This is a genomic window from Bradyrhizobium sp. 197 (assembly GCF_023073375.1).
Classification (GTDB): domain Bacteria; phylum Pseudomonadota; class Alphaproteobacteria; order Rhizobiales; family Xanthobacteraceae; genus Bradyrhizobium.
Map to the genome: position 1 here is coordinate 1 of NZ_JADPJJ010000063.1, position 57,354 is coordinate 57,354.

The 57,354-nt window shown below is 60.5% G+C and carries 50 protein-coding genes and 8 pseudogenes (1 of these 58 only partly in view); 34 read left to right on the forward strand and 24 right to left on the reverse strand.

Annotated features, from left to right (window positions below; translation table 11 throughout):
- Positions 1-446: 446 nt before the first annotated feature.
- Both IVB27_RS14455 and IVB27_RS14460 read right to left on the reverse strand, forming a co-directional pair.
- Positions 447-1,769 carry a 2-hydroxycarboxylate transporter family protein gene (locus tag IVB27_RS14455; protein ID WP_247444259.1) on the reverse strand — a complete coding sequence of 441 codons (1,323 nt, stop codon included), beginning with the start codon at positions 1,767-1,769 and terminating at the stop codon, positions 447-449.
- A gap of 271 nt (positions 1,770-2,040) precedes the next feature.
- Positions 2,041-3,567, reverse strand: a complete 1,527-nt coding sequence (locus IVB27_RS14460) for a porin (protein ID WP_247444211.1) — start codon at positions 3,565-3,567, stop codon at positions 2,041-2,043.
- Positions 3,568-3,987: 420 nt separating this feature from the next.
- On the opposite strand from IVB27_RS14460, the gene IVB27_RS14465 reads away from it, so the two are divergent.
- From IVB27_RS14465 to IVB27_RS14475, 3 genes are read left to right on the forward strand one after another with little or no spacing between them, the layout of a single operon-like run.
- Positions 3,988-4,677 (forward strand): response regulator transcription factor, encoded by a 690-nt coding sequence (locus tag IVB27_RS14465; protein WP_247444212.1) that lies wholly within the window; start codon positions 3,988-3,990, stop codon positions 4,675-4,677.
- Complete coding sequence (locus tag IVB27_RS14470) at positions 4,652-6,034, forward strand: sensor histidine kinase (RefSeq protein WP_247444213.1); 1,383 nt, start codon at positions 4,652-4,654, stop codon at positions 6,032-6,034. The genes IVB27_RS14465 and IVB27_RS14470 overlap by 26 nt, the downstream gene beginning before the upstream one ends.
- Entirely contained in the window at positions 6,034-7,158 is a 1,125-nt protein-coding gene (locus tag IVB27_RS14475; protein WP_247444214.1) for an ABC transporter substrate-binding protein, read from the forward strand. The genes IVB27_RS14470 and IVB27_RS14475 overlap by 1 nt, the downstream gene beginning before the upstream one ends.
- Positions 7,159-7,233: 75 nt before the next feature.
- Here IVB27_RS14475 and IVB27_RS43595 read toward each other — a convergent pair.
- From IVB27_RS43595 to IVB27_RS14510, 6 genes and pseudogenes are all read right to left on the reverse strand, one after another.
- Positions 7,234-8,867, reverse strand: a pseudogene (locus IVB27_RS43595) (porin).
- 227 nt (positions 8,868-9,094) lie between these two features.
- Positions 9,095-9,613, reverse strand: coding sequence for a hypothetical protein (locus IVB27_RS14490; RefSeq protein WP_247444216.1), 519 nt, complete (start codon positions 9,611-9,613; stop codon positions 9,095-9,097).
- Positions 9,614-9,912: 299 nt separating this feature from the next.
- The gene (locus tag IVB27_RS43600) at positions 9,913-10,410 is read right to left on the reverse strand and encodes a COG4705 family protein (RefSeq protein ID WP_247444217.1); all 498 of its coding nucleotides are present in this window, start codon (positions 10,408-10,410) and stop codon (positions 9,913-9,915) included.
- Positions 10,346-10,750, reverse strand: coding sequence for a hypothetical protein (locus tag IVB27_RS14500; RefSeq protein ID WP_247444218.1), 405 nt, complete (start codon positions 10,748-10,750; stop codon positions 10,346-10,348). The genes IVB27_RS43600 and IVB27_RS14500 overlap by 65 nt, the downstream gene beginning before the upstream one ends.
- A gap of 94 nt (positions 10,751-10,844) precedes the next feature.
- Entirely contained in the window at positions 10,845-12,188 is a 1,344-nt protein-coding gene (locus IVB27_RS14505; RefSeq protein WP_247444219.1) for a sensor histidine kinase, read from the reverse strand.
- Positions 12,185-12,838: a response regulator transcription factor gene (locus tag IVB27_RS14510; RefSeq protein ID WP_256468373.1), complete on the reverse strand. Its 654-nt coding sequence runs from the start codon at positions 12,836-12,838 to the stop codon at positions 12,185-12,187. The genes IVB27_RS14505 and IVB27_RS14510 overlap by 4 nt, the downstream gene beginning before the upstream one ends.
- Positions 12,839-13,044: 206 nt before the next feature.
- Between IVB27_RS14510 and IVB27_RS14515 the strand changes: the two genes are divergently transcribed.
- The 5 genes and pseudogenes from IVB27_RS14515 to IVB27_RS14535 all read left to right on the forward strand — a co-directional run.
- Entirely contained in the window at positions 13,045-13,827 is a 783-nt protein-coding gene (locus IVB27_RS14515) for a COG4705 family protein (RefSeq protein ID WP_247444260.1), read from the forward strand.
- 58 nt (positions 13,828-13,885) lie between these two features.
- Complete coding sequence (locus IVB27_RS14520; RefSeq protein ID WP_247444221.1) at positions 13,886-14,287, forward strand: hypothetical protein; 402 nt, start codon at positions 13,886-13,888, stop codon at positions 14,285-14,287.
- 230 nt (positions 14,288-14,517) lie between these two features.
- Positions 14,518-15,321 (forward strand): COG4705 family protein, encoded by an 804-nt coding sequence (locus IVB27_RS14525; protein WP_247444222.1) that lies wholly within the window; start codon positions 14,518-14,520, stop codon positions 15,319-15,321.
- A gap of 116 nt (positions 15,322-15,437) precedes the next feature.
- The gene (locus IVB27_RS14530; protein WP_247444223.1) at positions 15,438-16,142 is read left to right on the forward strand and encodes a transporter; all 705 of its coding nucleotides are present in this window, start codon (positions 15,438-15,440) and stop codon (positions 16,140-16,142) included.
- 193 nt (positions 16,143-16,335) lie between these two features.
- Positions 16,336-17,053, forward strand: a pseudogene (locus tag IVB27_RS14535) (EAL domain-containing protein); the annotation flags it as partial.
- A gap of 348 nt (positions 17,054-17,401) precedes the next feature.
- Here IVB27_RS14535 and IVB27_RS14540 read toward each other — a convergent pair.
- From IVB27_RS14540 to IVB27_RS14560, 5 genes are read right to left on the reverse strand one after another with little or no spacing between them, the layout of a single operon-like run.
- Positions 17,402-20,557, reverse strand: a complete 3,156-nt coding sequence (locus IVB27_RS14540; RefSeq protein ID WP_247444261.1) for a GAF domain-containing protein — start codon at positions 20,555-20,557, stop codon at positions 17,402-17,404.
- Positions 20,558-20,582: 25 nt separating this feature from the next.
- The gene (locus IVB27_RS14545) at positions 20,583-21,245 is read right to left on the reverse strand and encodes an MEDS domain-containing protein (RefSeq protein WP_247444224.1); all 663 of its coding nucleotides are present in this window, start codon (positions 21,243-21,245) and stop codon (positions 20,583-20,585) included.
- 56 nt (positions 21,246-21,301) lie between these two features.
- Entirely contained in the window at positions 21,302-21,700 is a 399-nt protein-coding gene (locus tag IVB27_RS14550; RefSeq protein ID WP_247444225.1) for a response regulator, read from the reverse strand.
- A gap of 59 nt (positions 21,701-21,759) precedes the next feature.
- Entirely contained in the window at positions 21,760-22,125 is a 366-nt protein-coding gene (locus IVB27_RS14555) for a response regulator (RefSeq protein ID WP_247444226.1), read from the reverse strand.
- Positions 22,118-24,307 carry a PAS domain-containing sensor histidine kinase gene (locus IVB27_RS14560; protein ID WP_247444227.1) on the reverse strand — a complete coding sequence of 730 codons (2,190 nt, stop codon included), beginning with the start codon at positions 24,305-24,307 and terminating at the stop codon, positions 22,118-22,120. Before IVB27_RS14560 ends, IVB27_RS14555 begins: the two co-directional genes overlap by 8 nt.
- A 334-nt stretch (positions 24,308-24,641) precedes the next feature.
- Between IVB27_RS14560 and IVB27_RS14565 the strand changes: the two are divergent.
- Positions 24,642-25,021: pseudogene (locus tag IVB27_RS14565) on the forward strand (alpha/beta fold hydrolase); the annotation flags it as partial.
- A gap of 422 nt (positions 25,022-25,443) precedes the next feature.
- Here IVB27_RS14565 and IVB27_RS43605 read toward each other — a convergent pair.
- Positions 25,444-25,935, reverse strand: coding sequence for an arylamine N-acetyltransferase (locus IVB27_RS43605; RefSeq protein WP_524536482.1), 492 nt, complete (start codon positions 25,933-25,935; stop codon positions 25,444-25,446).
- On the opposite strand from IVB27_RS43605, the gene IVB27_RS14570 reads away from it, so the two are divergent.
- The gene (locus IVB27_RS14570) at positions 25,899-26,972 is read left to right on the forward strand and encodes an alpha/beta fold hydrolase (protein ID WP_247444228.1); all 1,074 of its coding nucleotides are present in this window, start codon (positions 25,899-25,901) and stop codon (positions 26,970-26,972) included. The two genes, IVB27_RS43605 and IVB27_RS14570, sit on opposite strands and share 37 nt — an antisense overlap.
- Positions 26,969-28,936 carry an AI-2E family transporter gene (locus IVB27_RS14575; RefSeq protein WP_247444229.1) on the forward strand — a complete coding sequence of 656 codons (1,968 nt, stop codon included), beginning with the start codon at positions 26,969-26,971 and terminating at the stop codon, positions 28,934-28,936. The genes IVB27_RS14570 and IVB27_RS14575 overlap by 4 nt, the downstream gene beginning before the upstream one ends.
- 202 nt (positions 28,937-29,138) lie before the next feature.
- Here the strand turns inward: IVB27_RS14575 and IVB27_RS14580 are convergent, their stop codons facing one another.
- The gene (locus tag IVB27_RS14580; protein WP_247444230.1) at positions 29,139-29,330 is read right to left on the reverse strand and encodes a CsbD family protein; all 192 of its coding nucleotides are present in this window, start codon (positions 29,328-29,330) and stop codon (positions 29,139-29,141) included.
- Positions 29,331-29,509: 179 nt separating this feature from the next.
- Here IVB27_RS14580 and IVB27_RS14585 point away from each other — a divergent pair, with 179 nt between their 5' ends.
- From IVB27_RS14585 to IVB27_RS14610, 6 genes are all read left to right on the forward strand, one after another.
- Positions 29,510-29,755 (forward strand): hypothetical protein, encoded by a 246-nt coding sequence (locus IVB27_RS14585; RefSeq protein WP_247444231.1) that lies wholly within the window; start codon positions 29,510-29,512, stop codon positions 29,753-29,755.
- Positions 29,749-30,198, forward strand: a complete 450-nt coding sequence (locus tag IVB27_RS14590) for an ATP-binding protein (protein ID WP_247444232.1) — start codon at positions 29,749-29,751, stop codon at positions 30,196-30,198. The genes IVB27_RS14585 and IVB27_RS14590 overlap by 7 nt, the downstream gene beginning before the upstream one ends.
- Positions 30,171-30,767, forward strand: coding sequence for a response regulator (locus tag IVB27_RS14595; protein ID WP_247444233.1), 597 nt, complete (start codon positions 30,171-30,173; stop codon positions 30,765-30,767). Before IVB27_RS14590 ends, IVB27_RS14595 begins: the two co-directional genes overlap by 28 nt.
- Before the next feature lie 266 nt (positions 30,768-31,033).
- Entirely contained in the window at positions 31,034-31,216 is a 183-nt protein-coding gene (locus IVB27_RS14600) for a hypothetical protein (protein ID WP_247444234.1), read from the forward strand.
- Between the two features lie 676 nt (positions 31,217-31,892).
- Positions 31,893-32,684: an alpha/beta fold hydrolase gene (locus tag IVB27_RS14605; protein WP_247444262.1), complete on the forward strand. Its 792-nt coding sequence runs from the start codon at positions 31,893-31,895 to the stop codon at positions 32,682-32,684.
- A gap of 36 nt (positions 32,685-32,720) precedes the next feature.
- Complete coding sequence (locus tag IVB27_RS14610; protein ID WP_247444263.1) at positions 32,721-33,821, forward strand: PAS domain-containing sensor histidine kinase; 1,101 nt, start codon at positions 32,721-32,723, stop codon at positions 33,819-33,821.
- A gap of 274 nt (positions 33,822-34,095) precedes the next feature.
- On the opposite strand, the gene IVB27_RS14615 is transcribed toward IVB27_RS14610, so the two are convergent.
- On the reverse strand, positions 34,096-34,503 hold the full coding sequence (locus IVB27_RS14615) for an HAD family hydrolase (RefSeq protein WP_247444235.1): 408 nt from the start codon (positions 34,501-34,503) through the stop codon (positions 34,096-34,098).
- 95 nt (positions 34,504-34,598) lie between these two features.
- Here IVB27_RS14615 and IVB27_RS14620 point away from each other — a divergent pair, with 95 nt between their 5' ends.
- The 4 genes from IVB27_RS14620 (at position 34,599) to IVB27_RS14640 (ending at position 38,040) form a co-directional block, all read left to right on the forward strand.
- Positions 34,599-35,879, forward strand: a complete 1,281-nt coding sequence (locus tag IVB27_RS14620; RefSeq protein WP_247444236.1) for a hypothetical protein — start codon at positions 34,599-34,601, stop codon at positions 35,877-35,879.
- 233 nt (positions 35,880-36,112) lie between these two features.
- Positions 36,113-36,502 carry a hypothetical protein gene (locus IVB27_RS14625; RefSeq protein WP_247444237.1) on the forward strand — a complete coding sequence of 130 codons (390 nt, stop codon included), beginning with the start codon at positions 36,113-36,115 and terminating at the stop codon, positions 36,500-36,502.
- Positions 36,503-37,063: 561 nt separating this feature from the next.
- Positions 37,064-37,357 (forward strand): hypothetical protein, encoded by a 294-nt coding sequence (locus tag IVB27_RS14635; protein WP_247444239.1) that lies wholly within the window; start codon positions 37,064-37,066, stop codon positions 37,355-37,357.
- A gap of 458 nt (positions 37,358-37,815) precedes the next feature.
- Entirely contained in the window at positions 37,816-38,040 is a 225-nt protein-coding gene (locus tag IVB27_RS14640; protein WP_247444240.1) for a hypothetical protein, read from the forward strand.
- 814 nt (positions 38,041-38,854) lie between these two features.
- Here the strand turns inward: IVB27_RS14640 and IVB27_RS14645 are convergent.
- The 4 genes and pseudogenes from IVB27_RS14645 to IVB27_RS14660 form a co-directional block, all read right to left on the reverse strand.
- Positions 38,855-39,571 (reverse strand): transporter, encoded by a 717-nt coding sequence (locus IVB27_RS14645; protein ID WP_247444241.1) that lies wholly within the window; start codon positions 39,569-39,571, stop codon positions 38,855-38,857.
- Positions 39,572-39,616: 45 nt separating this feature from the next.
- Positions 39,617-40,417: pseudogene (locus IVB27_RS14650) on the reverse strand (COG4705 family protein).
- Between the two features lie 207 nt (positions 40,418-40,624).
- Complete coding sequence (locus IVB27_RS14655; RefSeq protein ID WP_247444242.1) at positions 40,625-41,026, reverse strand: hypothetical protein; 402 nt, start codon at positions 41,024-41,026, stop codon at positions 40,625-40,627.
- Between the two features lie 74 nt (positions 41,027-41,100).
- Positions 41,101-41,883 (reverse strand): COG4705 family protein, encoded by a 783-nt coding sequence (locus tag IVB27_RS14660; protein ID WP_247444243.1) that lies wholly within the window; start codon positions 41,881-41,883, stop codon positions 41,101-41,103.
- 212 nt (positions 41,884-42,095) lie between these two features.
- Here IVB27_RS14660 and IVB27_RS14665 point away from each other — a divergent pair, with 212 nt between their 5' ends.
- From IVB27_RS14665 to IVB27_RS14705, 9 genes and pseudogenes are all read left to right on the forward strand, one after another.
- Positions 42,096-42,758 carry a response regulator transcription factor gene (locus tag IVB27_RS14665; RefSeq protein WP_247444244.1) on the forward strand — a complete coding sequence of 221 codons (663 nt, stop codon included), beginning with the start codon at positions 42,096-42,098 and terminating at the stop codon, positions 42,756-42,758.
- Positions 42,755-44,098: a sensor histidine kinase gene (locus tag IVB27_RS14670; protein WP_247444245.1), complete on the forward strand. Its 1,344-nt coding sequence runs from the start codon at positions 42,755-42,757 to the stop codon at positions 44,096-44,098. Before IVB27_RS14665 ends, IVB27_RS14670 begins: the two co-directional genes overlap by 4 nt.
- A gap of 169 nt (positions 44,099-44,267) precedes the next feature.
- A complete protein-coding gene (locus IVB27_RS14675; RefSeq protein ID WP_247444246.1) occupies positions 44,268-44,849 on the forward strand; it encodes a hypothetical protein in 582 nt (193 codons plus the stop codon).
- A 1-nt stretch (position 44,850) separates the two neighbouring features.
- A complete protein-coding gene (locus IVB27_RS14680; RefSeq protein WP_247444247.1) occupies positions 44,851-45,513 on the forward strand; it encodes an ABC transporter ATP-binding protein in 663 nt (220 codons plus the stop codon).
- Complete coding sequence (locus IVB27_RS14685) at positions 45,455-46,180, forward strand: ABC transporter ATP-binding protein (protein WP_247444248.1); 726 nt, start codon at positions 45,455-45,457, stop codon at positions 46,178-46,180. Before IVB27_RS14680 ends, IVB27_RS14685 begins: the two co-directional genes overlap by 59 nt.
- Complete coding sequence (locus IVB27_RS14690; protein WP_247444249.1) at positions 46,177-47,538, forward strand: FtsX-like permease family protein; 1,362 nt, start codon at positions 46,177-46,179, stop codon at positions 47,536-47,538. The genes IVB27_RS14685 and IVB27_RS14690 overlap by 4 nt, the downstream gene beginning before the upstream one ends.
- Before the next feature lie 171 nt (positions 47,539-47,709).
- Positions 47,710-48,282 (forward strand): annotated as a pseudogene (locus tag IVB27_RS43275) (ABC transporter permease); the annotation flags it as partial.
- Between the two features lie 208 nt (positions 48,283-48,490).
- Positions 48,491-48,808 carry an FtsX-like permease family protein gene (locus IVB27_RS14700; RefSeq protein ID WP_247444251.1) on the forward strand — a complete coding sequence of 106 codons (318 nt, stop codon included), beginning with the start codon at positions 48,491-48,493 and terminating at the stop codon, positions 48,806-48,808.
- A gap of 219 nt (positions 48,809-49,027) precedes the next feature.
- Complete coding sequence (locus IVB27_RS14705) at positions 49,028-49,201, forward strand: DedA family protein (RefSeq protein ID WP_247444252.1); 174 nt, start codon at positions 49,028-49,030, stop codon at positions 49,199-49,201.
- Between the two features lie 336 nt (positions 49,202-49,537).
- Here IVB27_RS14705 and IVB27_RS14710 read toward each other — a convergent pair whose 3' ends face one another.
- Positions 49,538-49,786 (reverse strand): hypothetical protein, encoded by a 249-nt coding sequence (locus tag IVB27_RS14710; protein ID WP_247444253.1) that lies wholly within the window; start codon positions 49,784-49,786, stop codon positions 49,538-49,540.
- A gap of 523 nt (positions 49,787-50,309) precedes the next feature.
- Here IVB27_RS14710 and IVB27_RS14715 point away from each other — a divergent pair.
- On the forward strand, positions 50,310-50,693 hold the full coding sequence (locus IVB27_RS14715) for a helix-turn-helix domain-containing protein (RefSeq protein ID WP_247444254.1): 384 nt from the start codon (positions 50,310-50,312) through the stop codon (positions 50,691-50,693).
- Between the two features lie 18 nt (positions 50,694-50,711).
- Here IVB27_RS14715 and IVB27_RS14720 read toward each other — a convergent pair.
- Positions 50,712-51,093 (reverse strand): annotated as a pseudogene (locus IVB27_RS14720) (IS66 family transposase); the annotation flags it as partial.
- A gap of 529 nt (positions 51,094-51,622) precedes the next feature.
- Here IVB27_RS14720 and IVB27_RS14725 point away from each other — a divergent pair.
- A pseudogene (locus IVB27_RS14725) lies at positions 51,623-52,840 on the forward strand (IS91 family transposase).
- A 490-nt stretch (positions 52,841-53,330) separates the two neighbouring features.
- On the opposite strand, the gene IVB27_RS14730 reads toward IVB27_RS14725, so the two are convergent.
- Positions 53,331-54,665, reverse strand: a complete 1,335-nt coding sequence (locus IVB27_RS14730; RefSeq protein WP_247444255.1) for an ATP-binding protein — start codon at positions 54,663-54,665, stop codon at positions 53,331-53,333.
- 64 nt (positions 54,666-54,729) lie between these two features.
- Positions 54,730-55,413, reverse strand: coding sequence for a response regulator transcription factor (locus tag IVB27_RS14735; RefSeq protein WP_247444256.1), 684 nt, complete (start codon positions 55,411-55,413; stop codon positions 54,730-54,732).
- An 89-nt stretch (positions 55,414-55,502) separates the two neighbouring features.
- Between IVB27_RS14735 and IVB27_RS14740 the strand changes: the two are divergent.
- Positions 55,503-56,176 (forward strand): annotated as a pseudogene (locus tag IVB27_RS14740) (response regulator transcription factor).
- A 209-nt stretch (positions 56,177-56,385) separates the two neighbouring features.
- Positions 56,386-57,354 carry the 5' portion of an efflux RND transporter periplasmic adaptor subunit gene (locus IVB27_RS14745; RefSeq protein ID WP_247444257.1) on the forward strand. It continues 309 nt past the right edge of the window, so 969 of the gene's 1,278 nt are visible here — the first part of the coding sequence; the start codon lies at positions 56,386-56,388; its stop codon lies beyond the right edge, outside the window.

The window sequence follows — 57,354 nt, forward strand, 5'->3', positions numbered from 1 at the left end:
TGGTCGGCATCACGGCGCGCCCAAGCATGGAGACGCGCTGCTGGCCGGTCTGATCCGGTGCAAGCGCTGCGGCCGCAAGCTCACACTCCGGTACTCAGGTGTGTTTCGGCGTGGGGTCTCAGCCATGATCGGCGTGGGGGTCCCATCATCTGAATTCAATGAAATCAAGGGCCTGAAGGGGTCCCGACGACGCCGATGGGGTCAATTTTCGATCAGCATTCACAGTCCACCTCTTGCTTAAACAATAAGCTGACGAGATGATTGCCCGTGCCGATGCAGGGGTGCCGTAAAGACAGTCGGCCCGGGGCTTCGCGCCAAGGGGCGGAGCGGGTTGCCTACCCAAGACAGGCTTCCGCCGTTGGCCGATTGCAGAGCCACTTGCTGCTCCCCTGTTGCAGAGCTTCGAGTTGAGCAAATCGAACGTCATGCCGGTCGCAACCGTCGGCTCAGGCAATCCACCGTAACAGCACCAGAACGGCAGTCACGGTGATCGCGCCGCCGATCCGCGTGGCGATCTGGGCGAACGGCATCAGCTCCATGCGCTCTGCCGCGGTCAGGATGGCGACGTCGCCGGTGCCGCCCTGGCCGGAATGACAGGCGTTCACGATCGCGGTCTCGATAGGATACAAGTTCATCAGCCGGCCGATGATGGCGCCTGTGGCCATCAGCGTAAAGACGGTCGCGACGATGGTGACGACATTGGCGACCGTGAAGGCGGCCATCAGCTTCTCCCACGGCGTCAGCGAGACGCCGATCGCGAACAGCAAGGGATAGGTCATGCCGATCCGGACAAACCGGTAGACGACCAGCCCGCCCGACTGCAACCGCGGCGATACCGCGCTGACGAGCTTGGCAGCGACCGCGAGGAACAACATCGCAACCGGTGCCGGCAGGCCGATCAGATGAAACAGCATCACGCCCATGAGATAGAGCACGATCGCGGTCAGTCCGGCCGCGGCAATCGCCGTGATGTCGGATGAGGATGTCGTGTCCTCCGGCGGCTCCATGGCAGCCAGATCGAGCGCGTCATCGCCCGGCGGCTGGAGCCGCCCGTTGCCGGTGAGGTGCGGGTATTTCTTGCCGACATAGTTGAGCATGCCGGAGAACAGGATCGCGGTGAGGCTGCCCAGCATCACCGGCGGAAGCACCTGGGCGAAGAAGTCGCCCTGCGGCTGACCGAGGATGGCCGCATAGCCGATCGAGAGCGGGATCGCGCCCTCGCCGACACCGCCCGCCATGATCGGCACCACGATGAAGAAGAAGGTCTTGTAGGCGCCAAGTCCGAGCATCATGCCGACTGCCGTTCCGACGGCCGCCGCCGCGATCGAGCCGACGCCGAGCGGCACGAAGATCTTGAGAAAACCCTTGACCAGGACGTTGCGGTCCATCCCCAGGATGCTGCCGACGATGATGGCGGCGATGTAAACATAGAGGAAATTCGTGAACTTGGTGAAGTCGATGATCGACTTCTCGATCGGCGCCGGGATCAGGTGGTAATAGACCAGTGCGGACGGAATGAAGGTCGCAAAGATCGCCGCCGCGCCGATGTTGCGCAGGATCGGCAATCGCCTGCCGATCTCGGCGCAGGTAAAGCCGCCGAGAACCAGCACCGCAATCATGGTCGGCGCGTCAGGCTTGATCTGGCCCTGCAGCGTCAGAATGGCGAGGAGCACGACGAGGATCGCGTAGATCGGCAGGGAGATGATGCCGATCTTGTAATCCATCAAGCGCCACCAGCCATTTGGCCAGAACGATGTGGAACCAGACATGATCGCGGGCTCGCGATAGGTCGCGGTGTTGGCCTGAATGGCGTCTGACATGGCGTTCTCCCGTTCCATCAACTCTATTTTTTCTTCTGTACAGCTTCCCGTGCCGCGAGCCGAAAGGCCCGGTTACTACGGCTCAAGATGACCGACTGAGGGGCATCTCCCCCGGCATCTTCTGCAGCACGGTCCGCGTATGAATTCGCCGGCAGCATTGGAGCATCGTTCGCGGACGGTCGGAGACTTCGACCGTCCGCTGTTTGCTGGGGCTAGTCGCCTACCATTTGTAACGAACGCCGGTCACGACCTCGTCGGCCGACGTGTGCAGATGGGCCTGGCTCGCGCTGTATCCGCCCGTCGTCTTCAGATGATCGCCGGCAATGTAGACGTCGATGTTCGGGATCGGGTGGTACATGAACGAGGCGTAGGTGGTCATGCGCGTGCCGGTCCCGGTCGCGACCCCGCCCGTCGCATCCTTGAACGGCACCAGCGTATAGCCGGCGCCACTGATCGCGGCATTGTGGGCAAAGAAGTCCTGCCAACCGATTTCGGCGTCGTACAATTTCGAGGGGGTGACCTTTGCCGAGACGGTTACGACGTCGTCGTTGCGCGTGCCGAGTATCGCGCCCTGGTCGGCCGTGTAGCGGATGTAACCTGCATTCAGGCGAAGCAGGCCGCCGTCCCAATTGCCACCGGCGCCCCACGACTGGTGGGTGTGACCGACATTGGTTGTGCCGATCGTCGGGATCTCGAGCACGTTGGACTCGGTGTAGAAGCCCGACACGTGGAACTGTCCGGCATTGTAGCCGGCCGCCACAGCAGCGCTGCTGCCCTTGTCGAGACCTGCGCCGGGAATCGGCCCGCTGCCATTCGGCCCGCCCGGACCGTTGCCGTCGCCGAAATTATAGGCTGCGCCGAGATAAAGGCCGTTGTCGAACACCTTTTTCCAGACAAGGCCCTGATCGTATCTGGTGTCGCCCTGGCCGCCGGCACCGTTGCCGCCGCTGGTGTAGAAGATGAGCTGCTTGAAGTTGTTGACGTTGGTGAAGCCGCCTTCGTTGGTGCTGAGCGCAGAGGCACCGTAGGGATCACCCCAGATGTTGGCGACGTCGCGCGGCAGCGTGTTCTGACGACCGACGCTGAACTTGCCGAGCGTCGGGCTTTCGAAGCCGACCCACGCGTCGCGATTGAACAAGACGCCGGGCGTGTCCATGTTGCCGCTGGGCAGCTCGAATTCGCTTTCCATCCGCGCCAGCAGATTGAAACCGTATTCGGGGAAGACCGTCTGAGTGATGAAGATGCCCCAGCGGTTGCCGCTGAACCACGACGTGTTGAGGCCGACCGTCGAACGCCCGGCCTTGTCGACGTTCGTCACATAGCCCAGCGTTGGCTCGATGACGCCGTAAAGCAGCACGTCTGTGTTCTGGGTTTCGATGATGTGCACGGGCTGGCCGGTCTTGAAACTCTCCCAGGGACCAGCCTTGGTCGGGATCGGCCCGGCGGCTGGCGGCGGCGCTTCCGCCCTCGCTTCCTCCTTCTTCTCGACCTGCTTCAGCCGGTCGTTCAGCGCCTTGACCTTGGTCTTCTGCTCTTCCATGTCCGACAGGCGCTTGTTCAGCGCCCTTATCTCGGCCTTCAACTCGCTGAGGTCGTCCGCTTTCGCGGGCACCGTCGCAAGCCCGATCGCGGAGATGGCCGCCCCGATCAGCGCATAGCGGGCAATCGGGCTCAGGTCCGTCTTGTGGTGATCCAGCCTGGCTCTGCCGGACAGCCAGTGTTGGCGCAGTTGCGTCGTCAATTTCATGTCGCCCCCCCAAAGAGATTTTGTAAGCGGGGGAAAATTGGCGGTGACTGCTGTCAAAACCCTGTCATCTGGCGCGGGACGAAGAATGCCTGCGCGACAGATCTTCACCGTTGCAACTTCGTCACATGTATGCCGGCCTATGCGCCCCTTCGCACATGCACAATCAGAGCCGGCGAATTAGCCGAAAACGCCCGTGCGGATACGGCCACTGAGGCCGGGCCCTTGACCGCATCACTGATCCTGAAATACTCGTCCAGCCAATAACGAGCGCCAACCGCAATGGCGCCCCGGGCAATGACAAGCTCGGCACTCAAGCCGACCGACATACCGGACCATGTGAAAGATCAGCATCGGGCGACACCTGTGCCGGTCTCTGAGACACGTTTTTCCTGGGGGGATACGGCCTATGCACAACTTGTCATGCGCGCGCTTCTGATCGAAGACACAATCGATCTGGGCGCGGCGATCGCGGCGCGCCTTCGCGGCCAGGGTCATGCGGTCGAATGGCTGACCGATGGCGGCCTCGCCTCGCAGCGCGTTCAGGAAGATCCGTTCGATCTCATTATTCTCGATCTCACCTTGCCCGGCATGGACGGCGCCGACGTGCTCAAGCTTTTGCGCGGCCGGCGGATCAACACGCCGGTGCTTGTCATCACCGCGCGCAGCGAGATCGGCGACAAGATCGACCTGCTCGACATCGGCGCTGACGATTACCTGGTCAAGCCGTTCGACCTTCGCGAGCTCGAGGCGCGGATGCGAGCGGTGGTACGCCGGCACAGCGGCACACCGACCAGCCGGATCGAACTCGGCGACATCACGATCGACATCGCCGCGCAGTCGATCATTGCCGCCGGCCGCAAGGTCGAGCTGACGCGGCGCGAATTCCGCCTGTTGGAGTTGCTTGCGCTGAACGTCGGACAGGTTGTCCCGCGCGAGCGCCTGATGGACCAATTGTTCGGATATGAGAATGCCGTCAACCCGAACGCGCTCGAGCTCTACATCTCCCGGATCCGGCGGCGGCTGAAATCTTCCTCGCTCCGGATCGACACGGTATGGGGAACCGGCTATGTCGCGATGATCGACGATGCGCAGCCGTCAAAAGTCAATTAAGCGGGACATCGTTTTCGGAGCGATCTCGCTGCTCGCCGTTCTCGGCGTCGGGCTGTTCTTCTACATCCGCAACTTCTCGTTCGAGGCCGCCGACACCGCCTTCGACCGCGTACTTGCGGCCGCGGCACTTTCGATTGCGGACAACATCCGGGTCGACGACGGGCATCTCACCTTGGAGCTGCCGCTCGCTTCGCTGGAGATCCTGGGTGCATCGCGCGAGACCCGGGCGTTCTATGCGGTGCGGGCGCCCGACCACTCATTGATCACCGGCTACCCCAACCTGCCCGAACCGACGCCGACACGTGATCACAAACCGCATTTCGAGGACGCTATCTATACCGACGATCCCGTGAGGATTGGCAGCGTCCAGCGTTACATCGACTTTGGCGAGAAGTCCGGCTGGGTCAGCATCACGGTCGCGGAGACACGGGAGGCCCGTACGGAGCTTGCCGCCCTCATCGTGAAGAATTCACTCGCGCCGATGGCGTTGGCGGGTCTCGTGATCTGCCTCTTGATCTCGACTGGCCTGAAGCGAGCCTGGGCGCCGCTGGTCGCGCTCGAGAGCGAGCTGATCGGGCGATCGCCAACCGACCTCAACCCGATTCAGACATCGGTGCCGCGTGAGGTGAGCTCGCTGGTGTCGAGCCTGAACATCTTCATGCAGCGGCTCGACGGCGTCCTCAGCACCTTGCGCCGGGTCGCCGTGGATACCACGCACGAGGTGCGGACGCCGCTCGCCTCGATCCGAGCGCTCGCCGAAGTCGCTGCATCCGAGCGGGATGCGAGTGTCGTGCACAGCTATGTGCATCGTATTCATGCCAACGCAGTCGATGCCACACGAATTGTCAATCAGCTGCTGGCGGAAGCGGCCATCGCCCATCATATCGAGACCTCGGCCAATCCTGCTTGCGATTTTCTCGAACTCTACATGCAGGCGGTCGAGCGGCTTCCGAGCGGCGGCATGCGGCGCTGCCGGCTCGCCGATCTTTCGACGGCGCACGAGGACTTCCTGGTTCGCGGCGCGCCGCTAGCGTTCCGCGAGCTGATCGACAATCTGCTCGACAACGCGCTGAAATACGCCCCGGAGGGCATGATCGACGTCGATCTGCGCACGTCGACCGATGGATCGACCATTGAGTTCGAGGTAGCCGACCGCGGTCCCGGTATTCCCGATGACGAGAAGCCGATCGTGCTCGAACGCTTTCGCCGCGGCTCGAGCAGCGCGAGCGCCGCCGGGACCGGTCTCGGGCTCAACATCGCCAAGAGTGCCGCCGCTGCCGCCGGTGGCGATCTGTGCCTGCTCGACCGCCCGGGAGGCGGGCTCGTCGTCAAAGTAACCCTGCCCAGGACATCATGATGACTTGTCGTTCGGGACGCGTGCTATTGCGCAGCCCATGGTCGTTCGGACTGGCCGTGGTGCTTCTCCTCGCCCATTCACAGGGCTTTGCCGACCAGTCAAAATCCACGCACGAGCTGATCGTCTTTTCCGCGCCCTCGCCGGCCTCCGGTACGCTGCTCATTCACGGAACGGCAGACGTCGTGGCGATGGGTCCGGTCATTGAAGGCTTTCAAAAGGCGCACCCTGAAATCGAGGTTCGCTATCGCCTGTACGAGACCGTCCCGCTCTATCAGGAGGCCCTGACCGCAACCGACGATAAGCCCGCCGCCGACCTTCTGATCAGCTCGGCGATGGACCTCCAGGTCAAGCTTGCCAATGACGGACACATCCAGAAGGTTTCGGTCTCCGCCGCCGGGCTGCCGGACTGGGCCATTTGGCGGGACGAAATCTTCGGATTCACGCTCGAACCGGCCGTCATTGTCTACAACAAGGATGCGATCGAGCGCACCGAGGTGCCGAAGTCGCATCAGGATCTGATCCGGCTCCTGGAGGTTTCGCCGGAACGATTTCGCCGAAAGATCGCGACCTACGACATCGAGGTCAGCGGCGTCGGCTACCTGTTCGCGACCACCGAGTCCATGCTTTCGGCGAATTTCTGGCGCCTTGCGCACGCCCTCGGCGTCGCTGAGGCGCGGCTCTACTGCTGTACGCAGGATATGCTGGATTCGCTCGGCCGCGGCGATGCCGTGATCGCTTACGACGTGCTGGGCTCCTATGCGCTGCGCCAGGCGGAGGTGCAGCGAAACCTCGGTATCGTGCTGCCGGAGGACTATGTCGTGGCCGTGTCCCGCACCATCGTGATCCCGCGCAAGGCACGACATGCGGCTCTTGCCCGGACATTCGTCGAATATGCGCTCTCCGAAGCTGGCCAGACTGTGGTGTCAGATGCATTCGGTCTTTCAATTGCCGGCCTGGGCGCAGACCGCGAGCAGATGAAAGCTCGGTACCTCGCGGAAAAACCCGGCGTGCTCAATTTTCCGACGCTGGGGCTTCCGGCGCTGACCTATCTGGATGCTGTCAAGCGCGAGCAGTTCGTCAAGACCTGGCAGCGGATCGTATCACCGCAGAGCGGCGTGCCTTGACGCCGCTCTGCCTCGCGATGTTGCTCGCGGTGGCGAAGTGAAGCTGCAACAGCTCGTTCTTTCCAAGCTTCGAGTTCAGAAGTCGAAGGTCATACCAGTCGTGACCGCTTCGGCCTTGTTGCCGGAAACCACGTTGTTGTTGGCGTCGCGTCCGCAGACGGCGTAGCCGTGCCCACTGGCGCCGAGGCAGTAATGCGCGCCCGGTCCGTTGCGCAGATAGCTGCCCACCATGTACCAGCTCACGAACGGGCTGAAGTGGTACTTCACGCCAATCGCATACTGGTCGGCACTGGAGTCGACGGTGTTGAGCGCGAAGTCGGCGGCGCCCGCCGGGGCCGAGACCGGGACCCCGCCGACGGGATAGGCGTTGAGGACGCCTGTGCCCGGCGAGCCGGGCGAGGCATTGGCGTGGGCCCACGATGCGCTCACGTCCCATTTGTCGACCGTCTGGGTCGCGCTCAGGAAGTAGCCGTCGCGCGAACGCTCGTTGAAGGCGGCAATCGTATTCTGGCGGCGCATGATCTCGTAGATTCCGTAGAGCTGGAGGCTGCCGATCACGTCGTTGAACTTGTAGCCCCCGCCGACCTTTGCGGCCCATTCGTTTGCGATGCCGACCGCGCCCGCCGGAACGGTGAGAACGCCGCCATTGCTCAGAGCCGTCACCGCCTCGTCGCCGGTTCGATTGGTGCCTTCGTGAAGCTCGTAGGCGGCGATGCCCGTGAACCCACCGTTGTTGTAGGTTAGCGATGCGCTGTATAGATTGCCGTAGGAGCCGTCGGTGCAGCCTTCCGGCGCCGATGTGAGCGGGAAGCCGGAGCCACTGCCGCGGGACGACGTGGCCGGGCAGTTGAAATCGCCTAGCGCGTAGTCACTGTTGTCCTTTGCGGTGTTCTGTCCCGGCGAGATCATGACGGACGCCTGGAAACCGTTCCACACCGGCGATTCATACCATATCGCATGCGAGGCGCGCCAATCGAACTCGGCGCGGAGATCGCCGCCGGTGTTGCCCATGATCGAGTTGTAATCGCCAAGCATCGCCGAGAACGGATCGTCGCTTTCTTGTAGGGCGTGTCCGCCTTGCCGGCCTTGATGGTGCCCCAGGGGCTTTCCATGCCGAGGAAGCTGTCGCGGGTGCCGAACGCCGCGCGCTCGGTCGGAACGGCCGCGACTTCCACAAGGGATTCGAACTGCGCGATGGCCGCCCATCCCGGGTAGCCATAGGAATCGAGGTTGTGGCGCGCGCGAACTCCGAAATAAGTGAGATTGCTGGAGACACCAAACTTGGTGCCCTGGTCGTAGACGCCGGAATTGAAGATGTCACCCGAGAGATCGACATGGCCGTAGAGTGTCACGGTCGTGTTGTCGATGAATGGATTGGCGCCGGGCGCCTTGCTGTAGAGCGGAGCGCCGCCGATGCTGACAATGGTGTGCTCCGGTACCGGCGCCGGCGATGAGGCGACAGCCGCGTGAAGAACGGGATTGCCCTTGGGCGAGGCTGTTGCAGCGACCGCGACCGCAGCTTTCGGCTCATGGATGTGATTGACGCGTTCGCGAAGCTGCGCGTTCTCTTTCGCGAGCTTTGCGTTATTGCGCTCTAGCGCGTCAAGGCGCGCGACGACGTCATCAAGTGTTGCTGCTCGCGATGGTTGATTGAGAGCCGTTGCGCACAGGGCCGCGAAGCCTGTTCCAAGCAGGAAGGCCTTCCTCATTTCGTTTCCACTCTATGCCGCGGGCCGTCTGCCGCGCCCGGGATAAAGCGGAGCCTATTGTATGCCAGATGCCACATACAATATTCGCGATGGGGCCGCCTGCGCTTTCCCGCGGTGTGTGTCTAAATCGCAACTATTCCTGACAAAACATGTCGCGCGGCGATCCGCCGCATCGCGCTGTGCCCCAACATTCTAGGTCAAAAGATGAACAGCTTCCGCGACTTGGGTCAGTCGCCCCACGGCGTTTCGCCGCGCGCGAGACGGCTGGCGATGTCGGTCTGAAACACGGGCGGTCCGAACGCGAACCACTCCTCGCCAATCTGGTAGACGAGCAGCCGTCTGTTTTCCGCGCAGAATCGCGTCAGCCAATCCAGCGCCTTCTGCTTTGGCTGCTCACCGACAGGCACCACGACGTCAACAGGCAGGCCTCGCCAGAAGAAATTGGCAGCCAGCATGATCATGCTGGATTGATCCGGCCGCACCCAATTCGGCAGCGGGCTCGATTCGATCAGCCAGCCGCAGACGAATTCGCGGCAGGGATGCTGTGGGCGCTCGGGATAGAGTGAGCATCGGTATGCGACGCTGAACGGGCAGGGTTGCCCTTGCCCACCTTGTGACCGCGCACCTCGATCTGCAGCCAGCCATCGCAGCAGGCCGTGCAGCTTCCGCAAACTCTGGCGGCCGGCTGGCTCAAGGGTTAAGCCAATACGCCTGGATTGATCGCATCCCAATCGGTCCTCAGCCAAACCTGCTTCAATAAGCCAGCCAAGTCGCGGGCCCGCGCCGCGAAGACAAGCGCGCCTGACCATGCACTCCGAATGGATTTGGGTACATGTTGCGGGGGTCGCAGAGCTGGCAGCCATTTGGACCCCAAGGCTGTGTCGCGGCAATGCCGCACAGCGGCAGCGCCATTCGCTCCGCTACGTGGGGAGGCACGGGTTGCTGGCCGCTGTCACAATAACGCGCGCTTGCGGAATTGTCGCACAGCAGCACAAGCGCGAGCCCAATAAGCACGGATTTCATGTCATTTCTCCGGAGCATCATTCTAACACAGCCGAGGCGTTTTCAGAATGACCGCGTCTTCAAACTGAACTAGTCGAGCGCCTATTGTCCGGATGACGGCCGGGTCACTGCGGAATAAGAAACGGGCACGCGACGATGAAGATCGCAAGCACGGCCGATGCGAGTGGTCGGCTCCAGTTAAAGCCTCCCTCGCTAACCGGCTTGTCGAGGAAATCGCCCACCGGTGCGCCAAGGCGGACGCGTCAGGATGAAGGCGCAGAACAACGCAACGCGCGATACGTTTGCCGAATAACAAAGCACCGTCCCCACGGCGAGCGCAGCCAGGAAAATCAGCGTCGCCGTTATAACCCATCTTCCCGGTGTTGGCGGCCCAATCGCCGAGCGCCGTACCAAGTGTCTGGGAAAAACTAATAGCAGCCCAGTAGAAGTCCTCGACCCTCGGCGTGCTGACGATATCAACTGCGGTCGTGCCTTCGCTTGCGTACCAGAGCGCAAGAATCAGGAGCAGACACGCGATCAACAGCGTCGACCCACCCGTTTAACCGATGCCGAGCAAACGGTCGGCCAAATCGGCCATCGTGGTGCCAAAGGTGGTCGAAGCAATTGATCGTCGCCCAGTAGAGTAAGGGCTGGAACCTCCGGGCCGCCATCTGCACGATAATCAATGCGGCGAGCAGAGCGAAGAACAGGCCGGTGCCAGCGACGTGGCCATCCTTGCCACCGTGTCGTGCGATGCGCTTTCCCTTGGCATCCCACGCGTGATTCTCGCGGTCGACGACATCGTCGCGGCGGCAATCCGAGCAGGTCAGACAGGCCGTGATTGCGAATTGGGATTTTGAAGATGCCCAAAGCTCACTCATCCTCCTTCGCCTCCTTGATTGAGCAGGATCATTTCTCCGATGAGAACTAGCTGCGACTTAGCAGCCCGCCCGTTCCAGCGCCCCTTGGGCTTCTCTACTCGCCCGCGTCCCTGCTGGGTAATGCATCCGGATCGCCGGCAATGGGCAGCCGAACCGTGACACGCAGACCCGACCGGCCGGCGCCCGCGATGTTCTCAAGCGCGATTCCGCCGCCCAGGCTGCCGACAATGCGCTTCACGATGGACAAGCCAAGGCCGGTTCCTTCTCCCTCCGGGCGAGACCCCCGGAAAAACGGATCGAAGATTTGATCCATGTCGCCGGAAGCAATGCCGGGGCCGGTATCCTCAACCTGCAGGATCGCCACGTCGTCCTGTCGATAGATCCCGATATCGATCGTTCCGCCCCGGGGCGTGAAACGAAGCGCGTTATCGAGCAAATTGCGGATGATCGCCGCGAGCATCACCGGCTCGCTGCGCACCGTGAGAGGTTCGACAAGCACGAAGCCGAGATCGATGCCGCGGTCAAGCGCCTCCTGCAGCAGATCGGCCACGACCTCTTTCGCCACACAGTCTAGCGCTGCAAGCGGCATTTCGGCAGGGTCGGAGGGGGAAGCCTCATGCCGCGCCAGCGCGAGCAATTGCTCAAGGAGATGCTTGGTGCGATGCATACCGTGCTTGAGTGCGGCAACGCGCTCCCGCGCGACCTCGGGGAGCGCGACCGAATCAAGGTTTTCCGCCTGCAGGCTGAGCGCGGTGATCGGTGTGCGCAGCTCATGCGCTGCGTCGGCAACGAAGCGCCGGCGCTGTTCCATCAAGAGCCGCATACGCGCCAACAGTCCGTTGATCGAGGTGATGAACGGATGCAGCTCGCTAGGCGTCCCCTTAAGCGGCAGCGGAGTCATGTCATCGGCTCGCCTTGAATCGAGATCTCCGGCCAGCTGGATTATCGGGCGGAGCGAGTGCGCAATGACAAGCGCGGTGACCAGCATCAGGCAGGGAATCAGCGCGGCGATCGGAAGCAGCGTACGAAACGCCACATCGCGCGCGGTTTCGTCTCGAACAGTGGTCGGCTGCGCCACGGCGAACCGACTGCCGTCGGATCGCGTTCGCAGTAGCACCCGGACTGGTTGTTTCTTCCACGTCGCGACCTGCAGACCATCGGGCAGGTTGAAGAGCTGGCGATCCTCTGCCAAGCCTCGCGGCGTCTTTCCCAACTCGACGAGCCAGACCTCTGTGTCTTCCTCGACGCCGTGAAGAGGCTGGCCGCCGCTGAAACCGGCATTTTGGGCCAGGCTCGCAAGTTGGATCAGGATCGAGTCCTGCAGTTCGATGGCCTCGCCGAACGCCCAGCTATAGGCGAACATTCCGCCGATTGCACCGCTCACCAGTATGATTGCGGTCAGGCCGACGAACAGGCGCGCGCGCAGGGACCTGATCATGATGAGCGGTCCACCATCCAGCCGACTCCGCGCACGTTGCGGATCGCTGCGGCTCCGAGCTTCTTGCGGATGGTGTGGATGAGGTATTCAATGGCATTGCTCTCGACCTCTTCATTCCAACCGTAAATCTGCCGTTCGAGCTCGCTGCGCGACAGGACTCTGCCCGGCCGCGCAAGCAGCGCCTGCAGCAAAGCGAACTCGCGCGCGGTCAGCAGCGCGATCTGGTCGACAAACGACGCCTGCCGCGTTGCCGGGTCAAGGTTAAGCTTGCCGTTGCTCAAGAGCGGCGGGGAGCCGCTGCCCTCGCGGCGGAGCACCGCGCGCATCCGCGCCAGCAGTTCGCGAATTTCGAACGGTTTCACCAGATAGTCGTCCGCGCCGAGATCGAGGCCGTCGATCCGGTCGTCGACCGCATCCCGCGCGGTTACGATGATCACAGGGAGTTTCCGGCCCAGTGTGCGCAGGCGCCGAAGCACCTCGCGGCCGTCCGCCTTCGGCAGCCCAAGATCGAGCAGGCCCAACTCGTAAGATTCATTCTCCGCCGCGTGGACCGCCGTCTCGCCATCGGTGACCCAATCGACCGCATAGGCAGCGTCCTTGAGCGCCTGCTCGATGGCTGTGCCGATCATTCTGTCGTCCTCGATCAGCAGTCCTCACTCGGGAGTCCAGAATCGGACCTGCCTAATTCTTGTGCTTCAGACTTAGCGCAGACTTAGGCCGGGTCCGCCCGCAAGTTGACAAAAAAGTTAGCGTCGGCGCTGCAGGAAACTCCTCGTCCTAAGGCGCGCCTAAGTTGGCCGTGGCCAAACTTCCGACGTCGCTTGAGTGCAACTGGACTCGGGAGAGCCACATGTCCATGGCCGGGGAACTGCGCTTATCGCCGATGCTGAACAAGGTTCCGGAGGTCACGCTCATCTTCTGGACTATCAAAATCCTCTCGACCACCGTCGGTGAGACCGGCGCAGACTATCTCGCCGTGCATGTTGGTCTCGGCGCAACCCTGACCATGGCCTGCATGGCAAGTCTCCTGATCGCTGCGCTTGTCTTGCAGCTGCGCGCACGCCGCTATATTCCCTGGATCTATTGGCTCACCGTGGTTCTGGTCAGTATTGTCGGAACCCAAATTACAGACCTCATGAGCGACAAGCTCGAGATCAGCCTTTACGTAAGCACGGCGGTCTTCGCCTGTGCGCTCGCCGGAACCTTCGCGATCTGGTACCGCGTCGAGAACACGCTCTCGATCCGCACCATCGTGACCACCCGCCGCGAGCTGTTTTACTGGACAGCCATTCTCTTCACCTTTGCGCTCGGCACCGCGGCGGGCGACCTCGCTACCGAGGCGCTCGGGCTCGGTTTCCAGCTCGGCGTTCTCGCGTTCGGCGTGCTGATCGCGTTTATCGCCGTTTTCTACTCGCTCGGTGTCAACCCGGTACTGACCTTCTGGCTTGCTTACATTCTGACGCGCCCACTCGGCGCGTCGCTCGGTGACCTGCTGTCGCAGTCGCGTCATTACGGCGGATTCGGTCTCGGCACGATCCAGACCAGCCTGGTATTCCTGACCGTGATCATCGCGCTGGTCGCCTGGGTGACCTTCGAGGGGGATCGCAGCAAAGGTGTCCATCCGGCGGAGTTATCTTGAGCTTTTACCCAAGAGCCCGCGTGGATGGGGCACGGGGCGAGCCGTGAGGAGATTGTTCATGAAAAGAGTTCTTCTGGCAGCAGTGGCCGGCCTGCTCACGTGGGCCATTGGCGAGCCTATTCCTCCAGGCGGCGCCGCTTCGTTCCTGCCGACGGCCGAAGCCGGCGTATCCTCAAAGCTCGGTGACCTGTCGCCGTTCCGCAGCGTCGTGGTCGATGTTTCCGGGCTGATCGACAAGGGCGACCTCGCCGGCGCCAAGAACCGGATCAAGGATCTCGAGACGCAATGGGACGATGCGGAAGCTGCGCTAAAGCCGCGCGCCGCCGCCGACTGGCACACGCTCGACAAGGCGATCGACCGTGCGCTCGAGGCGTTGCAGGCAGCGTCGCCCGATACGACCAAATGCAAGCAGACGATCACTGACCTGCTGTCCGTCATGGACTCGGTCGGAAACAACTGAGGACGGCTGCGATGCTCTTTCGGCTGCGGCGCACAAGTGTTCCGGTGATGTTGCGGCAAGCGAGCCGCGATGCGATCTCCAGAACGCGATTTGCTGCTGTTGCCGAGCGGCAGAATTGCAGAAAATACATATTTTGTAGAGCGATCTTCTCGCGCGTCCGGCGTTGAGGCTCGACAAAAGAGTGCGCTTACAAGGCAAAACCAAAACCGTGGACGTTTGCTGGAGGTACAATGCCGAACGAAGACAATTTCGTGAGCAAGATCCCTGAGGTGACGCTCGGCTTCTGGGTGATCAAGATCCTCGCCACGACGCTCGGCGAAACGGGCGGAGATACTGTGACAATGAGCTGGCTGCACGCCGACCAGAATGCCCATAACGGGGGCTATTTGATTGGCACTGGCATATTCCTTGCCGTGTTTGTTGCGGCGGTGATCGCTCAAATCTCGACGAGAAGGTTCAACGCCTGGATTTACTGGATCGCCATCGTGGCCTCCACGACGGTGGGCACCGCCATGGCTGACTTTTTCGATCGCTCTTTGGGCATCGGCTACACAGGAGGCTCGTTGATTTTGTTGGCCTGCGTCTTGTGCTCGCTCGGGGCCTGGTACCTCACTCTCGGTTCGATAAACGTTCAGACGGTTGCAACGCCGAAAGTGGAAATCTTCTATTGGGTGACGATCACATTTTCGCAGACTCTCGGTACCGCTCTCGGAGACTGGACCGCGGACAGTACCGGATTGGGATATGACGGAGGCGCGCTCGTGTTCTGTGCAGGACTGATCATGCTGGCAGCTCTGTACTATTGGACGACAATCTCGCACGTGTTCCTGTTCTGGGCGGCTTTCATCTTGACGCGGCCGCTCGGTGCCACGGTCGGCGACTTTCTGGACAAGCCAAGGAGCCACGGCGGGCTGGCGCTCAGCCGTCCTCTCGCATCTGGGGTGATCTTCGCCACCATCGTCGTGCTTATCTTGGTCTTGCCGCAGAGACCGGGACGGCATCCCGGATCCAGCGTCGCAACACAGGCCCAGTGATGCTCAGATGGAGTGCTCGCCTTCTGGCGAGGACGTTCGCATTCCATACCCCGAGCAGATCGTTTGGCAGAGGATGTCGTTCAGTGCGCGTTCTGTTGGGTTGGCTAGGTGCTACAGTGCTGGTCCTGCTGGCGCGGCCGGCGGTCGCGGGTCCTCCCTTCGTGTCCGACGATCCCGAACCGACCGAATATCATCACTTCGAGATATACACATTCAACAGCGGGACGAATACACGCGACGGCGTAGATGGCGGGGCGGGCATAGATTTTAACTACGGTGCAGCGCCTGACCTTCAGCTCACAGCGACCTTGCCCGCGGGCTTCAGTCAATCTGCGGCCGGCGGCACTCATTTGGGGTTGAGCAACATAGAGCTTGCCGCAAAATACCGATTTCTGCATCAGGACAACCTCGGTCTGGACGTCGCCGTGTTTCCTCGCGTTTTTCTCCCCAGCGGTTCGAACACGATCGGCGACAACCATGCCTCGGTGCTTCTGCCGGTTTGGGTGCAAAAGGATTGGAAGGGCGGATGGTCCGCCTTCGGGGGCGGTGGATGCGTGTTTAGCGCTGTTCGCAGAGCAGATTTCTGTTTGGCGGGTGGTGTTCTCACATATCAACTAATGTCCAAGCTTCAGATCGGTGCGGAGCTTTTTCATCAGACCGCCAACTCTGCGGGCACGCCCGCGACAACCAGCCTCGGGGTAGGATGGCGCTATGATCTCAGCAGCAATTTCCATCTGCTCGGCTATGTGAGGCGAGGAGTTGAGAACGCGGAGCAAACGGATCGCTTTTCCTGGTACGCATCCGTTCTGTTCACCTTCTGAGGCTGCGTCGCGCACACGGCAACCGCCGAGACCATTTTCTTGCAGTGCACATCAACGCAAGTCTCTCTCTGTCCTGGACTCATCTTCCATGCCGGCTCTGGTGCCCGCCAGCTCTGTCCGGTAATGTAGATGTTGAGGCCGGATACCCGCGGCCGGAGCCGCGCCAGGGCCGGTAAAGGGAGTTTCATGCGCTTCCTTGTTGCGGTGGCGTCACCCGCAGCGCGGGTTGGTTCCGCCAGGCTTGTTCATTCCCATCGCGGAGGAGACTGGGGCGATCCAGCAGATTGGCGAATGGGTGTTGAGGCGGGCATGCGAGGAAGCCAGCAGCTGGACAAACCCGCTTGGCGTCGCCGTGAACGTCTCGGCGATGCAACTGCATAATCCTCAGTTCACGCAACTCGTTCACGAGATTCTCGTTCAAACCGGGCTGAAGCCGGGACGGCTCGAATTGGAGGTCACCCGAAACAGCGCTGATCCGCGATTTCAATCGCGCGCTGGCGACGCTGCGTCAACTTAAAGCGCTGGGCGTTCGTATCGCGATGGACGATTTTGGGACCGGCTATTCGTCGTTGTCGAACCTGCGGGCATTCCCGTTCGACAAGATCAAGATTGATGGTTCCTTCATCAAGTCGGTGGATGCCAACGAACAGGCTGCGACCATCGTTCGGGCGGTGCTCGGCATTGGGCGTGGGCTCAAGCTGCCAGTGCTGGCGGAAGGCGTTGAAACCCCTGAGGAGCTGGGCTTCCTGGGCGCCGAGCTGTGCGATCAAGTTCAGGGATATTTAGTCGGGAGGCCGGCCGACATAGCGGGTTTCCGCTACCTCACCCATACCGTGGAGAGTGCACGCGATCTCGCATTTCCCCTGCGCCATACTGGAGAGGGCGTTACGCTGAGAGTCGTCAATCGTTAAATGGGATAAGGTGCTCACAAGCCTTGCGCGTCGCTTGGCAAGGGACGACTCGGTTTCCCGGTGAACACCCATACGTGGTGCTCCTAGTCCGTGGCCGGGGTGCTATGAAATTTGCGAACGGCGCTTCGAAATTCATGGTGGTCGGGTCATAGGGACCGCAGAAGAGCACCAGCTCAGTTTCTTGGTCTTGATCGAGACGCGCGTCTTTCCCGCCATCATGTCCTGGAGGACCTTGTTGATGTCGGTCTTGGTGAGATCCTTATGCGATTGCGATGGTCGAGATGAACTTGGTTAAGCTGCGCCTTGCCTAGGAAGCAAATCGCGACTTGGAGCAGACACATTGTCGGCTCACAGCTCGTTACCCGAAGCATCTTTGACAGTGCTCGGTCCCGCGTCCAGCATATCTCGAACGCGCGTCGCCAATCCTTCAAACGTGAACGGCTTGCTGATGAGTTGTACGCCAGCATCCAGGCGTCCATGGTGAACGATGGCATTCCGCGAATACCCTGTCGTGAACAGCACCTGCAACCCGGGTCTCATTTGCTTCGCAAGGTCCGCCAACTCCCGTCCACTTCTGCCCGGCAGCACGACGTCGCTGAACAGCAGATCTATCCTTTCCGAAGTTCGCAGGATGCTCAGCGCAGCATCAGGGTGTTCCGCTTCCAGGACCTTATAGCCGAGTTCGACCAGCACTGAGACGCTGTATGCGCGCACCTCTGCATTGTCTTCGACGACCAGGATCACCTCCTCCGAATGGCCGCGCGGTGCGAGGCGCTCCTGAGTTTCGGTGCTTGAGGCCGTATTGCCATGATACCGCGGGAAGTACAGTTTCACGCTCGTGCCAACGCCCGGTTCGCTATACACGGTGACATGGCCGCCTGACTGTTTCACGAAGCCATAGACCATGCTGAGACCGAGGCCCGTACCCTTCCCGACCTCCTTGGTCGTGAAGAACGGTTCAAATGCCCGGTTCAGAGTCTCCTTGTCCATGCCGCTGCCGGTATCGCTTATTGACACCATGACATACTGGCCCGGCACCACTTCGGCGTCCGTGGCGGCGTATTGCTCGTCGAGAACGACATTGGCCGTCTCGATTGTCAGACGGCCGCCTTGTGGCATCGCGTCTCGGGAATTGATGCCAAGATTGAGAATTGCGCTCTCGACTTGGTTTGGATCGACATCCACCGTCCAAAGCCGGGGCGCCAGCACTCCCTCCAATTCAATGGTCTCGCCGAGGGTACGATGAAAGAGATCGGTCATCTTACGAATAATTAAGTTGAGATCGGAGGGCTGCGGGGTCAGAGGCTGCCGCCTTGAAAAGGCGAGAAGACGTGCTGTGAGGCTCGCGGCCCGCTGGGCACCTTGCAACGCCATTTCGACCGCCCGGCGAACGCGGATTTCGTCGCCAGGCTTGCTGCGCCGGATTGTATCGAGGCCGCCGATTATAACGGTCAGAAGGTTGTTGAAGTCGTGTGCGACCCCGCCAGTCAGCTGCCCGACTGCCTCCATCTTCTGGGCTTGGCGAAGAGCCTCTTCCGCCTTACCACGCTCGGCCATCTCTTCGGCAATGCGGTCTTCAAGGGTCGCGTTCAGCTGCTGCAACATCTCCTCAGCGGATTTTCGCTGCGCTATCTCTCTCTGCGACGCCTGAAATAGCCGAGCATTGTCGATGGCGATACTTGCTTGGCCGGCAAGGCCGGTCATGAGTTCTTCCGAGCGCGCGTTGAATACCCCCGGCTCCGGATGGCCGAAGAACAACCCCCCGAGCACTTCACCCGATCGTGAGCGAACGGGAACGGCGAGGTAGCTCCTGACGGGCAGATGGCCATCGGGCATGCCCTTGTACGGCGCGTTGTGCCCGTAGCGAGGGTCCTTCAAAATGTCATCCGATCGCACTGTTCCTTCCCCATTGAAGGTCGGGGCGAAGATGGCGGTGTTACGCGGCATCGGAAACTTGGAAAACGCCTCGCTCGGCGCGCCGGAAAGTGTGTAGAGTGTATAACTTTCACCGGCTTCGTTGACGACATTGTAGAAGAAGGCCCCGAAGGCAGCGCCAGTGAGCTGGACGCCGGCATCCGTCACGGTCTGTACGACATCGGCCAAATCGAGGTTCGCCGCAACCGAAGCGCCCGCGCGATTGAGTATCTGAAGCGCGCGGGTTTCTGCACGAAGTTCGTTCTCGGTTTGGCGAAGGACTTCCTCGGCCGATTTCCGCGCCGTGATGTCAAGAGCCGTCCCGATAGCTCGAATGCAGCGCTCTCCGTCGAATAGCCCCTTGCCCTTTGCCGCTACCCATCGAACCACCCCATCTTCCTTGCCGATCGTCCGGTATTCGACGTCATAAGTGGCGCGACGCTGAGGATCGAGAGCCGAGGCGAAGGCTTGGCTCGTCGCGTCGAGATCGTCAGGATGCAGCCCAGCATAGAAGTCCGTCATGCTGCAGGGCGCCCCCGGCGAGATTCCAAACATCGCTTTGGTACGGTCGCACCAGGTCAAGTGATCAGTGGTCAGATCCAAGTCCCAAATTCCAACATCGGCGGCCGAGATAGCCAAGCGAAACGATTCTTCATTGAAGGCCAGCTGCGCCTGACTCTGGACCTGATTGGTGACATCGTGTCCTTCGGCAAAAATGCCGGTTATGTCCCCATTCTCATCGGAGATCGGTTGGTAGATGAAGTCGAGGTAACGCCGCTCCAGCGGCCCGCGAGGTTCACGCCGGAGGTCGATTGCTGCGGACGTCGAAACGTAGGGTTCGCCGGTTGTGTAGGCCCTGTCCAAAATCTCAAAGAAGCCTTGCCCCTCCAGCTCTGGGAATACCTCGCGAACGGACCGCCCCAGAATGTTGCGCTGCCCGATCAGTCGAAAGTAGCTTTGATTGCAGAGTTCGAAGACGTGCTGGGGACCGCGCATGACCGCCATAAAGCCCGGAGCCTGCTCGAATAGCCGCTGCAGCGTGTCTCGCTCGCTTCCGAGCTTGCGGTTAAGCACCTCCACCGCGCGCCGCTCCCGGTTGAGCGCCTCGGTCTCGACGCGGAGCGCCCGTTCCGCGCCCGCCCTCTGCCAAGCGACGGCCACTTGGTTGGCGGCCATCGTGAGCGCCAAGAGCTCGGCCTGCGTTGGAAAGCTCCGCCGACTGCACACCGCGTCGAGACGGCCGGCGCCAGTCAATCCGATAGCAGTGCAAAATCCACGGAGACTTCCGTCAGTGCCGAGTTCGCCGGTTGCCGCCGCCCCTGGCTCCGGGAAGGCTGTCTGGAGGAGATGAGCCAGATCCTCAGGCTCGCCCTTTGGAAACCGGCTGACTTCTCGGATTTGGCCCCCCTCGGTGCGAAAGGACACCCGCACGCCGTCCAGATCAAGCACCTGCACCAGAGCATCGGCGAGGTTCGCCGCTATCCGTTCCTCGTCAGCGTTGACCCACATTGCCGGGAGAGAAGACAGCGCCGCCATGTCGCCGAGAGCGCGGCGCAATGCTCGCAGCTCCCGGTCGTCAAGTTGATCCACCTTGTTCAATATCCATCCCCAAGGTCTACGCCGTTACGCAGGGGTTCCTACGAGCCTGAAGCTCGGCCAGAAACTGGTCGGGGGGAACAAAGAATGGATTTTGCTGAAGAATCCCGCCGACAATGACCTGTGGGTGGGTTCGCAATATATCCATCACCGTGGCCGCACTGAACTTGTTGAGGTCATATGTGCAAACGACCACGTCATCGTATTTTGGAAGAACGTGATTTAGCCTTGTCTCGTATTCGACAATCTTTTCGACGCCCGGAAGGTCTTCCAGCGCCCATTCCATGTTGGCCCACAGGCGGGTCATTCCAAATCCGCTGCTCCGGCCTTCCTTGAGGACGTCCTGGATCAGGGCGAGCATGGCGTCCTGGTCAAAGCCGTTGCTGCCACTCAAATAGGCCTGTTCCCATGGTCTGATTTCCAGTTGGCCTCGGGCCGTGGCGGCGTCGACGTCGATCCCCTCCGCCTTTAGCCTGCGGACGCGGTCGTCCCGGTGCTGATTGTTGACGATCTGGACGAGCCGGTCGTTCGCCGCCAGCCCATCCCTGGCGAACGGCGTCAGTATTGCCTGCTCCTCATCGTCGGCACTAAAGAATGCACATGCATGGCAGGAACAAGTAAGTTCCGAGCCCGCAAGTTTAACTGACCGGCTGAGGGGCGCTGCTTCGTGAAGCTTAGGCATAGAACGATCTCCGCTGTAACTGAAACGACCTCACAGAATCTCTTCATCGTGATTGTTCATGGAGTTCTGGCCGATAACGTCGATGGACCGCCCTTACTACCCAACAAGGCGGCCGTCAGTGCGGCCGAAAGTTCTTCAATTTGAAACGGCTTCGGCACGGCCGGCGTAGTGCGAAAGGCTTCCGGCAGCGACGTTCGGCCATATCCGCTTGCGAACGCGAAGGGAATGCCCTGCGCCGACAGCGCTTCGGCAACGGGGAAGACGTTCGTGCCATCCAGGCTCACATCCAGGAGAGCAACGTCGAATTCACCCGCCCGCGCCTCTTCCAACGCCTCGGGCACGCTTCCGGCGTGCCCAGCAACCGTGCAGCCCAAGTCCGTGAGCATATCCTCGACCAGCATGGCGACCAGACTCTCATCTTCGACAAGAAGTACGCGGATCCCTGATAATTCCATGAGCCACCTCCAATGCCACCAGCGCGCGCAAAGGCCGGATGGGCGCAATCGTGAACAGATCAACCGTTACCCAACATCGACTGCAACTTTTCCTTTAATTCCTCTATCGTGAATGGCTTGCTCAACACGACGCACTCCTTGAACGCCTCGGGCACGCCTATGCGCCCATATCCCGTGCTGAAGATGAATGGCCGTTGCCGCACCTTCAGAATTTCGGCGACGGGAAAAACAAACTCACCGTCGAGATTGACATCGAGGAGGGCGAAGTCAAATGTCTCCCCGCGCGCGGCCGTCATTGCGTTCGCGAGCGTCGCGACCGAGGCCGCCACTTCACATCCCAGGTCTTCCAGCATCTGCTCTATCAGCAAGGCCACGCCCCCCTCATCTTCGACCACCAATACCCGGAGCCCGGCAAGTTCAGCCATTCAGCGCCGATCCCCGCAGTGGAATGGCAGTGCGACAACACAGCCCTGTCGGGTCAAAAATGAGATCGAGCTCACCGCTCAGATCACGCTCGATGCACCGTTCCATCAGCCGGCTGCCAAAACCGCGTCGCGTAGGCGCCTGCACCGGTGGCCCCCCGCTTTCCTGCCAAAGGAGATCGAGCATTGTTTGGCCGGCGCGCTCACGCACCTGCCAAGTGAGCAACAACGTTCCCACCTCGGACGACAACGCACCGTACTTCGCCGCATTCGTCGCAAGCTCAGTCAACGCCATCGTAAGGCTGAGAGCGGCTCTTGGGTTCAACGTGACGGACGGTCCACGAATTTGCACTCTTTCGCCGAAAGTCGCGGTCATGGGCGCAAGGATTTCCCTGGCAAGATAGTCAAGTGGCGCATCTTCCCAATACCGCTTCGTCAACAGATCATGAGCGCGGGCGAGCCCCAACAATCTCTTTTCATACCTCGCAGTGAAATCCGTTAAATTGTCCGAATGCCGCGCGGTCTGCGTCGCTAGTGACTGAACGGTCGCCAGCGTGTTCTTCACTCTATGGTTTAGTTCATCGATCAGCGTTTTCTGCCGATTCTCTGCTTGCTTGCGCTCCGTGATATCGACCAGCATGTTGATGGCGCCGATCAGCTTTCCGTCGGCGTCATGCAGGGGCGTGGGATAAGGGATGAACGGAACGAACGAGCCGTCGGGTCGCTCCGCGATTGCCTCCACGCCCCGGACCGGCCGGTCCTCCTTGAGGGCCACGGCCATGGGACATTGATCGTGGGGCAGCGGCGCTCCATCAGCCGTGTGGAGACGCCAGGTCACGCACCACTCATCGCCCAGTTGCGGTGTGCGGCCCGCCATGTCGACGCAAGCCTTGTTGAAGAATGTTATGCGGCCATTTGCATCGGTGGTGTAGACAGCAGCCGGCAGTCCTTCCAGGAGATCGCGCATGTGTCGTTCGCTCTCGCGAACGCGATCTTCCATCCGCTTGGCGTCGGTGACATCCTGAATGACCCGAACGCCGTAAAGAAACCGTCCCGTCTCATCCCGCACCGCCGAGGCGGATACGTCGAGAAAAACGATCGTGCCGTCGGCCTTCCACGCTCGCTTGCGCACGCCGTATCTGTCGAGTTCACCTTGCACTTGACGAGCGTAGTTCGCAGCATCTTCAGCTCGATCGTCCTGATGTGTATAGTCGGTGAAAGTCATGCTCAGAAGCTCCTCGCGTGAGCGTCCAAGCATTTTGCAGATCGCGTCGTTGACGCGCACAAGCCGGCCCGTTTCGTCAGCCTCCGCAATCCCGATCGTAGCGGCTTCGTAGGTTGCCGCCAGCCGTTCTTCGCTCTCCCGGCGAGCGCGCTCGGCTTCACGCATCCCCGTGACGTCCAATGTGAAGCAACGCGTGTTGACAAATTTCCCGTCGTCGATCCGGCTGTTCGAGGTAATCAAGACCTCTTTGGTCGAACCGTCCTTTGCGCGAAGACGCGCAGGATGCCGATCAAGGTATTCGCCGCACGACAACTTCTGGAGAATCTCGCCGATGACCGGCGCATCGACGTGAAATTCAGCAATATGGCGGCCGACGTACTCCTCGGCGCTATATCCCAGGAGATCCAGTTCGGCCTTATTCGCCCGCAGGATGATGCCCTCACCGCGGACAATGTGGAGCCCTATGGCGCCGTTCCCGAAGAAGTCCTCGAGTTCATTGTTCTTTCTGCGAACCTCCTCTTCGGCCGCCTTGTGCGCAGAAATGTCCTGAAAACAATTGATCGCGCCTTGAATGTTGCCACCATGATCCTTCAAGGCCCGGATATTGACCAATGCGGTGAAACGGGAGCCGTCAGGGCGCTCCATGATGACTTCAGCGTTTCTGGTGACCGTGCCCGAGCGCACCGCGTCAGCCATCGGACAGTCTTCGGACCGCAGCGGCGTTCCATCGGGCAGGAACAAGCGATGAGAGCCGCAGAAGCGTTCACGGGCACCTTTCGCATTCGGTATACGCCCCCAAAGCGCCACAGCCTCCGAATTGAATCGTATAAGCCAGCCATCGTGGTCGCATAGATAGACCGCGCCAGGGATCGCATCCAAAGCGCTCGGGGCTGCACCCACGAGCGCTTCGAATTCCGTTAGTTTGCGTGCCCCGATAGGGAATTCCTCGACGTTGGACATGTGCGACCGACCTCCCTCAGCGTCGCCGCGCGCCAAGAGGAAGGCGGGCCCCAATCAGGAACTCGATGCGCCCCCCTGCCCGAAAACGCTAGCCGCTTGCAATGGTTCCGTATCCAGCGGTCGAATTCGTCCGAAAAAAGGCAACGAACCGCATATCCGGGCGCCTCCTCTCCTGCTGGAGTGGCTCCCGTGCGGCTGCGAATCTCGAGACGCACCTTGAGGCGATTTGCCTTTGAGCCCAGAGCAGGCGCAGCCTGCAGAAGCGATATTTTTTTGGCTAGGACCCCCATTGGCCTGCCGGCAGCGTGGCACATGGGTCGCGAGAGGGTTCGCCTTGGATATTGTGCATCGCAATAACGTTGAGGTCCTTGGCTCCGGCAGCCGAGCTATGGTGTTCGCCCATGGCTTCGGCTGCGATCAGAACATGTGGCGCTTCGTCTGGACTGCCTTCGCCGATGACGTGGGCTGTGGCGGCTCCGAGCTTTCGGCCTAAGACGCCCGGAAATACGGCTCTCTGGAAGATATGCCGACGATGTTGTTGCCATCTGCCGCGAATTCGGAATCACCCACGGCGTCTTCGTAGGACATTCCGTGAGCGCGATGATCGGCGCGATAGCTTTGCTAAAAGCACCCGATATTTTCGACGACCTCGTGATGATTGGTGCATCTCCTCGCTACATCAATGATGAGGAATACACCGGCCGCTTCCGGCGTGTCCACTTCGTACCCTCTCGCGCCAACCTCAAGCAAAGAATGGATGCTCCCTTCTCGGCCTTGCGGTCCATGACGTCGATGCAGGTGCGGATCTCTTCATTCGTCATGTTGAGCCCGAATTCATCTCGCAACACGGTCCTGAACTCGGCTTCGCCATTCAAGTGCCGCCTGTCCGCTTGGCCCGTTGCATGCCGCACGGTCACACGCCTGTTGAACATGGTGATGCGCGTCCGGTTTTTGGCCCGGGATATGCGGCCATCATATTGCTCTGATAGGGTGCGTCCGGGTGCGTACCGAATATTAATTGGCGATCTCGTACTCGCCGTCGCACCTAGGGTACGGGATAACGCGGTAAATATGCTCCCAAACATCGCGCAACTTCGCCTGTAACGTCAGCTCGCCGCCGACATCAACGAATCGCATCAGCGCGTGTAGAGCCGATGTGGGAGCGAGGTTGCCGAACCCCAAATCCGCCCAATAGGGCATGTTGACTTGGAGCAGCATGTGAATTGCGGGGCGCGGAGCTCAATCGCCATGCCGCGCACAACCCGACCCTGCAGACTGGTGATGTCGTAGCCAAGTGATCGCAGGCCTTCGCGGAAGAGCATGTTCTGTTCCAGCCAGTAGCCGCCCCGGCCACCGGAAATCATCTTTCGTGCAGCAGGGCAATGTCGAGCTTCGGCGTTCGGCCCAGCATGATGTCGAGAGACTCGTACGCGATCCTGTGCGAGTGAGCGAATATGAGCTCGTGTAGGTGTTGATCGTATGTACGACCGTCCTCGAACATAATGGAACGAAACTCGCGGGGGGTTGTTGATTTCCTGCGGCAACACTTCTTGGATGATCCCGGATTTCGTGCACGCCCGATGGAGTGCACATGGCTGAAGTTTGCCTGAAGACACGTTCGCCAACATCTTTTTTGCATAAAGCGCGCACAATCGCCGCCGCGCATCCCTATCTGGCTGCCGCGACAGCAGTGATCAGCGCGCTCGCGGTGACCGCCTTGGCGAACCGCCATCTGGCCAAGAAAGCCGTCCACGACAATCCGCCGCTTGGCCGATTCTTGAGGATCGACGGGGTGCGGCTGCACTACGTCGACCGGGGCACAGGTGAAGCGCTCGTCCTACTCCACGGCAACGGCAGCATGATCCAGGATTTCGACTCGAGCGGACTGATCGATTTGGCCGCGAAAAGCTATCGGGTCATCGTTTTCGACAGGCCGGGGTTTGGCCACAGCGATCGGCCTCACAATGTCACTTGGACACCCGCAGCCCAAGCTGAGCTGGTCAGCAAGGCGCTGCACCGACTTGGCATCTCCCGCGCTGTCGTCCTTGGACATTCCTGGGGCGCTTCGGTGGCCGTCGCCCTGGCCCTTAAATATCCAGACCTCGTCAGCGGCTTAGTACTAGCCTCTGGATACTATTATCCAACGGCCCGTGCAGACGTGTTGGCGCTTTCTGTTCCCGCCCTGCCCTGGGCAGGCGATGTTATCCGCCATACCGTCTCGCCGATCGCGAGCCGGATCATCTGGCCAGTCTTGATGTCGAAAATTTTCGGTCCTCCAACCATGCCGAAGAAATTCGGTGTCTTCCCGAAAGAGATGGCCGTACGTCCATCTCAAATTGGTGCATCGGCTGCGGAATCCGCGCTGATGGTTCCGAATGCCTTCGCGTTCAAGGACCAATATGCCGAACTAAAGATGCCCGTCAGCATCATCGCGGGCGAGAAAGACCGATTGATCGACATCGACGAACAGTCGCGCCGACTTCATGCGGAAGTGGCCCAAAGCAGGTTTCACTCCGTCCGGGGGCACGGCCACATGGTGCATCAAACGGCGACCAACTCGGTCATGTCAGCCATAGACGAACTTTTCCAGGGATGTGCCGTCGGAGTTGACGGGAAACGCAAGGATGTGAGCAGGCTCTCTTGCCCGCGTAGCGAGGAGCTGTGATTAGACCGTCCTTCAAAGCGCGAACTCCAGAGGAACTGATCGCCCTGCTAAGCGCAGTGACAAGTGCGATCATCGCTGCAATGATTGTGATGGTACTATATTTCGGCCGCGAGATTATCATTCCAATAGCCTTGGCTATTTTGCTCAGCTTCGTATTGGCGCCGTTGGTGGCACTGCTCCAGCGGGTGCGTATCCCGCGTGGATTGGCCGTGGTAACCGTTGTCCTAATCGCCTTCGCATTCATATTCGCTATGGGCAGCCTGCTTGCCACTCAACTGGCGCAACTGGCCGGTGATTTGCCCCGATATCAGTCCACGATTAGCGATAAGATTCAATCATTCCGCGACACTACCACCGGCCGAGGCACGCTTGAACGCGCATCCGGCATGTTGAAGGATTTGAGTAAGGAGTTGGACAAGCCCAAGGAGGCCGAAGGCGCATCGCGAGTGGACGCAGCCAAAGGGGCAACGCCCCGACCCGTCCCCGTTGAAGTCCTTCAACCCAATCCAGGCGCATTGGAAAGCTTACAAAGCCTTATTGCACCTCTCCTTCATCCCCTTGCGACAACCGGCATTATCGTCATTTTCGTCATCTTTATTTTGCTTCAGCGCGAAGACCTGCGCAATCGTTTGATCCGGCTGGCCGGTTCACATGACCTACAACGTACAACAGCCGCGCTTGATGACGCAGCGAGCCGCCTAAGCCGGCTTTTTCTAACTCAGCTCCTGTTGAATGGAAGCTTCGGCATCGTTATCGGAACGGGTCTTTGGCTAATCGGCATTCCAAGCTCGATACTCTGGGGCATCCTGGCCGCGGTGCTGCGTTTCGTACCGTACATTGGGGCGGTTATCGCCGCGGCATTCCCTCTCGCTTTGGCGGTTGCTGTTGATCCGACCTGGTCCATGCTGCTGTGGACGGTCGCACTGTTTCTCGTGGTGGAGCCGATAGTGGGGCATGTAGTCGAACCAATGATCTATGGACATAGCACGGGTCTGTCGCCAGTCGCCGTGGTAGCTTCTGCAACCTTTTGGACGGCGCTCTGGGGCCCGATTGGCCTTGTCCTTGCGACGCCCCTCACGGTGTGTCTGGTCGTACTGGGCCGCCATGTTGAACGCCTCGAGTTCCTCGACGTCATGTTTGGAGATCGACCAGCGCTGTCTCCCCCTGAGATATTTTATCAGAGAATGCTTGCCGGTGACCCGACAGAAGCGTCGGACAAGGCCGAAGAGTTTTTGAAGGAGCGACCCCTTAGCTCCTATTATGACGAGGTCGCTTTGAAAGGATTGCGGTTGGCTCAAGCCGATGCCGAACGTGGCGCCCTGGATCCTGAGCGTCAGATGAAGATTAAGGATGCCGTCAATGAGTTCGCAAATAATATTTCGGAACGGGATGACCGCCCCCCGCCAAAGATCACGCCTACCACCGATGTGGAAGCTACGTCCGCGGTAGAGACCGTAGCTAAAGATGCGCCTTATGAGAATCTGCCGGTCCTCCGCAAGGAGGATCTCCCCGTGGAATGGCAAGGAGAGCATCCCGTCTTATGCCTGGCTGGACGCAGTCCGATCGATGAAGCTGCTGCGATTATGCTGGGCCAACTTACGACCGCACATGGCTTGCCGTCCCGCGTCGTAGGGGCCGAAGCTTTGTCGACCGCCAATATCTTCCGGCTGGAGACCGCCGGTGTAGCGATCGTCTGTCTGGTCTACATGGACGCAAGTGGCCCGGCTCATATGCGATACTCGGTCCGACGGCTTCGTCGCAAATTGCCAAAGGCCACGATCATTTTGGGTTGCTGGATGAGGGATATGGAGGCGGCGGCCTTGGAAAGCCTTCGCGAAGGGGCGAAAGCTGACTTGGCGGCTGCAAGTCTGGGAGGGGCACTTAAACTCTGCGTCGAGGCAACAGGTTTGAAAGATCTCTCGACAGAACCTGACGGACAGGTTTCAAAGTCTACGGCGGCTTGAGGGCAGGCGAGCGAACTTACCCCGATTTTCAGCCGAGAGTTCGGTTGGTGCCCGTCGACGTGCAGCCGCCCAAAAAGCCTTAACGGGGAAAGGCGGACAATCCACAATCGGATTGGCAAGTCTGCTGATGGGACAAATGGCCTGGCAAGGAAAGCCGCCCAATGGCCGCGAGGGCGGCTATTTCTCACTCCTCCAAATTGCTTTATTTTTTTAACGCATCCGCCGCATTGCGTGCTCCATCCTTGACGTCGCCTGCGGCATTGTGTGCGGAACCCTTGGCCTTATCCATCTTGCCTTCGGCTTCCATGCTCTTGTCGCCAGTCAGCTTGCCGGCGCCTTCCTTAATGGCACCCTTTGCTTTATCAGCAGCACCTTTCACGTGTTCGCGATCCATAACAGTTATCCTTTCTTGTAGGCATTATAGGATAACGGCGGGCACGTTCGGCCGTTCCTGGGAGACGACCAAAATTAGTGGAGCCAAGAGTGCGGGTTTGGCGCGTCATGTCAGCTATTGCCGAGCCGAACTGAGCATGCGGTCGGAGCGAGAGCGGACCTAGCGCGCTTATCACGGGGATGTCGGACCTCTTACGCCGCACGCTAGGAGAGCAAATCGCGGTCGAAGCGGTATTAACGGGCGGATTGTGGCGCGCGCTGGCAGATCTCAATCAGCTGGAAGTAGCTATCCTCAATCTCGCGGTGAATGCACGCGATGCTATGCCAAGGGGTGGCAAGCTCACCATCGAGACTGCAAATGTGCATCTGGATGAACGCTACGCGCCGCACAGGCGGAAGTACTTCCCGGCAAGTATGTCATGGTAGCCGTAACCGACAATGGCGTCGGCATGCCCGCAGATGTCAAGGCAAAAGCATTCGACCCATTCTTCACCACAAAAGACATTGGACATGGAACGGGCCTTGGCCTTTCGCAAGCCTACGGCTGCGTCAAGCAATCGCGGGGGGACGTAAAGATCTACAGCCAGTCGGGGAAGGCACCACCATCAAGATTTACCTCCCGCGCCATGCATTCCAATCGGATGAAACAGCGGAAGAGTTCGTCACCCCGCCGCCAAGCGTTAAAGGTCGTGAGACGATTCTGGTCGTCGAAGACGACGAGGACGTTCGCTCCTATACCAACGGATACCCTTCGCGATCTCGGCTATTCCGCGCTTGAGACATCGAGCGGCCGCGCCGCACTTCAATTGCTGCAGAGTCATCCCGAAGTGGCGGTCTGTTTATGGATGTCGGATTACCGGGCGGGATGAACGGCCGTCAGCTCGTTGAAAAAGCCAAAAAAACCTATCCCAATCTCAAGGTGTTGTTCACGACCGGATACGCGCGCAACGCAATCGTCCACGATGGTCGTCTCGACCCAGGAGTCGAATTGCTGACGAAGCCATTCACTCAAGGAGGTCTAGGCGAAAAGCTCAGGGACATTATTGACGCAAAATCAAGCCCCGCCCGGGTTCTCGTCGTAGAAGATGAGGTACTGATCCAGATGCTCGCTGTCGAGTATCTGGAAGAAGCCGGTATCGAGGTCGATACAGCCACGTCCGCGACGAACGCGCTAAATAAGCTGCGCCTAATTCCTGGTGGTATTGATGCAGTAATCGTTGATATGGGCCTGCCCGATCGTCGTGGTGATATGTTGGTACAGGAGATTAGATCGATATTTCCCTTGCTCCCAATCGTGATAGCGACGGGCCGCGATAGCGAGGAGGTGAGGACTCTTTTTGCAAATACGCCATTTATCGCATTCGTTCGGAAGCCTTACAGTACGGAGGATCTATGTGGTGCCCCTGCGCGGCTTTGGAATTGCTTGTTGATAAGTTGAAGTCTGCCCCGACTTTCTATCCCCTGCTCCTCACAGCGCCATGTGTGATCGGTTCATTATTGCTTCGGCACGGAACGCTTCGCCTGACCGCGGATTATCTTCACGACTGCCACCCGCAGGGAAATGCTCGCTTAGGTCTACCTTGGTAGCCTTGATCTATCAGGAAGAGATAGGCGCCTTCACCGGCGCCAAGCTCTGGTCGCACCATGGCGATGGCCGCCCTCCGCTTGTCCCCTATTCTCGGCCCTTGGTCGAAGGAGAACTTTATGGTTGAAGTGAACTTACCGCGCCACATCCTGGACCGCGCCGAAAGGCGATGGGCACAAAAGCTCGAAGCTCAAACACGAATCTGGAAATTGGCAGAGCGAAGCCACCACAGCGTGACTGATCAAGGAGTGCCGGTCGTCCGTCGTCGCGAACGGCGCAAGCTAACGAAAGAAGTTGCTTAGATACTCAGCCGCCCGATCTCGCATTCCATCCGAACAATACAGGAGGCGACCGACTGCTTGAGTTCGGTCGAGAAGCAAAACCGAATCTGCCCGGAAGAAGTCCTCCTGCCGGCCCGTAGCCTCCGCCTGCAAAGCGCCGGCCCGGCCGTCCGGCCTGAGAGCCGACGCGGCTTCGGCAGCGGGCTGATATACACGTGACAGCCGAGACACGGACGCCAAGCCGAACTAGAATTCGCTTCTCAAGGCCTTCGTTGCCGATCATTGCCAGTCTAGCCTTGGCGAAAGGGGCTCAGTCTGGCCTGATCTCGAGCCGGTAGCCCCGAGATTGGCCCGCCCAGGAACCCGGAACGCAAAATCCAGTTGAATCGCCGTGCCGAAAGATCGCAAATCACGCTCTGGTCAGTGGGTTGCCTCTTCGCATTCGGCTGGCAGCGCTGGTCGCCCCACTATTGATCCTTCTCCGTGTAACAGCTCAGCCCTGCGGTTCGGGCTGTGCGCGCAACCGCTGCGGCCGAGGAAGCGCAGCCGAGAAGACACGAGCCTGTCCAACAGTCGTTCCGAAGAGCATCTCCTCGGCTACAGCATGCTTTGGGTCCCGTTCCGAGCATTAGGACCCGCAATGGCGAGGATATGCCAGCTAAGAAAAGGCGAGTCGCCAAAAACAAAGGAATATCGAATGCCGGGAGTAATCGAGCGAAACAACGTGCACATCCGCGGCGCTGGCGAGCGGGCGATGATGTTCGCCCACGGCTTCGGTTGCGACCAGAACATGTGGCGATTCGTGGCGCCGGCCTTCGAAATGGATTTCCGCACGGTCCTGTTCGACCACGTGGGCGCGGGCGGCTCGGACCTTGGCGCTTACGAGAGGGCCAAGTATTCGAGCCTGGCCGGCTACGCCGACGACGTGGCGGAGATCGGCCGCGAGTTGGACCTGCGGGACGCCGTCTTCGTCGGCCATTCCGTGAGCGGCATGATCGGAGTGCTCGCCGCCGAGAAGGCGCCCGGCATGTTCGGCAAGTTGGTTCTGGTCGGTCCCTCCGTCCGCTACATTGATGACGAAGGATATAAGGGGGGCTTCAGCGCGAAGCAGATCGAAGAGTTGCTGCAATTCCTGGAATCCAATCACATGGGCTGGTCGACGCAGATGGCGCCGATGATCATGGGTAATCCGGACAGGCCCGAGCTCGGCCAAGAACTGACCAACAGCTTCTGCCGCACCGATCCGGAGATCGCCAAAGCGTTTGCTCGCGTGACCTTCACCTCCGACAATCGCAAGGACCTCGCCCGCGTCGCCGTGCCGACGCTGGTCCTCCAGTGCAGCGAAGACATCATCGCCGCCCAGGAGGTCGGCGACTTCGTCAACCACACCATTCCGAACAGCCGGATGATTGTGCTCAAGGCCACCGGCCATTGCCCAAATCTCAGCGCTCCGGAAGAAGTAATTTCCGCAATGCGAACCTTCGTGTGACCGCGCGTGAATGACGCCCACCTCGATTTCGGAGACATGATCGAGAACGCGCCGTGCGCGTACGTATCTCTTTCAACAGGCGGCCGGATCGAACTTGCGAACCGCACCTTTCTGAGCTGGACTGGCTACGCCGCGGACCAAACAACCGGGAAGCGATTGAGCGAATTTCTGACGATGGCAGGGCGAATCTATTACGAAACCCACATCGCGCCACTCCTGCGGATGCAGGGCTCGTTCGAGGAATTTGCAATCGACGTGATCAAGGCCGACGGGCAGCCTCTGCAGATGATCGCAAACGCCAGCGAGGGCCGAGATGCGGAAGGTAAGCCTCTATCGATTCGGTTGGCGCTCATCAGGGCGACCGACCGACGACGTTACGAGCAGGAGCTTCTCGGAGCCCGAGAGCTGGCGAAAGCCTCCGAGAAGGCGGCCGAGGAAAGACTTCAGCATGAGCACGAAGCATCGGAGCTGCGCGAGCAGTTCATCGCGGTGCTTGGCCACGATCTGCGCAATCCACTGGCCTCCATCAGTGCAGGCGCCCGCATCCTCGACAGAACGGCGCAAACCGAAAGGGAACATCAGGTGATAGCGATGATGCAGACTACGGTCATCCGCATGGCGGGGCTCATCGACAATGTTCTCGACCTCGCCCGCGGTCGGCTGGGTGGCGGGATCGGATTAGACCGCGACGCCGGAAAGCCGTTGGAGCCGGTTCTCATGGGGGTGGTCGATGAATTGAGACTGGCCTCGCCAGGGCGGGTGATCGAAGCCGACTTCAACATCAACGACGCCGTGAACTGCGACCCCTCCCGGATCGGGCAGATGCTCTCCAATCTTCTCGGAAACGCGTTGACGCACGGCGCGTCCAATAAGCCGGTTGTCGTCCATGCCATGACTCGGCAGCAGTCATTCGAACTTTGGGTCTCCAACGCCGGCGAGCCTATCCCGGCGGCTGCGATGGATAAGCTATTTGAGCCCTTTTTCCGCGCCAATGCGCACACCAGCAGACAAGGGCTCGGGCTGGGCCTCTACATTGCCTCGCAGATCGCCAAGGCCCATGGCGGCGAACTGACCGTCAGCTCGACGACCGAAGAGACGCGGTTTACGTTCATCATGCCTCTGGCCGCCCACACCTGACCAGGTCGGAGAGCCACGGCCACTGAAAGGAAATTGGCGTTCGATCATTTGCCCAGACCTAAGGATTGTAGGTTCACGGGGGCCATCGGCCTATCAGGAAGCGACCGAAAGTAAGAACTTTCGAGTCGAGCCGCGTCTAACCTCGCGCCCTCCAGATCGGTGCTCCACACCATCGACCTCCAAAGAGTTGTGCCCTTTTTTGGAGGGGCGTTCCATTTCCGAAGCGGTTGCTTTCGCGGCGCGGCAATCGCCGCCAGCGACGCCTGACAGGTCATCAGCTTCCTGTGGAGATTTCCCCGCACCGCATAATGAACGATCCGTCGTTCTTTCTACCTCGCAAGCCAACGCGAGCGAATAGCGTGGCCGGTGCGGGATATACTTCGACGCATCCCGCTCGTCGTAGCGAGCTTTCCGTGAACCCGCCGCAAAGCACGCCGATCGTCGCGACCTTCGCCTTGCCGGCCCCCATGGCATCATAGGGCGCGACGGCGTCGGAACCTTCGATTTTGAGCTTCTTGAGTGCGACCTCGAAGACGTCCGGCGCCGGCTTTGATTCTTCGACATCGTCGGACGATGTCGCCACGTCCACCAACTCGGTGATGCGTGCGATGTCGAGGTACTTGTCGAGTTCATCCTTCTTGGCGGAGGAAGCGATGGCGATCCGAAGTCCGGCATCGCGCACGCGCAGCAGCAGGTCGGGGACTGCAGAGAACGGTCGCACAAGCGGCAGGTACTCGGCCTTAAAACGATTGCCGCGCCACCCTCCAGTTCTTTGCCATGATCTCGCTGTTCGCCGGCGGACAGGAAGACAGGAACGAGCTTGTCTCCGCCCTTTCCGATCTGGCCGCGAGCCTGTTCGTAGCTCACACCGTGGCCGAACTTGACCATCGCTTCATGCCAAGCGAGCGCGTGAAGATCCACCGAATCCAGAAGCGTACCGTCCAAGTCGAAGATGGCGGCTTTCGGCAATTCAAATTCTCCACGTTCGGCGGCAAGGCCCCCGCATATCACAGTTGCATCCGGATCGATCCCGTCGCGCAACGTTCGGCATCAGCGTTTCCACCTGGACCGCCGTGGCCTCGTCTTGGCGGCTACGGCCGATATCTTCCTCCGCTTTTTGAGCTTCGCTTTTGGAACCTCCATTTGGAATGCGCATTCTTTGTGCAGCTAAATGCTGGCCGCAGGAAGGAAACGAAGATGGAAGCGATTGCGCCTCAATCCGTTCAAACGGAAATAGCCGAACCTTCATTGTACGGAGTTTCCTGGCCGGCGGTTCTGGCAGGCGCAGCTGCATCCTGCGCGCTTACGCTCGTTCTCCTTTCCTTCGGGGCGGGCATGGGCTTTGCGGTGGTCTCTCCTTGGACCGGCTCAGGAGTGTCTTCGACGACGTTCGAGATCGGCACGGGCCTTTATTTCATCGTAATGGCGATGATCTCGTCCGCGGTCGGGGGCTATTTGGCTGGCCGGTTGCGAACCAAATGGACAGGAATCCAGACCGCCGAAGTGCAATTCCGCGACACGGCGCATGGCTTCTTGGCCTGGGCGGTCGCGTCCGTTTTCGGTGCAATAGTCCTTGCATCCCCGGCCAGTTCACTGATCGGCGGGGCCGCTTCCGGTACGACAAGCGCCACGACCAATTCCGCGCAATCTTCGCCGATGGATGGCTATGTCGACGCGCTGCTTCGGTCCAATAATCCGTCCGGGCAAGCGCAGCAGAGTTCCTCGGACAGCCACGGCGAGATGGTCCGTCTGTTCACGACCAGCTTCCGCCAGGATGGAGATCTGAAACCCGGCGACCGAACCTATGTCGCCAAGGTCGTATCCGCACGGACCGGGCTAAGCCAGGCGGATGCAGAGAAGCGGGTCACGGACGTCTCCAATCAGATGAAGGCCGACCTCGACCGCGCCCGCAAGACCGCGATGCAGCTCGCGATCTGGCTGACGCTGTCGCTATTCATCGGCGCGTTTTCCGCAGCGGCCGCGGCGATGGAAGGCGGTGGCCTTCGCGACGGGACCTGGGGAAAGAGGACTTACGCCAAGACCGCGCTCAGCCGCTAACGCTCAGCCGCGAAAGGAGAGATCGCTATGCCCATCCTACTTTGGCTTCTCGGAATTCCTATTCCGCTCATCATTCTCATCATGCTGCTTCATCACTGACGGTAGCGTCGCTTACAGCAGAGTGACTAACAGCTTCTACCGCTCCGACGCATGGAGAGCGCAATGTTTCGAACTCGGCGCCGAATATTGCTTCAATGCGTACTCGACGCCGAGTTCTTGGTCGAGGATGATTAATGGGCGCGCAGCGAAAAGCCGAAGCCACAGATAGAACAAACCTTCGCGCCTCTATCGAGCGGCTCGGACCGTATCAGTCGTTGATTCTACTTCTGGTGCCCGCCAGCATCGTGGAGCCCTTGAAATTGGCCGCCGTCGCCATCGCTGGAGATGGACACTGGATTACAGGCTCGGTCGTGATCGTTGCCGCCTATGCCGCCAGTCTGCTGGTCGTCGAACGTTTGTTCAGGATCGTCAAACCGAAGCTGCTCATGCTTCCATGGTTTGCCCGGATCTGGAGCTGCTTCGCCGTGTTATGCGGAAGAGTCTTCCACCGCTCCAAAATCGCGGCCGCAACTGGAGCGCGCTTCCGGCGGAGGGAGCCGAAACTTAACGACGAACTCAATTAGCCGGCGTGCCATGCTTTGCGGTGCGGCGGTCCTAGCACCGCCGCACTCCGCGCAATAACAAGGGCTGCCCGCAATTCGAGCGGCCCCCGTTATGTTGAACGCCGGGCTGGTCATGTTGGATCGATGAAGCCGCGGTCCCTGCCGCCATCATGGATGCCCGCGCGCGCGAACGATGTCCTTGGGGGCACCGAACGCGTAGGCAAGGGACCCGGGCGAGTGTGCCAAGCCCGACGGAACGCACGGAATTCGCTGGCTGCAAGCAGATGCTTTCCGGCATGGCGATGCACAAACTGAACACGCGTCGACGCGTCAAGAATCTTCGCCAGGAAGGAACCATCTTCTCACAATTCTCGTTTAATCGGAAACGCGGAACTGTTCCATGCAGCCAAAGCAGCCTGTGCGCCCTCGAAGGCGCATAAAACAAACAAGCTCTCTTGCGGACCGACTGCAAGCAAGCGCGGCCTCGGCCGCTTCAGATGCGATCATGTTATCGGATGGTCCGGAGCGCGAAGCGCTGCTCAAGAAAGCACGGCTCGCTGAAGCCGGCGCAAGGATCAATGCGTGGCTGACATCTCCAACTCCAACACGGCAGCATGCAAAAAGGGAGGAAAGATGAGCGCGCTCGATGAACGCACAAAAACTCGATTGGAATTCATATTGGACGAAGTCTGCGCAACCCTTCCAAAGGGAGGCGATCACGAGAGTCGCAAGTTCGTTGCCGAGCAGCTTATGTTCTGCGCGCGGGCCGGTAAGACGTCACTTGAAGAACTCGCCTATGCCGGGCAAAGGGCTCTTGTTCAGCTAAGGCGCGTGGCCTCGTCAGCGCGCAGCGATGGCCTGATCGAAGCAGGTTGAAGGAACAGCACAGGTGGACGTAAAGTCCGTTTGGTGCGCGTCGCGCTTCGACAACATTGCTTCACGAGCAATATGAGGAGGCTATGTCGTCGCCGCCCTTGATGCCCGCGGTTACCGACCACGCGACGAGAATACTTATATTATGTATGGACAGCCAGGACGGATGGTCGGGCGTTTTTCGTTGCACGACGGTCGCACGTTGTTCTTGTTTGTATTTTCCGCGCCGGTCGCGTCCTTACCTGCAACGCTCCATCAACAAAAACGATGCTGCGCGATGTCTACTGTCGTGGGGGTTGGGAGTGCCCCGGCATTCTGGACGAACTCGATTGAACTGACGAGCTTTACTTCGACAGAGTCAGCCAGGTCAGAATGCAAAACTGGTCGCGTGGGCGAGTCGCACTTGTCGGCGATGCCGCCTTCTGTGTCTCGCTGTTGGCTGGGCAGGCTCAGCACTGGCGATGATCTCATCTTACGTGCTGGTTGGTGAGCTCGCAGCTGGGCGCGGGCAATATCAGCTGGCGTTTGGCAGATACGAGACATTGTTGCGACGCTATATTGTTGCCAAGCAGCGTGCCGCCGAGCGTTTCGCAGGTGCTTTCGCGCCGAAAACATGGTTTGGGCTTTCGTTCCGCGATCTGGTGGCAGGGCTTTTGCTTTCCCGGGTCTCGCCAGGCTCGCAGTAGGCCGGGATATCGCGGATTCTGTGGAACTTCCCGAGTACAACTGGCGATCGCTCACTCAACGCGCAACTTGATTCCTGGCCAGCGCGGCCTCAGACATCTGTTGTTGGCTCATAAATTCAGCGAACGAGGAGGGCCAACGATCGGTGGCTGGTCGTAACTATTTATCTCGGTCAGCTTCAAATTGATCTGCATGGCCCCACATCGTGGCGGCGGCGCCTTGCTCCGAAATCAATTCAATTTCCCACGGCCCGTATACCGTTGCAGGCATGGAAACAACGCGCACTCTTTTGCCGGACCCCGGTCGGCTACACGCGAGACTGCGAATGCGGGCTCCATCGTCGTGAGACATCGCGACGATTGCCTTTCGGATCTGGAATGGGGTACCGCAGACGACAGTGTCAGCCTTCGTCCAATAATAGGACGTATTGACGTCTACCGACCCAGGCGATTCCCAGCGGAGCCACACGGCTGCAGCAACCGCAAGGGCGAAGCCAATGTCAAGGAGGCGCATGTAACCTCCCTCGGCCAGCCTGGCGCGGTTTCCGACCGCGGGCATCTGGCGTGGAGACTTACATTACAGGAGCGTCCCGGCGGGCACCAGCTGGAAGTGCTTTGTGCTTTGGGATGATGCGAAAGCCAGCTTGAAGCCGCCACCGCCGCCTATTGCGCCAGTTGCGGTTAGCCGGCTGCTACTTTTGGAGACATGCGGCACTGCAGGAAATGGTCCGGGCTGTCCCGCCGAATGCAAACCAGCTTCAGAAGGTAAACAGAACAGATGCGTCGATGTATCGATTAGCCTATGGCCTATGCGACGCTACCAGGAATAACGGTCTGTTTGCTCCGTGTTTTCAACTCCTCGCCTAACATAGCCGAGCAGATGGAAGTTCTTGCTGAGATCATAGAGCCAACCTACGCCGACACTGGATGAGGCGGGGGTGCCTTGGGAGTCGGCAGTCCGATGAAAGAGCTCAGCGCCGATCTGAAGCCTGGGCATCAGCTGATACGTCAGAACGGCACCTGCCAAACAGAAATCCGCCGTGCGGATTGCACTGAATGTGCATCCACCGCCTCCGAAGGCGGACCATCCTGACTTCCAGTCCTTTTCTACCCAGACCGGCAGAAGCACCGAGGTATGGTTGTCGCCGATCGTGTTCGAACCACTGGGAAGAAAAACGCGAGGAAAAAAGGCGACGTCCAGACCGAAAGTGTCTTGATGCAGAAAGCGGTATTTTGCGGCAAGCTCTATGTTGCTTAACCCGAAATTGGTGCCGCCGGCCGAAGATTGACTAAAGCCCGCGGGCAAGGTCGCTGTGAGCTGGAGATCAGGCGCTGCACCGTAGTTGAAATCTATGCCGGTCTCGCCATCCGTGCCGTCGCGCGTACTCGTTCCGTTGTTGAAGGTGTAGATCTCGAACTGATGATAAGGAGTCGGCTCGGGATCATCGGACACGAAGGGAGGACCAGCGATCGCTGGCCGCGCCAAAACGACGACCAGCACTGTAGCGCCCGACCAACCCAACAGAACCCGCATTGAACTGCCTCCCCCGCTCAGCAATGCGAGGACTCCATCTGAGAGTCACCGCGGCTGCGCAGCTACCTCGGATCCGGGATGCCGTCCCGGCCGCTGCGGCAAGGCCAGTATAAGCACAACGATTGCGGCGAGGATCACCGCAGACGCCAAAGGACGGCTCAGCGCCAGGCCGCCATGGCTCGTCGGCTTGTCAAGAAAGTCTCCGACCGTCGCACCGAGCGGTCGCGTCAATATGAAGGCGGCCCCAGAACAGGAACACGCGCGAGATTGCAGTCCAATAGTACAGAGCCGCCAGCAGGACCAGTCCCGCACAAAACAGGAGCGCGCCTCCGTCATAGCCCAAACCGGTGCTGTCCGCGGTCCAATCTCCGAGCGCGGTCCCGAGGGTCTGCGAGAACGTGATCGTCACCCAGTAGAATCCACTTTCGGCGTTGCAACCGTCTGAACATTGATCGAGCCGAGAGTGAAGTACCAAATCGCGAGCGAGCACAAGACGCACGCTAACAGGATCGACGAACCTCCGGTGTAGCCAATGCCCAGTGAGCGATCGAAAAAATCGGCCATGGCCGTGCCCACTGTCGTAGAGGCCACGATGGCCAGCCAGTAAATCCAGGCATTGAACCTTGTTGTCGAAATTTGAGCGAGCACTGCCGCAACGAACACCGCAAGAAATATCCCAGTACCGATCAGATAACCCCCATTGTGAGCATTTTGGTCAGCATGCAGCCAGGTCATTGTCACCGCATCGCCGCCCGTTTCGCCGAGCGTAGTGGCAAGGATCTTGATCACCCAGAAGCCGAGTGTCACCTCGGGGACTTTGCTTAGGATCTCGTCGTCGTTTTGCATTGTGCCTCTCGCAAACATTCACGCAGTTTGAGTTTCACCAGTGTAGAGCGGCAACCTCTCGCGCGTACAACGCAGGACGCGAGAAGGTCGCTTGGTAAGCTAAACATTCTCGTCACATCGCCGTTGGTAAGCGCGGCACCCGTGCGTTGGAGACATCGTTGCTCCATGGCGCAGATTCATGAAGCGCATAATTGCCGTTAGCCCGCCTCATGATTTTCCGATCGAGTCCATAACGGACAGCAGGTCGGTGATCGTCTGCTTGCATTGGGCGGGATCTGGCGTCGCTGCGCGCAGCGCTTCGAGCGTGCGATCGATCGCCTTGTCGACGATGTGCCACTCGACGGCCGCGCGCGGCTTCAATGCAGCTTCCGCATCGTCCCACTGCGTCTCGAGATCCTTGATCCGGTTCTTGGCGCCAACGAGGTCACCCTTGTCGATAAAGGCAGACACATCGATGACGATGGTGCGGAACGGTGAGAGGTCACCGAGATGCGCGGACACTCCGGCCTCGGCGCGCGTTAGGAACGAGATGGGCCCGCGTGCATGCATCGGCTCGCCAATGGCCCATGCCAGCAGGCCGATCGCCGCTGCCAGAAGAACTCTTTTCATGAAACATCTCCTCATGGTTTCCCCACGCAGGATCCACGCGGGCTCTCGGGTGGAAAGCTCAAAGGTTTTTCGGATCACTCCGCCGGATCGGTGCCTTCGCTGCGGTCACCTTCGAAGGTCACCCAGGCGACTAGAGCAATAATCACGGTCAGGAACGCGAGGCTGGTGTGAATCGTGCCGAGACCCACCCCGCCGTAGTGTCGTGATTGCGACAGCAAATCGCCGAGCGAAGCGCCAAGGGGGCGCGTCAGAATGTAGGCGAGCCAGAAGGTGAGGACCGGATTGACACCGAGCGAGTAGAAAATGCCAATGAACGCGATTAGCACGCCGAACGCGAGAACGCCGAGCTGGAAACCGAGCCCGAGCGCTTCCGTGGCGAGGTCTCCCGCCGCCGTCCCCAACGCAAAGGTGAAGAGAATAGCGGCCCAGTAAAACAGCTCGCGTCGCGCCGTGACAATCGTGCGGATCGAGAGCGTGCGTTCGACGCCGTACCAGATCGCGAAGGTTGCAGCGAGCGCGCAGGCGAACGCCGCCGTGCTCACGTAAAGGCTGATCTCGAGCTTGTCGCTCATGAAGTCGGTGATCTGGGTTCCGACAATGCTGACCAGAACCACCGTCAGCCAATAAATCCACGGAATATAGCAACGCGCGCGCAGCTGCTGGATCAGCGCACCGATTAGGAGACCGGCCATGCACGCCATGGTCAGGGTTGACCCGAGACCGACATGCACCGCGAGATAGTCGGCGCCGGTCTCGCCGACGGTGGTCGAGAGGATTTTGATGGTCCAGAAGATCAGCGTGACCTCCGGAACCTTGTTCAGCATCGGAGATGGACGCAATTCCCAGGTCGTGGACATGTGGGTCTCCCCGAAACGAGTCACGCCAGGCGACGCCAGAGATTGGCCATGGCCGACTTAGGTGCGCCTTAGGGCCAGGGTTGCCCTGCGGCGCCGAGAACCCCTTTTTTGTCAAAGCATTGTGAAGCGCGACACCTCCCTAAGTCTGCGCTAAGTCTGGAGCACAAGAATTAGGCAAGTCCGGCTCTGGCCTCCCGGATGAGGGAAGGGTGATGCGAGTTCTGCTGATCGAGGACGACAGGATGATCGGCACGGCCATGCAGCAGGCGCTCAAGGATGCAGCCTATGCCGTCGACTGGGTCACTGATGGTGACACCGCGATCCACGCAGCGGAGAACGAAGCATACGGGTTGGCCCTGCTCGATCTTGGGCTGCCGAAGGCAGACGGCCGCAAGGTGCTTCGGCGCCTGCGCACGCTGGGCCGGAGGCTCCCCGTGATCATCGTCACCGCGCGGGACGGCGTCGATGACCGGATCGACGGACTCGATCTCGGCGCAGACGACTATCTGGTGAAACCATTTGAGATTCGCGAACTGCTGGCGCGCATGCGCGCCGTGCTCCGCCGCGAGGGCGGAGGCTCCCCGCCCCTTTTGAGCAATGGCAAGCTCAGTCTCGACCCGGCGACGCGGGAGGCGTCCTTTTTCGGCGAGAGCGCACTGCTCACCGCGCGCGAATATTCTCTGCTGCAGGCGCTGCTTGCGCGGCCGGGCACGGTTCTGTCGCGCAGCGAGCTCGAACGGCAGATTTACGGCTGGAATGAAGAGGTCGAGAGCAATGCCATTGAATATCTGATCCACACCATCCGCAAGAAGCTCGGAGTCACAGCGATCCGTAACTTGCGCGGTGTAGGGTGGATGGTGGACCAATCATCATGATCAGGTCGTTGCGCGGACGTCTCTACGTCGGGTTGACCGCAATCATCCTGCTGACCGGCGCAATCGGCAGCATGTTCGCCTACCGGTGGGCGTTCGGCGAGGCCATCGAGCTGCAGGACTCGATCCTAATCCAGCTCGCGAGCCTGGCGCAAAATGCCGGTTTCAGCGGCGGCCAGCCTCTTCACGGCGTCGAGGAAGACACTGAGGTCTGGCTCATCGAGTTGGGAAAGACGCCGCGGGGCTCGGCAGACGATCGCCAACTCTTCACCCTGCAGGATGGTCTGCAGGTCGCAACGTGGAAAAACCAACCAGTTCGGGTGCTGCTACGAACACGACCCGACGGCAGCCGGTTTGCCGTGGCACAGCCGACCGCTATTCGAGACGAAACCGCGCGCGATGTAGCGTTTCGCACGCTGCTTCCGATCGCGGCGCTCATTCCCTGCCTGATGGTGGTCACGGCGCTAGTCATTGCGTACTCGCTGCGCCCGATGGTCCGGCTGGCCGGTGATCTCGATGCAAGACGCGCCGATGACATGACCGCGCTGCCGCTTTCGGGGACGCCCAGCGAGCTGCATCCATTCATCACCTCGATCAATGGCCTGCTTAAGCGAATGCGGCTCTTGATGGATCAGCACCGGCGCTTCGTTGCCGATGCCGCTCACGAGCTGCGCACACCGATCACTGCGCTGAGCCTGCAGGCGGAAAACCTTGAGTCGGTCGCGCTCCCCAAGCGGGCGCGGGAGCGCGTTGCCGCGCTCAGGCAGGGTATGCACCGCACCAAGCATCTTCTTGAGCAATTGCTCGCGCTGGCGCGGCATGAAGCGGCTCCGACCGGCCTTGCCGAAAAGCCGCTGGCCGCGCTCGACCATGTGGCGAAAGAGGTCGTGGCCGATCTGTTGCCCGAGGCAGCCGATCGGGGCATCGATCTCGGCTTCGCGCTTGTCGAACCTCTCACGGTGCACAGCGAGCCGGCGATGCTCGCGGCGATCATCCGGAATTTGCTCGAGAACGCGCTTCGCTTCACGCCCCGGGGCGGGACGATCGATATCGGAGTTTATCGAGAAGATAGCACGGCGATCCTGCAGGTTGAGGATACCGGCCCCGGCATCGCATCGGCTGATATGGATCAGATTTTCGAGCCGTTCTTCCGCGGTTCGCGCCCCGAGGGCGAAGGCACGGGACTTGGTTTGTCCATCGTGAAGCGCATTGTCGACAGTCTGGGTGGCAGAATTGCGCTGGAGAATGTCACGGGCATCGGCCGATCGGGGCTCCGTGCCACGGTTCGGCTGCCGATTTCTGGCAATCCGGATTCATTGCCCAGTAAAGGCGCGGGCGAGTAGAGAAGCCCAGGGGCGCTGGAACGGGCGTGCTGCTAAGTCGCAGCTAATTCTCATCGGAGAAATGATCTCGCTCAATCCAAGAGGCGAAGGAGGATGATAGGAAGATAACCAACGAGCTTGGGCATCTTCAAAATCGCAATTCGCAAGGGGTGGCAACAGGAGGTCAACCATGAACAGAATGAGCGCCCTTATCATCGCCGCCGCTATGGCGAGCCTTGTTGGATTTGCGCCCGCGTCGCTCTTTGCGCAGGCAAGCAGCGCCGAAAAGCCCGTGGCCACGGAAAAGAACCCGCCTGGCGACATCCCGGACAATCAGGTCTTCATCGACTACCGCTCGCCGCTCGGCTTCAAAATCAAGGTCCCGGAAGGATGGGCTCGCCGCGAGACCTCGGACGGTGTCACCTTCAGAGACAAATACAACACGATTGCGTTGGACGTGTCGCAACGTGCCGATGCCATAAGCGTGGCCAACGCCAAACAACAGGAGATCGCCGACCTTGAAATGACTGGCAGGGCGGTTCGTATGACAGGGGTCAAATCCGTCAAGCTCCCTTCCGGACCTGCCGTTGTCGTCAGCTACAGCTCGAATTCCGAGCCGAACCCGGTGACCGAGAAAGCGATCCGCGAGGAGAACGACCGCTATTTCTTCTGGCAGAATGGCAAGCTGGTCACGTTGACCATGTCGGCGCCCTTGGGAGCGGACAATGCCGATCAATGGGATCTGATGGCGAAGAGCTTCAGGTGGCAATGACATGGCCGTCGTTGAGGCTTTCGATATCTACAGGTTCTTTCACACACGAGAATCCGAAACGCTTGCGCTTCGTGGCGTCTGCCTGCGGCTCGACGAGGGCGAACTGGTCGCGCTGGTGGGCCCGTCCGGCAGCGGCAAGTCGACGCTGCTTGCCTGCCTGTCGGGTCTGGATGAACCCGATGGGGGGTATGTCGAATTACTCGGGGAGCGCCTGACCCGCCGGTCGGAAGCCGAGCGCGCACGCCGCCGCGGCGCGAACATCGGCATCCTGATGCAATCCAGGAATCTGTTTCCCTCGCTTTCCGTAATGGACAACATCAAGCTGGCGATGCTCATCGCCGGCAAGATCAGCGATGAGCGGGCAAAGAACCTGTTGGCGGGTGTCGGGCTGGGAGAGCGCGCGGCGGCTCGGCCCGGTCAGCTGTCGGGAGGCGAATTGGCGCGGGCGGGTCTTGCCGTCGCCCTGGCTGCGGCTCCTCGTATCCTTCTCGCGGATGAGCCGACCGGAGAGATCGATGCCGTCATGGAGCGGTCCATTCTCGATATACTGAACGAACAATGCCGGGCCGGAGTTGCCGTCCTCGTGGCAACCCATAGTCAGGCGCTTGCCGCGCGCGCCGATCGGATTATTCATCTTCGCGACGGGAGAATCGGCGATCCCTGACATCCTTGTCGAGGGCAAGGAGGTGACGCGCCGCTTCAGCCAAGGCGGCAGCGACATCTACGCCCTGCAGCCGGCATTGTTCGAAATCGGGGCCGGCGACCAAATAGCCCTGCTCGGCCGCTCTGGAAGCGGCAAATCGACATTGCTTCATCTGATCGCCGGGCTCGATACGCCGACCAGCGGTCTGCTGAGATGGCCCGCGCTCGGCCCGCATGATGCGCTTCGGCCGGGATTTGTCGGGATCGTGTTCCAGGCGCCGAGCCTGATCCCGACGTTGAACGTCGTCGAAAACATCGAGGTTCCGCTGCGAATAGCCGGAAATATCTCCTCGCCGAAGACCCGGGCACTGGCGGCGCTGGAGTCGCTTGGGCTGGCAGACATAGCCGACAAAGTCCCGGACGAGCTGTCGGGCGGGCAGGCGCAACGCGTCGCGCTCGCGCGGGCGATCGCGCCGAAGCCCCGGCTGATTCTGGCCGACGAGCCGACCGGCCAGCTGGATCAGTCGATCGCCCGGCAAACCGTCGATGCATTGCTCAACTCCCTTGAGGGGAGCGACGCCGCCCTTCTCGTTGCCACCCACGATCCCTCCGTGGCCAGGCGCATGAAGACCACATGGCTCATGGATCACGGACGGCTCCAGCTCACGGCGATGGCGGAGAGCACATGATACGGTTTTGGCTCAAGGGCTTTTTCGCCGCACATTTTGGCCGCCTTGCCGCTGCTGTTGTCGGGCTCGCATTGCCTGTCGCGCTGCTGGGATCTCTGGGCGCATTTATCGTCGCATCCTCCGAAAGCATGGCCCGACGCGCCGTGGCGAACCTGCCCGCGGACTGGCAGGTTCTTCTCGTCCCCGGAGCCGATGAGGCAACGGTGATCGACGCGATCGGCAATGCCGCTCGCTATGAAAACTTGCAGTCCGCAGGCTATGCGGACACGGAGGGATTTTCCGCTATCACGCGCGGGACGACGCAGACGACCGGACCGGGCAAGGTGCTCGGCCTGGAGACGGATTATCGTCAGCTCTTTCCCGGCCAGATTCAGCTCAACCTGGGATCATGGGACGGCGTGCTGATTGCCGCGCAAACGGCCGCCAATCTTCACGTCGCCCCCGGCGACACGGTGACGATTCGTCTTGTGGGCGGCAGCCCGGTCGACGTCAGGATTGCCGGTGTGGTGGCGCTGCCAAATGCCGACTCCATGTTCCAGGCGATCGGGGTGTCCAAGAACATTGCGCCCCAGGCTCCGCCGGACAACGTGCTTCTGATGCCAATGTCGGAGTGGCGGACCGTGTTCGCACAACAAGCATCCGCGCGGCCGGACACGGTCCGCACACAGATCCATGTTCGGCTCGATCATGCCGTCTTGCCGCCGGATCCGAGTGCGGCCTTCGTGCAGGCGCAGCGCGCGGCCAACGATTTCGAGGCACGCGTCGCAGGCAGCGCCGCGCTTGCCGACAATCTTGCCGCGCGGCTCGACGCGGTGCGCGCCGACTCGCTTTATGTGCGCGTCCTTTTCCTCTTCCTTGGCATTCCCGGAGCCATTTTGGCGCTCCTGGTTACGCTCGCGGTCGCCTCGTCCGGTTCGGAACGTCGCCGCCGGGAGCAGGCGCTGCTGCGGCTTCGCGGCGCGTCGCTCCTGCAACTGTTGCGTCTTGCCGCGATTGAGGCCGCTGCGGTTGCGGGACTCGGCACCGTGATCGGCCTGCTTCTCGCGGCTGTCGTGGCCGTGACCTGGTGGCGGTCGCAAAATCTCGGCCTGGTGATGCCTTGGCTCGTCCTTGTCGGCGCCGTCGGGCTTGGCTTCGGCATTGCGGCCTCGCTCGTTCCCGCCTGGATGGACGCGACGGGCACGTCGATCGCGGCTGCGCGCGCGGAGATGGATCGACCGGTGCCTTCGCTATGGCAGCGACTTTATCTGGACGTTGTCATTCTCGGTGCCGGCGGCGTCGTATTCTGGATGGTCGCAAGGACCGGTTATGAAATTGTTCTGGCCTCCGAGGGCATCGCCCAGACCTCGGTGCACTAGGAAGCTTTCCTGGCGCCGCTGTGCTTCTGGATCGGTGGCGGCCTGTTATGGCTCCGCCTGAGCCGATGGGCGCTGGGACGGGGCCAAGGCGTGGTCGCGGTGCTGCTTGCGCCGCTGTCGGCGGCTCTCGGGCCGATCATCGTGGCCTCGCTATCGCGTCAGCAACGCCGGATGGCGAGGGGCGTTGCGCTGGTCGCGCTCGCATTCGCCTTTGCGACGGCAACGGCTATATTCAACAGCACGTACAACGCACAATCACGCGTGGACGCTGAACTCACGAACGGCGCCGATGTCACATTGACGGGAACCACGGCGCATCCCGCCAGCGAGCTTCTGGCGGAGCTGAGAGCAATTCCAGGCGTGGCTGCAGCGGAGCCGATGATGCATCGTTTTTCGTACGTCGGAGCGGATCTGCAAGATATGTTCGGGATCAATCCCACAACGATCGGCAAGCTGACCACGATTTCGAACGCCTATTTTGCCAGTCATGATGCCGACAAGTCTCTCGCGTCGTTAGCCGAGACACCGGATGGTGTTCTGGTCTCGCAGGAAACGGTGGACGACTTCCAGCTGCAGCCCGGCGACCGCCTGAACCTGCGGCTTCAGAACGCAAGCGACCATCAATATCATGTTGTTCCGTTCAAGTTCATCGGCGTCGTCCTCGAGTTTCCGACAGCTCCAAAGGACTCCTTCCTGGTAGCCAACGCGGACTACATCGCAAAACAGGCTGGCTCCGATGCCAGTGAGGTAGTTCTGTTGCGAACGTCGGGGGACGCAGAAGCCGTGGCGGCTGACGCGCGCAAGCTGGCAGCGAAACGCGGCGGCACCAAGGTCACGACGCTCGGTGAGACACAGGCGCTCATCAGCTCTAGTCTGACCGCGGTCGACCTGCGTGGCTTGACCGCGTTGGAGCTTGGCTTTGCAGTGTTGATGATCGCGGGCGTCACCGGCCTTGTCCTGGCGCTGCAGCTTCACCATTCTCTCAGCGCTCGGCGCTACGCCAAGACAACTCGGCGCGTTTCTCTGGAGCGAGGGGCTCATCATCGTGGTCGGAGGCGCGGTGATGGGCATCGCGGTCGGCTTCGGAATAGCGTACGCCCTCGTCACTCTCCTGTCCGGCGTGTTTGATCCACCACCGGAGACGCTCACCGTGCCATGGTTATATGTGACGGTCGCTCTGGCTACGGCGCTCCTTTGCGGCTCAATTGCAATAGCCGGAACGCTCACCCTTTCGAAGAAGCCGGACCTTGAGGCGTTGCGCGGTGGCTAAGCGACATGTTCGATCAAGTTCTTGCGGCAGTTGCGAACTGGATTATCGGTTCAATATCGGATCTGGGCTATTTCGGCCTGGTCATTCTGATGGCAGTCGCTGCGTTCCTCTACCTTCTGAAATCATCATGCCGTTTGCCGGCTATCTCGTTTTCGCAGGTCGGTTCAGCCTGCTCGGCGTCGCGACCATGGGTGCGATCGGCTGCAATCTCGGTTCATCTTGATTCGCCCCGCCGAAGTGGCCTTCGCCGAACGTTTCTTCGCGCGCTACGGAAGCATCGCGGTCTTCATCAGCCGCCTATTGCCGGTGATACGGACCTTCATTGCATTTCCCGCCGGGCTGGCGCGAACGCCGATGCTGAAATTTCAGGTTTATACGTTCCTCGGCTCATAGCCCTGGTGTTTTACTCTCGCCTACATTGGATATTTACTAGGGGAACGGTGGCACAGTGACCCGACCTTCCGCAGGCTCTTTCATCAATTTGATGCCGTGATCCTGTTGGCTCTTGTCGTCGCCTGCGGGTGGTTCGTTTGGTTGCGAGGACGCCAGAGATTTAGGCGAGGCCAGTGATCCCGCGGTGCATCTCAAAAGGGCCGCCACAAAGGTGGCAGTCCCTGGCAAAGTCCGCTCAAAATGAAATGCCGCCAACCCCGGTGCTCGGGAAAATCCAAATCGACTTTTCTTGAGAATCAGACACTTCGGCTCCACTTATCGAGCACAAAAACATTGTCAGTCGCAGTTGATCTTGCCGCCAGGCACGACCCGACAGCGCTCAATAATCTTCTCAACTTCTGCTTCGGTCAAATACCCCTTTGCCTGCGCGATGCTTTCTACAGCCTTCTTCAAACCCGGGTGGTCGAACAATTCCCTCGACGCGGCGACAGGTCGCTGAGGAGCGAGGAGGTAAGAGAGAATTCCAAGGTTGGCGATCGTCGTCAGCAACACCAGAGTGACAACGAGTTTGATCCAATGTGGCATGTCAGTCTCCGACAATTGAATTCTACCGATACGCGCGGACAAATACCAGACGGTCGATGCTGCTGAACGTCAGTCGCCGCGGCGATTTGCGGCGCAGCCTTATGGCGCAGGCAAATCACCTGCCCAATAGAAGGCGTACCCGCGACGTCAATTGGATCTGTCCTCATTCCGCCGAAGTCGCGGTGATCATTTCTCAATTCGCCTCAACGCCGCCATAGCGAGGTAGGTAGACCGGACGGTGTTGCGTATCGAAGCCGGGCTCTTAAATTCCCGACGATACGGTCGCTGCAATGCGGATAACAAACTCTCGTAGATTAACCCGCCATTAAATGGTGTCCCTCATGCTTCCGGATATGAGAGTTGCAATGGCTACGCTTGTTGCTCTCCTCGCGCTTCATTTCGTGGATGACAATTGTACGGCGGCCGCTATTCGGACGCTGCGGCGGCAATTCTTTCTCGCATCAGTTGGTAGTTTGGCCAAGTTTCGTGTTGCAAGGGCGCGTTATGATTAGCAAGGTCGACCATGCTGGAACCTCGCTCTGAGACGCGTTCTGGATCATCCTCTGACCGCTACCGAGAGATCGTCGCACAGCTGGACGAGATAGTTCAAAGTCTGCCGTGCTCTCATTTTTACAGCAGCGATTTGGCTCGCCGCATTGGAACATCCGTCCGAACCTTGCAGGTCGCGTCACAGTCCGTCAACGGTGTGAGCCTGCACTGCTACCTGCGCCTGAAAAAGCTATCAGCGGTTCGCGACCAGCTCTCGGCGGGACAATCAAGCGTGAAAGCCACCGCACTTGCCAACGGCTTCTGGCACCTGGGCGACTTTTCGCGCCTATACGCCAGGACATTTGGGGAGATGCCGTCCGAAACTCTCGCCCGCGCTAAGCGCGTGAGCGAGCCTTAGCCACTGACCGATCTCACCTCCACGGATGTGCTTCTCGATGGCATAGAACTCGGCGATATGCCCGAGCGCCTCGGTCGCAATAGGCGCGGGACCGGGGGTGGCAAGTTCGTAGAAGTTACGCCGCATATGTGATCAGCAGAATGCAAGCCGAACGTCGCCGCGCTCGGCGAGCTTGCCATAGCCGGCATAGCCGTCGACCTGCAGGAGCCCGCTGAAGCCTGCGAGATGGGCGATTGGTCGGTCGGCTTTGCGATCAGGCGCATAGACATAGGCGACGCCCGGCGGTTCGGCACCGCCCGATGGCCTGTCGTCCGCTGCATAGGCCCAGAGCTGACCGGTCTTTGGCGCGCCCGCGGCCGGGATCGAGCACCGGCATCGTCGTCTCGTCGCCGAACAGCTTTGGCCGTTGCCTTCGCAGGGCCCTGAAGCGCGTAAAATTTGAGCGGCTCGATTGGGCGGACCTCAACGCAGAGCTAAGGCACAAGCGCGAGATTTACCGGTCGTTCAACCCGGAGATGGTGTAATGGTCTCGCTAACTTAAGCTCTTTGTCTTTTTTAGACTTTTTCGAGCTGCGAGCGCGTCATGGCTGACACCGCGTCTTTATTGATCGAGTTGGAAGAGGCCGTTGCCAAAGGAAATCCCGAGAGTTGTCTTCGGGCGTTGTGACATGCGACCGATGTGCTGATTGCCGGTACCTACTCCGAGGACCAGATCTGGACCTTCGGCGAGATCATTGGTCGCCTCGTCCAGGAGATTGAGACGACAGCTCGTGCCCGATTGGCAGGAAAGCTCGCCTCCAGCACCAATGCACCCTACCAGCTGGCCCGCAAGTTCGCCTCCGATGACCGCATCGAGGTCGCCTGGCCGATCCTCAAGCGGTCGGAGCGCCTCGATACTGAGACGCTGAACCGCCCGCCTGACGCGCGTCGTGTCGCGTCCATCGCTGGAGGTCGCGGACATCTTCCGTGGCCACGGCCCGGCATGGCGCCGGGCCAATGCCGGTCATATGAGCCTCGGCCAACTCAAGGTGATGTCGGCGATCGAGAGCTGCCGCACGGCGGCGCTCGGCGGGCATGTCGCGCGCTGCGAGCAGTGCGCGCATACCCAGATCTCGTACAACTCTTGCCGCAACCGGCACTGCCCGAAGTGCCAGGGCGCGGCGGCAAAGGACTGGCTGGCGGTGCGCGAGGCCGACCTGCTACCAGTGCCGTATTATCATGTCGTGTTCACACTGCCGGCGGTCGTCGCCGACATCGCCTACCAGAACAAGGCTGTCATTTATGATTTGCTGTTCAAGGCTTCGGCCGAGACTCTGATCACCATCGCGGCCGACCCCAAGCACCTCGGCGCCCGCGTCGGCATCACCTCGGTTCTCCATACCTGGGGGTCGGCCATGACCCATCACCCGCATGTCCACATGATCGTGCCGGGCGGCGGCATCTCGCTCGATGGCGAGCGCTGGGTGGCGTGCCGCCCCGGCTTCTTCCTGCCCGTGCGCGTGCTCTCGCGCCTGTTCCGGCGACTATTCCTGGAGAGGCTGCTCGCCGCACACCAGGCCGGCCGCCTGAAGTTCTTCGGCGATCATGCCGCTTTCGCCGATGCGCAGGTGTTCGCGGCGTATCTGGCGCCGCTGCGCCGAACCGAATGGGTCGTCTATGCCAAGCGTCCGTTCGGTGGGCCACAGGCCGTACTGGCCTATCTGTCGCGCTATACCCACCGCGTCGCCATCGCCAACAGCCGGCTGATCGCTTGCGACCGCACCGGCGTCAGCTTCCGGTGGAAGGACTATCGCGCCGATGGCCGTGATCGTCAGAAGGTCATGACACTCGCCACCGCCGAGTTCATCCGCAGATTCCTGACCCACGTCCTGCCGCACGGCTTCCACCGCATTCGCCACTACGGCCTGCTCGCCAGCGGCACGCGCGCCGACAACATCGCCCGAGCCCGCCGCTTGCTCGACGCATCAACGGCACAGCCCGAGGCCGCGGATACCAGACGCGCCGAGACTGAGGAACCCAAGCCGTAATCGCATCCATGCCCGTGCTGCGGCGGTCGCATGATCATCATCGAGACGTTCCAGCGCGGCTGCTCGCCGCACACCCGTCCCGCGGCAGCGCCTGCCACGATCAGGATCGACACATCATGATCAGATTAGATTCGATGCACCACCCCAGTGCTGCACTTCTGCTGCGCCAGCTATCCGCCGGCAACGACCATGCGCGCCGTCGCGCTGCTCACGATAGTCGCCGTGTCGTACCATCACCGCCGCGTAACTCCGATTCTACCCCTTGCAATCGGCCGAACCGCTTCGACGCGCCTGCGATCGCCTGCCGAAAAAGCTCCCAACCCACCTCGGCAAAACACCGGCAAGCGTCCAAATCCCCATAGCGCCTGACGCACCACCCAGCCACATCTTCCGCGGTTTCCTCCTTTGAAGGTTTGCGTACGCCAGCCCCCGGTGCACGCCGCGCCACCTTCGTGGGGCCGCCATCCGCAAACCTTCACATAAGCAGCCCCTCACAATTTCACTAGCGCGGGCATAAATAGACACGGACCGGATTAATGAAGGTTCGGTCAGAAGTTTGCCGCGATCTCGGCTGTTGAAGCCCACGGCGAGCCCCGGCCGGAAAGCACGCTCACCTGCCGCCGCCACTAATCCCGCTGCGTTCTGCCGCAGCGAGGTGCGGCCAAGTCGAGTTGTTCTCGCCTCGCAGAGTCACGCTGCAACCCGGCTTGGCATCTTCGATGATGAGATCGAGGCCGTGCAGTCTGGCTACGGCCGCCACGAGGCTGAGCCCCAGTCCGCTCCCAGGGGTGTGGCGGCTCCTCTCTGCGCGATAGAAGCGCCGCAGTACAGCCTCGCGCTCCTCTGCGGGAATGCCGGGCCCGGTATCAGCCACAATGATTCCGAAATGTTTATTCTCATTGAAGACGCGAACCGTAATACGGCCTCCCGAGGGTGTGAATTTGATCGCATTGTCCACGAGGTTCCCGATCGCCTCAAACAGCAGGCTTGGATCACCAGCCATCTTGGCCGATCCGGCGCTCTCATCCTTTAACGAGAACGACACGCCCTTGCTCTCGGCCAGCGGTTCATAAAACTCCGTCACATCGGCTACGAGCGCGGCAAGATCGAGCGTCGTAAACCCAGTCCGCCGCGCACCATCCTCGACTTCGGAGATGCGCAGCATCGCGCCAAAGGTCGAGAGAACGGCTTTGGTCTCGACAATCGCCTCATCAACCGCCACCGCATATTCCTCGACCGAGGCCGCGCGACGGCCTGCCCGCTCCAGACCGGCGAGCAGCCGCGTCAGCGGCGTCCGCAAATCATGCGCAATCCCATCGCTCACACCCTTCACTTCGTGCATTAGCCGCTCGATGTCGTCCAGCATTCCATTGACGACATCCACCAGCCGGTCCAGATCGCCGGCGGTCCCGTGGGTCGGCAGGCGCCCGGCCAAATTGCCCTTGACGATGCGCTCGATGGCACCGGTGACCTCATCGATGCGACGCACCGACCCAGCGCCAATCGAAGCCGCGCCCGCAAGCCCCATGATGAGAACCAGCAGGCCGCCCCAGGCCATGGCACCGACCAGCAGTTCGCGGAATTCGTGCATCTCCCGCACATTCTGACTGACGACGACCATGTCGCCCGACGGCAGCCGGCGCGCCAAGCCCCGGAACGGCACCGCGTCGCCGCCTCGGTTGAGGCTGAACTCGAAGGGACGGTCCGCCGGCAGCGAGGATGTCGGCAGGTTTGCCAGATTGCCCTCAACTTTGTTCCCGGCGGCATCGAACAAAGCGAACGGACGGTTCGCCTCGGGATCGTGCGCGGCGTGCTCCTGCAGATGTTCGATTAACTGCGAGGGGCTTGCTGTGACCAGGCTCCTGATTTCCCTGGCGAGCCATTCGTCCGTTCCGCTTTTCAAGTAACCGGCGGTTTGCCAGTAGAGGAAACCGAAGAGCGTCAAGGACGCCGCTCCAAACAGCGCTAGAAACAGCAGCGCGAGCCGAAAGCTCGTTGTGCGCTGGAGATCACTCAGCCGCACGGAGAACGTACCCAGAGCTGCGCACGGTATGGATCAGGGAAGGCAACCCGCCTTCGTCGAGCTTCCGGCGGAGCTTGCCAATATGCACGTCGATGACGTTCGTGCGCTCGTCGTAATGATATCCCCAGACCTCTTCGAACAGCATCGTCCGAGTCACAACCTGATTTGGCTGCCGCATGAGATACTCGAGCAGATGGTACTCTCGCGGCAACAGCTCGACGAGCCGACCGGCGCGGCGTACCTCGCGGCTCAGTAGGTCGAGCTCCAGATCACCGACGCGTAGCGCGGTCTCCCGCTGAGGGATCATTTGGCGCCGTACCAGAACCTCGATCCGCGCAGTCAGCTCTAAAAATTCGAAGGGCTTGGTCAGGTAATCGTCGCCACCTGCGCGGAGTCCCCGCACCCGGTCGTCCACCGCAGACAAGGCACTGAGGATAAGAACCGGCGCCTCGACGCCGATCGTACGAAGCGTAGAGAGAACCGCAATGCCGTCAATTCCGCCAGGCAGCATGCGATCCAGCACGATGGCCTCGTACCTGTCCGCGCCAGCTTTCAGCAGCCCCTCGCGACCGGTATAAGCGCAATCCACGTCGAAGCCGGAATCACCGAGGGCGGCCGCAATCTCCGCAGCGGTCTGGACATCATCCTCCACAACCAGAACCCTGGCCATGCGTCTCCTCCAAAGGAACTGGACCCTGTTATATAATGAGCAAAACGCCCATCTACCACACATGAAATCCAGTTTAAGAAAGGGACGCGGTGCGCATCCTGGTTGCCGAAGACGATGATCGCACGGCGAATTATCTAGTGCGGGGCCTGGCAGAGAGCGGTCATATCGTGGATCGCGTCGCCGATGGTGAAACCGCGCTGGCGATGGCGATCGAAGGCATCTACGAGGCACTCATCCTGGACCGCATGCTGCCGGCGATGGATGGTCTCACCCTGGTTCGGCAGCTGCGCGAGCATGACCGCCGCACTCCGATCCTGATGCTGAGCGCCATCGCGAGCACGACCGATCGCGTCGAGGGAATGCGCGCCGGTGCGACGACTACCTCGCCAAGCCCTACGTCTTCATGGAGCTTCTGGCGCGCCTCGAGGCGCTTGGCCGCAGGGCCGACCGCTCGCGGCGCCTCACGGTGCTGAGGGTTGGCGACTTGCAGCTCGACACGGCCAGCCGGACAGTGTCACGGGCGGGACGACCGATCTCCCTCCAACGTCGCGAGTTCCTACTGCTGGAACAGTTGCTTCGTCACGCCGGCCAGGTCGTCACGCGTTCCATGCTGCTGGAGGCCGCCTGGAATTATGATTTCGAGGCGCGCGGCAACATCGTCGATATGCATATCTACCGGCTGCGAAAAAAAGTGGACGAGGACTTCTCTTATCCCCTGATCCGAACGGTCCCGGGCGGCGGCTACATGATCCGGGAGCCTTAACGGAACGCCGACGGAACCGAACCATCCAGCCTGATTAAAATCGATTTCATCATTCAGCGAAGCGCGCTCAACGACCGATCGCTCAGGTTACCCGCATGTTGGACCTGCTCCGGGCTGCCTTGCCCGAGGGGGCGCGTTGGGCCGGTCCAATCGCTACGGCGTAAGTCGCGCTGCCCGAAAGTGCACGCTCCTCGAGAGGATCGCCCTCGATGTTCCATCATCAGTGGATTAGCAAAGCGATGGAAAACCGATCATTTGATCAGGACCTTGTCATCGAGGCCCGCGAGCCCGCCGTTGCGCCGCCGCGACGAAAACATCATCGGCTGCGGGCGATCGTGGTCGTGACGCTCTTTGCCGGCGCCGCCTGTGGCGCTTACGCCAATATCCGAAAAGCGGCCTCCGGTGCGCCGACGCCTTCTGCTTCTGCCTCCACCACCCCTCCTCTTGGCGTAAAGGCTACACAAGCCAAAAAGCAAAACGTACCGATCTATGTGACCGGGCTAGGCACGGTTCAACCCTTCAACAGCGTGACCGTCAAGCCGCGCGTTAGCGGCCAGATCAGCGATATCGTCTTCGCCGAAGGGCAGCTGGTCCACGCCGGCGACGAGCTCGCGCACATCGACCCGCGGCCATTCCTGTCGCCGCTGCATCAGGCCGAGGCCAACCTGGCCAAGGACCAGGCGCAACTCAATAATACGAATATCGATCTCCAGCGCACCACCACTCTCGCACAAAAGGGCTTTGCGTCGAGCCAGACTCTCGACACGCAAAAATCGCAGCTCGCTGGGTTGCAAGCCACGATCTTGGCCGATCAGGCCGCCATCGAAACGGCTAGGACGCAGCTCGACTTTGCCACGATCACCTCGCCCATAAGCGGCGTCGTCGGAATCCGAATGATCGATGCAGGCAACGTGATCACTCCATCCGATCCCGGGCTCGTGGTCATCAATCAGCTCGAGCCGATTTCGGTCGTTTTCACGGTGCCGTCGGAAGCCATCGGTCATTGGGCGGTGGGCCAGCCAACATCCGTCGTCCCCGTCACGGCGCGGTCGCCCGACGACGCTCAAATCCCCGGCACTGGTGATTTGAGCCTGATCGACAATCACATCGATCCGACCACGGCGACGATCAAGCTCAAGGCGACGTTCTCCAACAAGGACCACCTGCTCAAGCCCGGC

Coding starts and splice junctions, on each gene's coding strand:
- IVB27_RS14455 (WP_247444259.1), bottom strand. CDS start 1,769: ATGTCTGGTTCCACATCGTTCTGGCCAAATGGCTGGTGGCGCTTGATG.
- IVB27_RS14460 (WP_247444211.1), bottom strand. CDS start 3,567: ATGAAATTGACGACGCAACTGCGCCAACACTGGCTGTCCGGCAGAGCC.
- IVB27_RS14465 (WP_247444212.1), top strand. CDS start 3,988: ATGCGCGCGCTTCTGATCGAAGACACAATCGATCTGGGCGCGGCGATC.
- IVB27_RS14470 (WP_247444213.1), top strand. CDS start 4,652: ATGCGCAGCCGTCAAAAGTCAATTAAGCGGGACATCGTTTTCGGAGCG.
- IVB27_RS14475 (WP_247444214.1), top strand. CDS start 6,034: ATGACTTGTCGTTCGGGACGCGTGCTATTGCGCAGCCCATGGTCGTTC.
- IVB27_RS14500 (WP_247444218.1), bottom strand. CDS start 10,750: ATGAGTGAGCTTTGGGCATCTTCAAAATCCCAATTCGCAATCACGGCC.
- IVB27_RS14505 (WP_247444219.1), bottom strand. CDS start 12,188: ATGATCAGGTCCCTGCGCGCGCGCCTGTTCGTCGGCCTGACCGCAATC.
- IVB27_RS14515 (WP_247444260.1), top strand. CDS start 13,045: ATGGCCGGGGAACTGCGCTTATCGCCGATGCTGAACAAGGTTCCGGAG.
- IVB27_RS14520 (WP_247444221.1), top strand. CDS start 13,886: ATGAAAAGAGTTCTTCTGGCAGCAGTGGCCGGCCTGCTCACGTGGGCC.
- IVB27_RS14525 (WP_247444222.1), top strand. CDS start 14,518: ATGCCGAACGAAGACAATTTCGTGAGCAAGATCCCTGAGGTGACGCTC.
- IVB27_RS14545 (WP_247444224.1), bottom strand. CDS start 21,245: ATGCCTAAGCTTCACGAAGCAGCGCCCCTCAGCCGGTCAGTTAAACTT.
- IVB27_RS14550 (WP_247444225.1), bottom strand. CDS start 21,700: ATGGAATTATCAGGGATCCGCGTACTTCTTGTCGAAGATGAGAGTCTG.
- IVB27_RS14555 (WP_247444226.1), bottom strand. CDS start 22,125: ATGGCTGAACTTGCCGGGCTCCGGGTATTGGTGGTCGAAGATGAGGGG.
- IVB27_RS14560 (WP_247444227.1), bottom strand. CDS start 24,307: ATGTCCAACGTCGAGGAATTCCCTATCGGGGCACGCAAACTAACGGAA.
- IVB27_RS14570 (WP_247444228.1), top strand. CDS start 25,899: ATGGCTGAAGTTTGCCTGAAGACACGTTCGCCAACATCTTTTTTGCAT.
- IVB27_RS43605 (WP_524536482.1), bottom strand. CDS start 25,935: ATGTTGGCGAACGTGTCTTCAGGCAAACTTCAGCCATGTGCACTCCAT.
- IVB27_RS14580 (WP_247444230.1), bottom strand. CDS start 29,330: ATGGATCGCGAACACGTGAAAGGTGCTGCTGATAAAGCAAAGGGTGCC.
- IVB27_RS14585 (WP_247444231.1), top strand. CDS start 29,510: ATGTCGGACCTCTTACGCCGCACGCTAGGAGAGCAAATCGCGGTCGAA.
- IVB27_RS14590 (WP_247444232.1), top strand. CDS start 29,749: ATGGTAGCCGTAACCGACAATGGCGTCGGCATGCCCGCAGATGTCAAG.
- IVB27_RS14595 (WP_247444233.1), top strand. CDS start 30,171: ATGGATGTCGGATTACCGGGCGGGATGAACGGCCGTCAGCTCGTTGAA.
- IVB27_RS14600 (WP_247444234.1), top strand. CDS start 31,034: ATGGTTGAAGTGAACTTACCGCGCCACATCCTGGACCGCGCCGAAAGG.
- IVB27_RS14605 (WP_247444262.1), top strand. CDS start 31,893: ATGCCGGGAGTAATCGAGCGAAACAACGTGCACATCCGCGGCGCTGGC.
- IVB27_RS14610 (WP_247444263.1), top strand. CDS start 32,721: ATGATCGAGAACGCGCCGTGCGCGTACGTATCTCTTTCAACAGGCGGC.
- IVB27_RS14620 (WP_247444236.1), top strand. CDS start 34,599: ATGATCTCGCTGTTCGCCGGCGGACAGGAAGACAGGAACGAGCTTGTC.
- IVB27_RS14625 (WP_247444237.1), top strand. CDS start 36,113: ATGGGCGCGCAGCGAAAAGCCGAAGCCACAGATAGAACAAACCTTCGC.
- IVB27_RS14640 (WP_247444240.1), top strand. CDS start 37,816: ATGATCTCATCTTACGTGCTGGTTGGTGAGCTCGCAGCTGGGCGCGGG.
- IVB27_RS14645 (WP_247444241.1), bottom strand. CDS start 39,571: ATGCGGGTTCTGTTGGGTTGGTCGGGCGCTACAGTGCTGGTCGTCGTT.
- IVB27_RS14655 (WP_247444242.1), bottom strand. CDS start 41,026: ATGAAAAGAGTTCTTCTGGCAGCGGCGATCGGCCTGCTGGCATGGGCC.
- IVB27_RS14660 (WP_247444243.1), bottom strand. CDS start 41,883: ATGTCCACGACCTGGGAATTGCGTCCATCTCCGATGCTGAACAAGGTT.
- IVB27_RS14665 (WP_247444244.1), top strand. CDS start 42,096: ATGCGAGTTCTGCTGATCGAGGACGACAGGATGATCGGCACGGCCATG.
- IVB27_RS14670 (WP_247444245.1), top strand. CDS start 42,755: ATGATCAGGTCGTTGCGCGGACGTCTCTACGTCGGGTTGACCGCAATC.
- IVB27_RS14675 (WP_247444246.1), top strand. CDS start 44,268: ATGAACAGAATGAGCGCCCTTATCATCGCCGCCGCTATGGCGAGCCTT.
- IVB27_RS14680 (WP_247444247.1), top strand. CDS start 44,851: ATGGCCGTCGTTGAGGCTTTCGATATCTACAGGTTCTTTCACACACGA.
- IVB27_RS14690 (WP_247444249.1), top strand. CDS start 46,177: ATGATACGGTTTTGGCTCAAGGGCTTTTTCGCCGCACATTTTGGCCGC.
- IVB27_RS14710 (WP_247444253.1), bottom strand. CDS start 49,786: ATGCCACATTGGATCAAACTCGTTGTCACTCTGGTGTTGCTGACGACG.
- IVB27_RS14715 (WP_247444254.1), top strand. CDS start 50,310: ATGCTGGAACCTCGCTCTGAGACGCGTTCTGGATCATCCTCTGACCGC.
- IVB27_RS14735 (WP_247444256.1), bottom strand. CDS start 55,413: ATGGCCAGGGTTCTGGTTGTGGAGGATGATGTCCAGACCGCTGCGGAG.